The sequence below is a fragment of the Actinocorallia sp. A-T 12471 genome (assembly GCF_033875155.1).
In the GTDB taxonomy this organism is placed as follows: Bacteria; Actinomycetota; Actinomycetes; order Streptosporangiales; family Streptosporangiaceae; genus Actinocorallia.
Map to the genome: position 1 here is coordinate 626644 of NZ_JAWZTE010000002.1, position 57671 is coordinate 684314.

The window sequence follows — 57671 nt, forward strand, 5'->3', positions numbered from 1 at the left end:
CTGCGGCGTACGCGGCGGCAGTGGATGGGAGGACGGGCGAGGAACCGGGGGCGAGGGCCGGAACGGCGGTGAAGGCGAAGGTGAAGAGGAGGACGAGGAGGGTGCGGTGGAGCAGGAGGGGCACTGCGGGCTCCCTGGGTCGCGGCCCGGGCCGTCCGGGCCGGGTTCCAGGGTCAGGGCGGGGCGTGGAGCGGGGATGAGACGGGGATGAGAGGGCTCTCATCCGGCCGCCCGGGCCGCTAGGAGGGCGTCTCGGGGCCCAGCGCGCGCAGGCGGTACCCGGTGCCCCGGATGGTCTCGATGCGGTCCTGGCCGAGTTTGCGGCGCAGATAGCGGATGTACACGTCAACGACGTTGCTGCCGGGGTCGAAGTCGAAGCCCCACACATGGCTGAGCAGCTGCTCGCGGGTGAGGACCTGGTCGGGGTGCCTGCACAGGAACTCCGCGAGAGCGAACTCGCGGCTCGACAGCTCCACCGTCCGCCCGCCCGCGCGCGCACGGCGGGTGCGCAGGTCGAGCGCCAGGTCGCCGACGGTCAGGACAGTCGCCTCCGGGGCGCGCTCGGGGCGCAGCCTCAGCCGGATGCGGGCGAGCAGCTCCTCGAACGCGAACGGCTTGGCGAGGTAGTCGTCCGCGCCGCTCTCCAGCCCGACGACGGTGTCGGCGACGCCGCCGCGCGCGGTGAGGATGACGACGGGCAGCGTCATGCGCGCCTCCCGCAGCATCCGCAGGACGGTCAGGCCGTCACGGCCGGGTAGTCCGAGGTCGAGGACGAGCAGGTCGAACTGTCCGGTGAGTCCCATCTCGTAGGCGCTCACCCCGTCCTCCACGACCGTCGTGACAAAACCGTGCCGACGGAGTCCTTTGTCCAGGAAGGACGCGATGCGTGCTTCGTCCTCAGCGATCAGAATGCGGTTCACCAGGTTCGCCCGTCCGGTAGGCAGGGATGCTGATCAGGAAGACCGCGCCGCCTTCGGGGGCGTCGCGGACTTCGGCGCGGCCGCCGTGCGCCGCCGCGATGTTGGCGACGATCGCCAGGCCGAGGCCGGTCCCGGTCTGCGCGCCGTGCACGAAGCGCTCGAAGATCCGCGCGCGCTGGTCGGCGGGCACGCCGGGGCCGTCGTCGCGGACCCACAGCTCGAGCCGCTGCCCGCGCAGCGCCGACCCAACGGAGATCCGCCCGCCGTCCCGCGTGTGCCGGACCGCGTTGGCGACGAACTGGACGAGCGCCTGGGTGAGCCGCTGCCCGTCGGCGAGAACGTGGGTGTCGGCGACCTCGTCAAGCCGCCATGTCCGGTCGGCGAGCGTGCGGACCTTGGCGAGGACGTCGACGGTCAGCTCGGCGACCGCGACCTCGCCGACGTCGAGGAACCCCGGCTGCTCGGAGCGTGCGAGCAGCAGCAGGTCGTCAACGATCCGGTTCATGCGCTCGAGCTCGTCGAGGACGAGCGCGACGGTCTCCTCACGGTCCTCCTCCCCCATCAGCTCAAGGTGGCCGCGCACGACCGTGAGGGGCGTGCGCAGCTCGTGCCCGGCGTCGTCAAGGAACTCGCGCTGGATCGCGAAGGCGCGCTCCAGCCTGTCCAGCATGCGGTTGAACGTCCCGGCGAGGGCGGAGATGTCGTCATCGCCGGGGACGTCGAGGCGACGGGTCAGGTCGGCGGAGTCGCTGATCCGCTCGGCGGTCTTGCGCACGAGCCGGACCGGCGCGAGGACACGTCCGGCGACGAGCCACCCCGCCGCGCCCGCCACGGCGACGGCGAGCGCCGACGTGAGCGCGAACGACCGCATGACGTCGGTGACCTCGCGCCTCTGCTCGTCGTAGAAGACCCCGACGACGAACGCCGCCTTGCGGTCGTCCCCGGTGACGCGTACCGGCATCACGAGGTACCGGACTTGTCCCGCGTCGCTGGACGCCCAGCCCGTCGAGGGCTCCTGCGCGGCCGACGCCGCGGCGACGAGCTCCTTGTTGAGGTGGAGCCGCTCGTCGGACCGCACCACGCTGTACTGGTCGACCTTGCCGTTCACGACGCTGAAGTACGTCTCGTACGTGTCCGGCGTCATCGTGCCCAGGTAGTCCCGCAGGAGGCCGCGCACGTCGGTCGCGGGGCCCGCGCGCTTGGCGAACGCGCGGAGCTTCTCGGCCTCGTTGGCCAGTTCCGCGCCCACCCTGGCGTCGAGCCTGCCCACCAGCAGCGACCAGGTGGCCGATCCGGCGACGGTGAGGGCGAGCGCGACGACCAGCAGCACCCAGGCGACGATGCGGGTGTGGGCGCTCACCGGGCCGCCTCAGTCGTCATCATCGTCATCCTGGCCCGAGTCGTCGCCGTGGTTCGAGTCGTCCCAGCCGTCGTCGGAGGTGTCGTCAGAGTGGTCGTCGGCGTCGCGGGGCGGCGCGGGCGTCACGGGGTCGGCCACGTCCGGCTCGTCGGTGTCGGAGACGGCGGGCGACGGCGTCGCCGTCACCACGACCTGGGGCCCGAGGGACGGCGGCGTGACGCGCGCGGCCATGACGAAGGCGTACACCGCCCCCAGGGTGACCACCACGGCCCCGGTCACGGCGAGCAGCGGCCCACGGGATCTCATGCGCCCAAAGTAGGCAACCCGGCGGTACGGCAGGGCCGTACGGCGATGAGAATGCTCTCATCCGCGACTCGCGCACGAACGCCGAAGGGCGGCGTCCCGCAAGACGCCGCCCTTCCGAAGGTTTCTAACGCGCGGAGACCTCATGGACGAGGTCGGCAAGACGCGCGAGCTGGTCGGGGTTGGTGGCGGGCAGGACGCCGTGGCCCAGGTTGAAGATGTGGCCCTCGGCGACCCGTCCCTGCTCCAGGACCTGGCGGGCGCGCGGCTCCACGACCTCCCAGGGCGCGAGCAGGATCGAAGGGTCGAGGTTGCCCTGGAGCGCCTTGCCCGGCCCGACCCTGCGGGCCGCCTCGTCGAGCGGGACGCGCCAGTCGACGCCGACGACGTCCGCGCCGGCCTCGCCCATCAGCCCGAGCAGCTCACCGGTCCCGACGCCGAAGTGGATGCGCGGCACATCGGCCATGGCGGCGAAGATCTGCTCGCTGTACGGCATGACGTAACGGACGTAGTCGTCGGGCGCGACCGCGCCGACCCAGCTGTCGAACAGCTGGATCGCCCTGGCCCCGGCCGCCACCTGGGTGCGCAGGAAGCCGATGGTGATCTCGGTGAGGGCGCTCATCAGGGACTGCCAGATGTCCGGCTCGCCGTACATGAGGGCCTTGGTGCGGTCGTGGTTCTTCGACGGCCCGCCCTCGATGAGGTAGGACGCGAGCGTGAAGGGCGCCCCGGCGAAGCCGATCAGGGGGATGTCGCCCAACTCGGCGACAAGGCCCTTGACCGCCTCGGTCACGTAGGGGATGTCGTCGGAGGTGAGGGGACGGAGCCGGGAGACGGCGTCCTTGTCCCGGATCGGGTCGGCGATGACGGGGCCGACGCCCGGCTTGATGTCGAGGTCGATGCCGATGGCCTTGAGCGGCACGACGATGTCGCTGAAGAAGATCGCCGCGTCGATCGCGTACCTGCGGACCGGCTGGAGCGTGATCTCCACGATGAGGTCGGGGTTCGCGCAGGACTCCAGCATGGGAATCCCCTCGCGTACCCGCAGGTACTCGGGGAGCGAGCGACCGGCCTGGCGCATGAACCACACGGGCGTGTGGGAGACGGGCTCGCGGCGGCAGGCGCGGAGGAACACCGGGTCTTCAGCGGGCATGTACAGATGGTCCCATGCTTTGGCGTTCACGGTGTCCTGGGGTGCCGTTCGGGCGTGCCCCGCGAGATTCCCCCACGAGATTTTCGTGACACGCCGGGCGATGTCCCACAAGATCACCGGAGCCGCTGGCATTTTCGTTAATTATCGACATCGCAAGACGAGCGATCAGCTCACGGACGAGCAGAGGTCACCGGTGCCTCAAACCCCCCGCACCACCGCCCGTGGTCGCGTCGGCGTGGCAACCCCCCGCCGTCCGCGACCGGAGATCTACTCTCGGGAGATGACACCCCCTCATCCGGCGCCCGGCTATCGGGAGGCCCTGGACACCCTCAACGAGGCGCTGACGGGCGATCCCGAGCGCCCCGAGCTGGAGTTCGAGGAGATGCCCGCGCCGCAGCGGCTCGCGCCGTTCTCCGCGGCGCTGTCGGCGGCGGTCGTCCGCGACGACGTCGAACTCGCCGTCGGACGCCTGATCCTGCTGCACGACCCGCAGGGCAGACCCGGCTGGGACGGCCAGTACCGGCTCGTCGCCTACATCCGCGCCGACCTCGAGCCAGAGATCGCCGACGATCCGCTGATCGGCTCGGTCGCGTGGAGCTGGCTGATCGAGGCCCTGGATGAGGCGGGTTACGCCGCCGAATCGGGGACGATCACCCGTGCCGTCAGCGAGAGTTTCGGGGGCAAGGAGGACGAACCGGCCACCACGGAGCTCGAACTCAGGGCATCATGGTCACCCGCCGGGACTGATCTGCGCGCGCACGTGCGGGCCTGGACCGAGGTGATGTGCATGGCGGCCGGGCTCCCCCCGCGCGGGGTCCGCGATCTGAAGGACGTACGGTAGCTGAGTGGAAGCAGGTGGGGAAACGGGAGGCACGGCGTCATCGCCGCTCCTGGAGCCGCGTGAGGGCATCCCGCCCGTCGTCGCCGACGACGCGGGGCTCGACCGGGTCATCGAGGCGTTCGCGTCAGGTTCCGGCCCGGTGGCCGTGGACGCCGAGCGCGCTTCCGGCTATCGGTACGGCCAGCGCGCCTACCTCGTCCAGCTGCGCCGCCGAGGGGCGGGCACCGCGCTGATCGACCCGGTCGCGTGCCCGAACCTCAACGACCTCAACCGCGCGCTCGCCGACAGCGAGATGGTGCTGCACGCGGCCAACCAGGACCTGCCCTGCCTGTCCGAACTCGGCCTCGTGCCGCGCAGGCTGTTCGACACCGAGCTGGCGGGACGGCTGCTCGGCTACCCCCGGGTCGGCCTCGGCGCGATGGTCGAGACGGTGCTCGGCTACAGCCTGGAGAAGGGGCATTCGGCGGCCGACTGGTCGACCCGTCCCCTTCCGACGGATTGGCTGCGTTATGCGGCCCTGGACGTCGAGCTGCTCGTGGAGCTGCGGGACGCGCTGCACGCCGAGCTGATCGAGGCGGGCAAGCTCGAGTGGGCGTTGCAGGAGTTCGACGCGATCGCCTCGGCCCCGCCCAAGCAGCCGAGGACCGACCCGTGGCGGCGTACGTCGGGCATCCACCGGGTGCGCAACCGGCGCGCGCTGGCGGTCGTGCGCGAGGTGTGGGAGACGCGCGAGCGCATCGCCCAGGAGCTCGACCTGTCCCCCGGCCGGGTGCTGCCGGACACCGCGATCGTCGAGATGGCGGTGGCGCAGCCGCGCACGATGGCCGAGCTGTTCACGATCGCGGCCGTCAAGGGCCGCAACGCGCGCCGGTACACCACCCAGTGGCTGCGCGCGGTCTCCAAGGGGCGGCAGCTGCCCGAGGCCGCCTTGCCCGAGCAGAACCTTCCCGGCGACGGGCCGCCGCCCGCGCACCGCTGGGCCGAGCGCGACCCCGAGGCCGCGGCGCGGCTCTCCGCGGCGCGCACGGTCGTCGCGGCGCTGGCCGACGCGCACAACCTGCCGAGCGAGAACCTCGTGCAGCCCGACTTCGTGCGGCGGCTGTGCTGGTCGCCGCCGGAGCAGGCGACCCCCGAGGCGATCCGCGCCGAGCTGCGCCGGCTCGGCGCGCGGCCGTGGCAGGCGGCGCTGGTGTCGGTGCCGGTGGCCAAAGCCTGGACCCGCCTGGAGACCAAGGGCGAACTGGCCTGACGCGATCGGTCCGCCCGGCGCGGAAAAGAGTTATCCACAGGCTGTGACCCGGGCTCAGCGGAATGTCACCGGTGCGGGTTAGTGTCGCGGGCATGGAACAGAAAAGCATTCCGGCTCCCCTCGCCGGGCGGGTCGGCCACATCGCGGGCATCGAGTCGATCACGCTCGACGGCCGGCGCCTGTACTTCGGATACGACTATTCCGACGATCTCGTGGTGTCGCCGCTGATCGAGGATCCCGGCGCGATGGCGCGGTTCGCCGCCGAGCACCTGCGCCAGCGGACCGGCGCGCACGACGCGGCCTACTGGGCCGAACTCGTCGGCCTCGCGGCGGAGTCCTCGAACCTCGCGCCGCCTGAGGCGTGCGCGTTCACCACCGAGGGCATGGCCGCCCTGCCCGCGCCTGGCGGCCACCTGCTCTACCTGCTGGACAGCGCGCTGGGCCACGAGGATCGCGGCTTCGCCCTCCCGCCCGAGGCCGCGCCGCTGCTGGCACGGCTCGGCCGCGACCCCGGCGACGTCGCCGAGTGCGTCGACGAGTGCCTGCGCCTCGTGCGCGCCGAAGGAAGGGCCGCGCACCCCGAAGCCTGGCTCCTTGTCCAGCACTACCTCGCGGCCGCCCTCGACCGCCTCCCGCCCACCTGGGCCGCCTTCTTCGCGCCCCTCCACCACCTTTGACGCCCCACACCGTCCTTTCCCGGTGCGTCGCGTCCTTCGGGCGTGCGTTCCCGCGCTCGTTGGCGGTGTCGCACGGGTCTGCCGGAAGGCGGCGGGCCTGCTGTCCGGCGAGGGCCGCTCAGCACGGGTTCCGGTAGGGGATCTCGCCGATGAAGGTCCGCCACTCCGCGGGCGACAGCGGGCCGTGCTGCGCGCAGAGCGCCTTCCTGAGCTCGACGGGGTCGACGAGATGGGTGCGCAGGTGCGAGGCGTCGTCCATGCTCAGGACATAACGCCCGTCCGGGGAGAAGACCAGGTCGGCGACCGCGCTGTAGGAGGGCATGGACTCGCGGAGGCCCGTCAGCGGGATGCCGAAGGGGCGGCGGTTGACGACGTCCCACAGCCGGATCTGGCCTTTGTCGTCGGCGGTGGCGAGGACGCTGCCCTCCGGGTCGCGGGAGAACGCGGCGTTCTGCGGCGGGGACTGCGCTCCCGCGGTGAACGTGGACCGGCGCTCGAGGGTGCGGGTGTCGAAGATCCCGATCCTGCCGCCCTCCACGGAGGCGACCGTCCGGCCGTCGCCGCTGATCGCCTGAACCGAGGTGAGCGAGGTGTTCGGCGGCGTCAGCACACGTCCGCTGGGCACCTCGGCGACCCCCTGGTCGAACCCCGACAGCAGCGATTTGCCGTCGGGCAGGAAGAGCATCTGCGGGTAGGCGGCGACGCCGTTGAAGACCGGCACGTCGGTCGGCTTCGGGGCGTTCTCGAACAGCTTCCGGTTCAGCGCCAGGTCCCAGAACTGGAGCGTCGTTCCCCCGTAGACGCCGACGAGGACGGCGAGGGTGCCGTTGTCCGGCGAGAAGCCCGCGGAGACTCCCGTCAGCTGGTGCCCGACGTCGATCGTGGTCCGCTTCGAGCCCGCGCGCACGTCCCACACGTCGAGCGAGGTGCCCTCCCCGATCACGGCGAGGAGGGAGCCGTCGCCGGAGAGCCAGAAGCCCTTCGGGTCCCTGATCGGCAGCTGCCCGGTCTTCTGGCGCAGCACCGGGTTCCAGACCTCGACGGTGTCGTCCATCGTCTCGACAAGGAGCGTCGTGCCGTCCGCGCTGAACACCGCCTTGGGGACGGGGTGGGTGTTGAGCTCCAGCGGGTCGAGGGCCGACTTGACGCTGATGGAAAGGACCGCGCTGTCGCCGTTGACGCAGCGCAGGCTGCGCCCGTCTGCGCTGATCCGCTGGACGCCGCACAGGCTCGTGACGTAGCGCATGAGCGGGTCGTCGTCGATGCCCTCGGTGCGCCAGAGGGTGTTGTCGAACGCCAGGTAGGAGCCGTCCGCGCTGAACTGGAGCGAGGAGTGGCGGATGTTGTAGGTCTTGGTGTCGACGCCGCCGAGGGTCTTGCCCTCGAGCGTCTTGATCTCCAGCAGGCGGATCGCGTCGCCCTGCTGGGCGGCGAACCACTCGCCGTCCGGGCTGAAGGCGACGTCGCCGATCGCCTCCTTGCCGAGGAACATGCGCGGGGCCTTGAGCTTGGTCCCCTTGGCGATCTCCCACCACTCGGGGGCCTTCGCGCCCTGCTTCACCGTCACCAGGACCTTCTCGTTCGCCGAGAACGCCAGCTTGTGCGCGCGGTAGGGGATCTTCAGCAGGGTCTTGCCGGTGGCCGCGTCCCAGACGACGGTCTGCTTCTGCTGGGCCCAGACCAGGTAGGCGGCCGTCGGGCTCAGGTGGAGGCCGGAGGAGGTGACCTTGAAGGTGTGCTCCCTCGGCGTGCCGGTGGCGACGTCCCACAGCCGGGTGTTGAGGTCGGTCTGGCTGACCGCGACGGCGGTCCCGTCGGCGGACAGGGCCATGTCGGCGATCTGGCCGCCGGGAACGGTGAACGTCCGCAGCACCTTGCGGGCCTGCCCGTCGACGACCTTCACCTCGTTGTCCTTGGCGTACAGGAGGGTCCCGCCGTGGCGGTCGGCGACCACGAGCCAGTCTCCGTTCGTGCCTTCCGGCTGGTAGATGTACTCCTCCCACTGGTGGTACAGGGTCACCAGGGCGCTTCGGGTCTCGATGCCGTCGAGGTTGAGCGCGCCGGCCGCCGCGGCCAGGCGCGCGGCCGTCCTCGGGTCCTCCTTGCGCAGGCCGACGGCGAGGTTCGCGATGCGCGCGCTGATGGCGGCGTCGCGTTGGGTGGCGATGAGGGTGTTGCTCTTGCGCAGGTCGCGGCTCTGGACTGCGGCGAGCGCGGCCGCGCCGAGGGCGATCACGAGGAGGAAGGAGAGCGCGGCGAGCATCGTGGTGCGGGTGCGGGCGCGGCGTTGGGTGAGCCGGACGGCGGCGTCGAGGAAGGCGCGTTCGAGTGTGTTGAGGGTGAGCTGACGGCGGCCGGTGGCGGCCCAGGTCAGCGCGGTGTCCAGCGGGGTGCCCTGGTAGAGGTCGCTGTCCTTGCGGCCGTGCTCGTCCCAGAAGCGCGCGGCGTCGGACAGGGCGTGGTGGATCTCCAGGCCGTCGCGCTCGGACTCGGCCCAGTCGCGCAGGCGCGGCCAGGCGCGCAGCAGCGCGGGCGAGCTGAGCACCACCGAGTGCCCGTCGCCGCGGATGAGGCCCGCCTCGCCGAAGGCGACGAGGACGCGCTCAAGGGTCTGCCCGTTGGTCTCCTCCCGCAGCTCGCGCAGCTGGACGCGGCGGACCGTCTCGCGCGCGTCCGGACGCGTGTTGACCATGCGGAGCATGACGCGCGGCACGGCCTGGCGCTCCTCGGGGCTGAGCCGCTCGTAGGCGCCCTCGGCGAGCTCGGTGAGCGAGGGCGCGGGCGGCCCGGCGACCGTCGCGTCCGCCGCCGCGCGGGCCCCCGCCTCCAGCGGCAGTTCGCGGCTGTCCGCGCCGATGAGGGTGTTGAGGAGCTCCTGGGACGTGGGCCTGCGCGCGGGGTCGTGCGACATGGCGCGCTCGGTGAGGCCGCGCAGCGGCTCTGGCAGATGGCCGGTCTCCGGCTCGTGGTTCAGCACCTGGTGCATGAGCGAAGGAAGGCTCTCGCCTTCGAAGGGCGGGCGTCCGTCGGCGGCGAACAGCACGATCGCGCCCCACGCCCACACGTCGGCCGAAGGGTCGGCCCGCTGACCCCGGAACAGCTCGGGGGCCATCCAGCGCGGCGTGCCCTTGAGCTGGCCCGTCGCGCTGCGGGACATCTCCTCGGTCTTGGCGATGCCGAAGTCGATGACCCGGGGGCCATCCGGACCGAGCAGGACGTTGGCGGGCTTGAGGTCGCGGTGGATGACCCCGGCGGCGTGGATCGCCGACAGCGCCGTGGCGATGCCGACGGCGAGGCGGTGCAGCTCCTCCGGCGTGTACGCGCCCTGGCGGTCCACCCGGTCCTGGAGCGTCGGGCCCGGCACGAACTCGCTGACGACGAACGGCGGCGTGTGGTCGAGGTCGGCCTCGATCACCTTCGCCGTGCAGAACGGCGCGACCCGCGAGAGCGCCTTGACCTCGCGGCCGAGCACCGCCTTGTCGGCGTCGGACACGTAGTCGGCGTGCAGCGCCTTCACGGCCACCCGCGTGCCCTGGGCGTCGTACCCCTCGTAGACGACGCCCTGGCCTCCCGAGCCGATCCGCGCGGCGAGCCAGTACCTGCCCAGCTGGCTCGGATCCCCTTCGAGCAACGCCCCCATCTTCGACACCCCGTCTCATACCTGTGCGAACCGTTTGATCATGGTGAAAACCATGGCGCGCTGCGGCGTTTGTCCAGTTCCGGTCCGAACGCTGACATTCCGGGCTCCGCTGACGCTGCGGACGCGTCGGGCGGTGTGCGGTCCGGCACTGTGGCGGCGGGACACGGGTGGCGGGGGCTGCGCAGGGGTAGGCGGATAACGAAGTGGGCGCGACGGGCCGGGAGGCTGCTGGGACGGAACCGACCGCACGGTGCTCCCGTTGAGGGGGGAACGGCACAACCCGGCCAGCTCGGGCACAACGGTTCGTGGAGGAACACACGTGGAGGTCACGACATTCGGCTGGGCGATGACGCTCGCGGTCATCGCGGCGCTCTTCGCCCTCGACCTGACGGTCGGGGTGCTGCGCCCCCACGCTGTGGGCTTCCGGGAGGCGACCGTCTGGTCGGTGTTCTACATCGCGGTCGCCCTGCTGTTCGGCCTGTTCCTCGGCATGCAGTACGGCTGGGGGTATGGCGGCGAGTACTTCACCGGCTACATCGTCGAGAAGAGCCTGTCGATAGACAACCTCTTCGTCTTCGTCATCATCATGACGACGTTCGCGGTGCCCAAGAAGTACCAGCAGAAGGTGCTGACGATCGGCATCCTGCTCGCGCTGATCATGCGCGCGGTGTTCATCGCGGTCGGCGCGACGCTGCTGTCGATGTTCTCCTTCATGTTCCTGATCTTCGGGCTGCTGCTGCTGTGGACGGCCCTGCAGGTCTACCGGCACCGCGACGAGGATCCGGACATCGCCGACAACCTGCTGGTGCGGACGTCGCGGCGGCTGTTCACCGTCACCGACGACTACGTCGGCGGGAAGTTCACCTCGAAGGTCTCCGGCAAGCGCGCGCTCACCCCGCTGTTCCTCGTGCTGCTCGCGATCGGCGGCACCGACCTGCTGTTCGCGCTCGACTCGATCCCGGCGATCTTCGGCATCACCGAGCAGGCGTACATCGTCTTCGCCGCGAACGCCTTCGCCCTGCTCGGCCTGCGCGCCCTGTACTTCCTCGTGACGGGCCTGCTCGACCGCCTCGTCTACCTCGCGACGGGCCTGGCGATCATCCTCGCCTTCATCGGCGTGAAGCTCGTCCTGCACTGGGCGCACGGCCTGTGGGACTGGGTCCCGGAGATCAGCACCGCCCTGTCCCTCGTCGTCATCGTCGTGGTCCTCACCATCACCACGGTGGCGAGCCTCCGCCGCGTCAAGCGCGACCCCACGGCCAAGGCCCACTCCGCGACCGTCATGGGCCACAAGAAGGACCAACCGGACGACCCGGCGAACGGCACCCAGGAAACCGACAGGCCAGAAGGAGACCACCCCGAAACCTGACACGGCGTGTGGGACGGCGCCGAAACCGCCGCCCCACACGCCGGGAGCCCACCTGCCCGGGCGAGCACCCACAAACGCCCGAGCGAGCACCCACATGCAGTTCGGAGGGCGTCCGCCCGAGCGGTTCTCGGTTCGGGTACGGGTGGACGGGAGGGGCGTCTGCGGGGCGGGGGTCAGGGGGTGGGGAGGGCGTCCGCTTGAGCGGTTCTGGGTGCAGGTTCGAGTGGACGGGAGGGGGCGTCTGGGTGGGTCAGGGGGTGGGGAGGGTGTCCACGAAGAGGAGGTCGGGGATCGCGCGGGGGGTGAAGCTGCGGCGCAGCCAGGCGCGGAGCGCGTCGGGGTCCAGTGGGGTGCGGGCGACGACGTAGGCGGTGAGGCGTCGGCCGCGTGAGGCGTCGGGACGGGTCGTCACCGCGGCGGCCGAGACCTCGGGGTGCGCGGCGAGGTGGCGCTCGACGGCGGGCGGGTCCACCGGCTCGCCGTCGGTGAAGACGAGTTCCTCACGGGCGGGCGGGACGAACAGGCGGCCTTCGGGGTCGAGGTGGCCGACGGTGTGCGTGGGGCTCGAGTCCGCGTGCACGTGGCCCGGCATCCCGGGCAGCGCCCGCGTGCCGTCCTCGCGCAGCACCTCGAGGTGGGTGCCGGGGGTCGGGCGGCCCGCGGTTCCCGGGCGTTCCAGGAGCTCGCGCGGGGTGGCGATGGTGAGGGCGTCGCCGTAGACGGTGTAGAGGATCTCGCCGTAGGCGTCCATGAAGGCCGTCGCGGTTCCGGGGGCGAGGGTGCCGCCGTGGGCCGCGGCGACCCGCAGCGACGACAAGTCGTGCGCGGCGCGCTCGTCGTCGCCGACTGCGAGCAGCGCGTCGAGCAGCGCGGGCGCGGTGAGCAGCGCGGTGCAGCCGTGCCCGTCGACGGCGGCGAGCACCCCCGCCGCGTCGTAGCGGCGCGTCAGCACGACGGTGGAGCGCAGGGACAGGGCGAGGTGCAGCGACGCGCGCCCCCACCTGTGCGCGAGCGGGACGCCCAGCAGGGCCGTCTCGTGGACGCGCAGGGGGATCCGGGACAAGACCGCGGTGAGCCGCTCGCGGCCGTCCGTGCGGCCCCTGCGGGTCGGCTGGAGCGGCCTCGCGTCGCGCACCGGCCGGAGCCTTTCGGTGACCAGGCGGCGGACCCCGCGCGGCGCGGCGGCCAGCAGCGGCGCGAACTCCGCGTCGGCGACGACGGCGTCGAGCCCGCGCAGCGAGGCGAGCCGCTCCGAGGTCGCCCGGCCGGTGTCCAGGACGAGCGGGGTGACCCCGAGCTTGGAGCAGGCGACCAGCACCTCGACCGCGGCGCGGTGGTCGCGGGCGAGCAGCGCGACGCGCGGGGTCGGCTCAAGCGCCCGGGCGAGGCCGTCGGTACGCGCGTTCAGCTCCGCGTACGTCAGCGCGCCTTCGTCGTCGACAAGTGCGGGACGGTCCGGGTCGCGTACGGCACCGGCGATCGTGTTTCCCGCGAGGGTGTCGCCCCAGCGGGCGAAGGCGGCGACCTGTCTTACGGTCGCGGCCGGGGACCCGGGGGTGAGCAGCCCGCTGCGCGCGAGGACGAGCGGCGTCCGCGCCGCCGCCGAAACCAGACCGCCGAATCTGCCGAACACCATGAGCAGCCCTCCACCGTCGTCCGCCCCGGGAAGAGCACCCGGGCGGAACCACGGTAATACCGGAGAGTTACCTCACCTTTACTGGAACATGACCGAAGATGGTCAAGCCCCCCGATTCCCGGCGGCTTCCCCGGCCTCACTCAAGGCCGTCGGCCACCGCTCGCCCGAGGTCGGCTCCCTCGACGGGCGCGGCGGCGAGCGCGTCTCCCCAGAACCTGACCCTGCCCTCCTGCGTGCGGTTGCGGCCCGCGCCCAGGCCGTCGAGCCAGCGGTAGACGACCTTGCCCGTGGCGTTGCGCGGCAGTTCCTCCACGAAGACGACGTCGCGCGGCACCGCAAAGCGCGCGACCCGCGTCCGGACGTGCTCGCGCACCTCGCGCTCGGTCAGCTCCGCGCCGGGACGCAGCACGAGGTAGGCGGCGAGCCGCTGCCCGTACTCGGGGTCGGTCACCCCCGTGACGGCCACCTCGCGGACCTCGGGAAGCCTGGCCAGCACGTCCTCGACGTCGCGCGGCACCACGTTCTCCCCTCCGGAGACGACCATGCCGTCTTCTCTCCCGTCGACGTACAGGAGGCCGTGGGAGTCGAGGTGTCCGAGGTCGCCCGTGGCCAGGAGCCCGTCGCGGACTTCGGTGGGGTCGCCTCCGGTGTAGCCCTCGAAGACGTTCTCGTTGGCTGCGAAGACCCGCCCTATGGTCGCGCGAGGCACCGGCTTGCCTTCGGCGTCGAGGATGCGGACGGAGGTTCCGCTGGGAGGACGTCCCGCGGTGGCGGGGTTGATCCTGAGCTCCTTGGGGCCCGCGACGCTCACCCAGCTCGCTTCCGTGGAGCCGTAGACGTTGTAGAGGCGGTCGCCGAACACGTCCATGAAGCGGTGGGCGAGGTCGCCGGGCAGGGACGAGCCGCTGAGGGCCGCGAGCCGAAGGTTGCGTTTGTCGTAGCCGTCCAGGACGGACTCGGGAAGCTCCATGATCCGCTGCAGCATGACCGGGACGGCGAAGTGCGCGACCCTGCTGTGCCGCTCGATCTCCCCCAGCGTCAGGGACGGGTCGAACCTGCGGTGCAGCACGATGGTGGCGCGCAGCGCGAGCCCGATCTGGAGGGCGGCGAGGCCCCAGGTGTGGAAGACGGGCGCGTCGATGAGGAACGTGTGCCGGGAGCGCAGCGGCAGCCTGGACAGCATCGACGCCAGCGGGCCGAGCCCCGGCCTCGGCCTGCGCCGCGCGCCCTTGGGACGGCCACTCGTGCCTGAGCTGAGCATGATCGTGCGGCCGTCGGTGGGCGGGGGCAGGGCGGGGCCGCCGCGCGGTGCGCGTTCGATGAGCGCGTCAAGGGTCTCGCCGCGCGCTTCCGGCCCGGCCCAGACGACGACGGGCACAAGGGCGGGAGGGCATCCGCGCAGCAGCGGCGCGAACTCCGCGTCCGCGACGACGACCGCCGGGCGCAGCTCCTCGAGGACCGAGCGGAGCTGCCCGATCCCGAACCCCGTGTTGAGCAGGACGGTCTCCGCGCCGCGTTTGGCGCAGGCGACGAGGATCTCCACGAGCCCGCGGTGGTTGCGGCACAGGATCGCGACGCGCGGGCGCGGCCCGGCCAGCGGAAGCGCCGCGCCGAGGCGGTCGGTGCGTTCGTCGAGTTCGGCGAAGGTGAGCGACCCGGTGTCGTCGAGGACCGCGGTCTTGCGCGGCTGCATGGCGGCGGCGGCCTTTGCGAGGCCCGCGAGGGTGGTCCCCCACGTCTGGAGCTCGCCGATCCCGCGCAGCGCGGCGACCGGCCTGGACAGGCGTAGAGCGCCGGACGCCAGGACATGTAGGTAGTCGAGGGCATGCCCCAGCCGACGCCGGAGGCCCGGCCGGTACGCGGGTCTGGCGTGCGCCACGGGCCTACCTCCACCGGGTATTTCCGGCAAACGCTAACGAGACGGGGCGGACACGACAAGTGGCAGAGGGCGACGAAGAGCCGAGGGCGGGGCCGTCAGTGGTTACTGACGAGTAGAATCATTTGTTACCGGCGAGTAGGCCCTGTGCGGGCGGCCCGTCGGCGTCCGCACCTTGAGCGCAGAGGGAGACCTGATCGTGCCTCGCACCGCACGTGATGTCGTGTTCGTCGACGGCGTACGCACGCCGTTCGGCAAGGCAGGCCCCAAGGGCCTTTACGCCGAAACCCGCGCCGACGACCTTGTCGTTCGCGCGATCCGCGAGCTCATCCGCCGCAACCCCGCCCTCCCGCCCGAGCGGGTCGACGAGGTGTCCATCGCCGCGACGACCCAGACCGGCGACCAGGGCCTGACCATCGGACGGTCCGCCGCCGTCCTCGCCGGGCTGCCCAAGAGCGTGCCCGGCTTCGCCGTCGACCGCATGTGCGCGGGCGCCATGACGGCCGTCACGACCACCGCGTCCGGCATCGCGTTCGGCGCGTACGACGTGGTGATCGCCGGCGGCGTCGAGCACATGGGCCGCCACCCGATGGGCGAGGGCGTCGACCCGAACCCCAGGTTCATGACCGACAAGCTGGTCGACCCGTCGGCGCTGGTCATGGGCCTCACCGCCGAGAACCTGCACGACCGCTACCCGGCCATCACCAAGGAGCGCTGCGACGCCTACGCCGTCCGCTCCCAGGCCAAGTACGCCGACGCCCAGGCCGCGGGCAAGATCGAGCCCGACCTCGTGCCGACCGCGATCCGCTCCGCCGCCAAGGGCTGGGGCCTGGCGACCCAGGACGAGCCGCCGCGCCCCGGCACCAAGCTCGAGGACCTCGCGGGCCTCAAGACGCCGTTCCGCGTCGCGGGCAACGTCACCGCGGGCAACGCCGCGGGCCTCAACGACGGCGCGACCGCGTGCCTGCTCGTCGCCGAGGACGTCGCCGAGGAGCTCGGCCTCACCGCGCGCATGCGCCTTGTGGACTACTCCTTCGCGGGCGTCGAGCCCGAGGTCATGGGCATCGGCCCCGTCCCGGCGACGGAGAAGCTGCTGGCCCGCAACGGCCTGACCATCGACGACATCGGCCTGTTCGAGATCAACGAGGCGTTCGCCGTCCAGGTCCTGGCGTTCCTCGACCACTTCGGCATCGCCGAGGACGACCCCCGCGTCAACCCGTGGGGCGGCGCGATCGCCGTCGGCCACCCGCTGGCGTCGTCCGGCGTGCGGCTGATGACGCAGCTGTCGCGCGAGTTCGCCGAGCACCCCGAGGTCCGCTACGGCCTCACCACGATGTGCGTCGGCATGGGCATGGGCGGAACCGTCCTCTGGGAGAACGTGAACTGGGAGGGCGGCAAGTGACCAGCATCGACATCTGGCGTTCGCAGCTGGCGAACGAGGATCGCAACGCCGATGAGGTCGTCACCAAGGCCATCGTCCGTGACGTGGACCTTCCGCACGGCGCGGGCAAGCTGGCGCTGATCACGCTGGACAACGGCTTCGACCACACCAAGCCGAACACCTTCGGTCCGCACGGCCTGCTCGCGCTGAACGACGCCATCGACTCGGTGGCCTCCCGCGACGACATCGTGGCCGTCGGCCTCACCGGCAAGCCGTTCATCTTCGCCGTCGGCGCCGACCTCAAGGGTCTTCCCGGTCTCAAGGACCGCGAAGAGGCCAAGATGATCGCGCGGCTCGGCCACGACGTGTTCCGCCGCCTCGGCGAGCTCGACGTGCCGACCTTCGCCTACTACAACGGCGCGGCCATGGGCGGCGGCGTCGAGGCCGGCCTGCACTGCACGTACCGGACGGTGTCCCGGGGCGTCCCGGCGTTCTCGCTCCCGGAGACGTTCCTCGGCCTCGTACCGGGCTGGGGAGGCACCTACCTGCTTCCGCACCTCATCGGCGCGGAGAAGGCGCTCAAGGTCATCATCGACAACCCGATGGCCAACAACCGCGTCATGAAGGGCAAGCAGGTCTTCGACCTCGGCATCGCCGACGCGATCTTCGACGCCGCCGACTTCCTCGAGGAGTCCCTTGCCTGGACCGCACGCGTCCTCAACGGCGACGTGAAGGTCGAGCGGCCCGAGGTCGACAAGGGCACGGGCTGGGACGACGCGGTCAACATGACCGGGTTCGTCCTCGAAGGCAAGCTGCACGGCGCGGCCCCGTCGTTCGTGCGGGCGCTCGACCTCGTCCGGCAGGCCAAGGACCGCACCCGCGACGAGGGCTTCGCGGCCGAGGACGACGCGCTGGCCGACCTCATCATGTCCGACGAGCTGCGCGCTGGCCTGTACGCGTTCGACCTCGTCCAGAAGCGCGCCAAGCGGCCCGCCGGAGCGCCGGACAAGTCCCTCGCCCGCAAGGTCACCAAGGTCGGCGTCGTCGGCGCGGGCCTGATGGCCGGGCAGCTCGCCCTGCTGTTCGCCCAGCGGCTCGAGGTCCCGGTCGTCATGACCGACCTCGACCAGGACAGGCTGGACAAGGGCGTCGCCTACGCGCACGGCGAGGTCGACAAGCTACTCGCCAAGGGACGCGTCCACGCCGACAAGGCGAGCCGCCTGAAGAGCCTGATCACCGGCTCGCTCACCAAGGACGCCTTCGCCGACGCCGACTTCGTCATCGAGGCGGTCTTCGAGGAGATGTCGGTCAAGCAGCAGGTGTTCGCCGAGGTCGAGGCCGTCGTCTCGCCCGAGTGCGTCCTCGCGACCAACACCTCGTCGCTGTCGGTGTCGGAGATGGCCGCGAAGCTCGCGCACCCCGAGCGGGTCGTCGGCTTCCACTTCTTCAACCCGGTCGCGGTCCTTCCGCTGCTGGAGATCATCCGCGCGGACAAGACCGACGACGTGACGTTGGCCACGGCGTTCGCGGTCGGCAAGCAGCTGAAGAAGTCGTGCGTGCTGGTCAAGGACGCCCCGGCGTTCGTGGTCAACCGCATCCTGCTGCGTCTGCTCGCGGAGATCATCGGGTCGGTCCAGGAGGGCACCCCGGTGGAGACCGCGGAGCGCGCCGCGCATCCGCTCGGCCTGCCGATGAGCCCGTTCGTGCTGCTCGGCCTGGTCGGTCCGGCGATCGCGCTGCACGTCAACGAGACGCTGCACGAGGCGTTCCCCGAGCGCTTCCCGGTGTCGGACAAGTTCCGGAAGTTCGTGGCGTCGGGCAAGAAGAGCGTGTACCAGCCCGACTTCACGTTCGACCCCGAGGCGCTGGAGATCTTCGCGGGCGGCGACAACCCGTCAACGGAGGAGGAGGTTCTCCAGCGGGCCATGCGCGGACTCGCCGAGGAGATCCGCCTCATGCTCGACGAGGGCGTGGTGGCCGCGCCCGAGGACATCGACCTGTGCCTTATCCTCGGTGCTGGTTACCCGTTCCACCTGGGCGGCATCACGCCGTACCTTGACCGGACAGGAATTTCCTCCCAGACCGGGAACCGATTCCTCGCCCCGGGCGTTGCACAGGTGGGATAGGGGTATTCCGCAAGACCAGCCGGCCCCGGGACTGGGGGGTTACCGAGCCGGCTAACGGGAGGCGCCTCGTGTCGCAAGACGCGGGGCGCTTTTCGTTTTCCCGCACCACCCCGCAACTGCGCGGATCGCGGGAACCCCGGCGCGCGGGCCGCCCGTTGGACGGGGGCGGCGCGGAACAGGGGCGGCGCGGCGTATTGATGAGAGTTGTCCGTTAGGACACCATAGGAGCCCGCAGCGAGACTTCTGGGGGAGGACGTGGGATTCGGTGTCCGCTACTTCGATCTCGACTTCGGGATCGCTCGGGAGCGGCTGCGCGGGCTCGGCGCGCGGTGCCACCGTCCACGGAGGCTGATCCAGCGTGTCGCGCTCGCCGGACCGGGCGGGGCATGGGCGGGCCTGCACTCCGAGGGCGACAGGCATGTGCTCACCCTGATGCGCGACCAGCGCACGGTGCGCGAGGTCATGGTGAGCGACTTCGACGCGGCCCTGGAGATCCTCGACGGCCTCGGCCTGCGCGTCACCGGGCGGCAGGAGATCCTGCGCGAGGCGTGGGAGCTGCACGCGATCGAGTTCCGCTTCGCCGAGGGGCCCGGGCTCGCCCCGTCGCTGGAGATCCACGGACCGCAGGACCAGTCGGCCGTCCGGTGGGCGATCGGCCAGCTCGGGCTCGACCCGGCGCGCGCACAGCCCGTTCAGGCGGGCGCTCCGGGCCTCGCGCCCGCGCGGCCGCCCAATCCCACCGAGCCGCTCATTCTCGCCGCACGGGCCGCACAGGGGCCGCAGGGGCCGCCGCCCGGGCCGTCGGTGCGGAACTCCGGCCCGCTGCCGCCGTGGCCGCCGCAGAGCGCCCAGGGCGTCGAGCCGCCCAGGCCGGCGCCGCCCGTCGAGGGGCCGGGGGAAGGCGAGAGCGCGCCGACGGTCACCGTCCTCGACGCCAACGCGCTGCGGCAGCCTCCGACGCCGCGTCCCCCGCAGCCACAGCCGCAGCCGGAACCCGAGCCCGAACCTGACCCCGGCAAGCTCGTGCAGTTCACCGTCGCCGAGACCGGCTGGACGGCCGAGGCCAGCGAATGGGTCCCCGGCGAGTACTGGATCCGCTGGGCGACGGTCCTGCACAACCCGAACACCCTGTACTGGTGTGAACTGCCCACCGTGCAGGTGACCGTCCGCGACGAGTACGGCAACGTCATCGGCTCCGAGGAACAGGTCCTCACCGTGCTGCCGCCGCGCACGCGGATCGGGTGGGCCGGCCTGCTCGAGGTCAACGGGAACCGCCCGCACAGCCTGGAGATCACGCCGCGTCCCGCCGACTGGTACCCGACCCAGGCCAAGCCCGAGGACTTCCCGCCCTTCGCCTACGAGAACGTCGCGATGGAGCTGCCCGAGGGCGCGTGCGAGGTGACCGGCGAGATCCGCAACCCGTACGCGGAGGCCGTCGAGGAGGTCGCGCTCGTCGCGCTGTTCCGCGACGGCAGGGGCACCCTCATCGGCGGCGACATGAGCTTCGTGCAGGGCCTGCCCGCGCACGGCACGGTCCCGTTCAAGATCGAGGGGACGATCTCCGCGCCGCCCGGCCCCGTGGCGTCCCTCGACCTGATGGCGCAGCCCTGGTCGGACCCGAACCCGTGGGAGTCGGCGCTCCAGCGCTGACCTTCCGCAACTCTCTGAACACTCACCGGTTTTCCACAGGACGGGCACAAGGCGTGCGCGCGGCCGGGCTCTTCGTGTTTTCATGAAGCCAGCCGGACGTGCCGAGCGGCCGGCCCGAAGGTTCGAGGACGAGCCTATGGACGAGAAGCTGGGTTTGCGGCGCGAGGCGCTGCGCAGGGAGTGGTCGCGGTGGTTGGCGAAGCGTGGGTCGCCCGAGGTGCGGGCGGAGATCGGGGCGTCGTGGCTGCGGTCGATCAGGGCGGTCGATCCGGCGCGCGGTTGCGCGCCGCTGGCGGCGGAGGCGGATTGGGCGCGTTCGCCGCTGCGCGCGCCGGTGGAGGCGGTGGCGGGCGAGCTGCGGGCGGTGGCCGAGGACGCCGGGTTCGTCGCCGCGGTCACCGACGCGGGCGGCACGATCCTGTGGACGTGCGGCGGGCGGGTGATGAGCCGTCGGGCGGGCGCGGTGAACTTCGCCCAGGGCGGCCGGTGGGACGAGGCGTCGATGGGCACCAACGCGCTCGCGCTCGCCCTCAAGACCGGCATGCCGAGCTCGGTGTTCTCCGCGGAGCACCTTGTGGAGGCGCTGCACGGGTGGGTCTGTTACTGCGCGCCGATCCACGGGCCCGACGGCGGGGTGCTCGGTGTGCTGGACATCTCCAGCACGTGGGACAGGTCGCATCCGCTCGGGCTGCCGACCGTCCGGGGGCTCGTCGCGGCGATCGAGGGCAGGCTGGACGGCGCGTCGGGCACGGGCTGGCGGCTGCGCTGCCTGGGCAAGGCCGCGCTGCGGCACGACGGGATGCCGGTGCGGATCAGGCCGCGGCAGGCCGAGATCCTCGCGCTGCTCGCGCTGGAAGGCCGCGAGCTTGCCCCGGAGCGGCTGCACGACTGCCTCTACGGCGAACGCCGCGTCAGCGCGGTCACGCTGCGGGCGGAGGTGTCGCACCTGCGGCGGGTCATGGCCGGGGCGCTGTCCGCGCGCTCCTACGCGCTCACCGGACGGGTGTCCTGCGACGCGGCCGAGGTCCTGGAGCACCTGCACGCGGGCCGTCTTGACGAGGCCCTGAGCGCCTACGGCGGCCCCCTGCTGCCGCAGTCCGAGGCCCCGGGGGTGCTGCGCTGGCGCGACCACATCGAGGTGGCGCTCCGCGAGGCCGTCCTCGCCGACCCGCGCCCCGAACCCGCCCTCGCCTACGGCGCCCACCACCCCGACGACCTCGCCATCCACGAACACGCCGTCGCACTCCTGCCCAGATCGGACGCACGCCACGCCGTCGCGGTCGCCCGGGCCCGCGCCGCCGCAGAGTGACAAACGGAAACAAGGCCGGGAGGGCGGGGCCTGCGGGAGCCGACCGGAATCGTGCGATCTGCGAGGTATGGGGCGACAGCGCGCTGTTGGGGGCGTGGAGGGGCGGGCGTGGAGGGGTGGGGGGCGTGGGGGGTGGGGGTGGGGCGGGGGGAGGGGTTCGGGCGCGAAGGGGTTCGGGGCGGGGAGGGGTTCGGGGCGGGGAGGGGTTCGGGGCGGGGAGGGGAGGGCGGGCCGGGGAGGGGTTGGGGGCGGGGAGGGGCGGGCGTGGAGGGGTTGGGGGCGTGGGGGGCGTGGGGGGTGGGGGTGGGGGGCGTGAAGGGGTTCGTGGTCTGAAGGGTGGGGGGCGTGGGGGGTGGGAGGGTTCGGGCGTGGAGGGGTGGGGCGGGGAGGGCGGGGGCGAGGAGGGGTTCGGGGTGCGGCCGGGAGGGGTCCGGGGTGCGGCCGGGAGGGGTCCGGGGTGGGGGCGGGGCGCCAACGTTTTGCCAACGTGGGGGAGGGAGGGTGAGGGAGGTCACAGATGTCGAGGAGGACGTCATGGTGTTCGCGCATCCCGGGCAGGACGGGGCGGTCGTCAGTTTCGCGGCGCAGTACGACAACTTCATCGGCGGGAAGTGGGTGCCGCCGGTCGACGGGCGGTACTTCGACGACCCGAGTCCGGTGGACGGCCAGGTGTTCACGCGGGTGGCGCGCTCCGGGGCCGCCGACGTGGACCTCGCGCTCGACGCCGCGCACGCCGCGGCCGAGGCGTGGGGCCGCACCTCGGTCGCCGAGCGCTCGCTGATCCTGCACCGCATCGCCGACCGCATTGAGGAGAACCTCGAATACCTCGCGGTCGCCGAGACATGGGAGAACGGCAAGCCGGTGCGGGAGTCGCTGGCCGCCGACCTGCCGCTCGCGGTCGACCACTTCCGCTACTTCGCGGGCGTGATCCGGGCGCAGGAGGGCGGCATCAGCCAGCTCGACGACGACACCGTCGCCTACCACTTCCAGGAGCCGCTGGGCGTGGTCGGGCAGATCATCCCGTGGAACTTCCCGCTGCTCATGGCCACCTGGAAGCTCGCGCCCGCGCTGGCCGCCGGCAACTGCGTGGTGCTCAAGCCCGCCGAGCAGACCCCCGTCACGATCCTGCTGCTCGTGGAGCTGATCGCCGACCTGCTGCCGCCCGGCGTCATCAACGTGGTCAACGGGTTCGGCGTGGAGGCGGGCAAGCCGCTGGCGTCCAGCCCGCGTGTGGCGAAGGTCGCCTTCACCGGCGAGACCACCACGGGCCGCCTCATCATGCAGTACGCCGCGCAGAACATCATCCCGGTCACGCTCGAGCTCGGCGGCAAGAGCCCGAACATCTTCCTGCCGGACGTCATGGCCGCCGACGACGACTTCCTCGACAAGGCCGTCGAGGGGTTCGTGATGTTCGCGCTCAACCAGGGCGAGGTGTGCACCTGCCCGTCGCGCGCGCTCGTGCACTCCTCGATCTACGAGGCGTTCATGGAGCGGGCGATCGAGCGCACCCGCGCGATCGTCGCGGGCGATCCGCTCGACCCGGCGACCATGGTCGGCGCGCAGGCCAGCAACGACCAGTACGAGAAGATCCTGTCCTACCTCGACATCGGGCGCGCGGAGGGCGCGGAGGTCCTCACCGGAGGCGGGCCGCGCACGGTCCCCGGGCTCGAGGGCGGCTTCTACATCGAGCCGACGGTCTTCAAGGGCACCAACGACATGCGGATCTTCCAGGAGGAGATCTTCGGCCCCGTGGTGTCCGTCACGACCTTCGACAGCACCGAGGAGGCCCTGCGGATCGCCAACGACACCCTGTACGGCCTCGGCGCGGGCGTCTGGACCCGCGACGGCTCGACCGCCTACCGCCTCGGCCGCGCCATCAAGGCGGGCCGCGTCTGGACCAACTGCTACCACGCCTACCCCGCCCACGCCGCCTTCGGCGGCTACAAGCAGTCCGGCATCGGCAGGGAGAACCACCGCGCCATGCTCGACCACTACCAGCAGACCAAGAACCTCCTGGTCTCCTACTCCCCCCAACGCCTCGGCTTCTTCTGACCCCTCCCCCAAACCACCCGACCCCACAACACCAAACCGCCCGACTCTTCAAGACCTGCCCGAACTCCCCCAGAGCCGACCGCCCCCGGGAGCCGCGCGGATTCCGGAGCCGAGCGGCCCCAGGGAAGCCGAGCGGCCCGGAAGCCGAGCGGATTCGGCCGCTGGGTACCCCGGGAGCTGAGCGGATTCAGGGAGGCGAGCGGCCCGAGAGCCGGGCAGATTCAGGGAGCCGCGCGGATTCGGCAGCTGAGCGCCCCGGGAGCTGAGCGGATTCAGGGAGGCGAGCGGCCCCGGGAGCCGAGGGGCCCGGGAGCTGAGCGCATTCGGCAGCTGAGCACCCCGGGAGCCGAGCGGATTCGGGGAACCGGGCGGCCCGAGAGCCGGGCAGATTCGGGGAGACGAACGGATTCAGGAGCCAGGCGGCCCGGGAGCTGGGCGGCCCGGGAGCTGGGCGGCCCGGGAGCCTGGGCGGCCCGGGAGCCTGGGCAAATTCGAGGAGCCGGGACGGGAGCCGGGCGGATTTGGGAGGTGGGTGGGGTCGGGGTTTGGGTGGGGAAGCGTGGGTGAGTGGTTTGTGAGAAGGAGGATGGGATGGTGGAGCGGGTTGGGGTGACGGAGGAGGCGGCGGGGTGGTTGCGTCGGCTTGCCGAGACGCACGGGCCGCTGATGTTCCATCAGTCCGGAGGGTGCTGTGACGGGAGTTCGCCCATGTGCTATCCACGGGGTGAGTTCCAGGTGGGCGGCGCAGACCTGCTGCTCGGCGAGGTCGGGGACGGTGTGCCGTTCTGGATCAGCGCCGCGCAGTACGCCTACTGGAGCCACACCCATCTGACCGTTGACGTGGTCCCCGGCCGGGGCAGCGGGTTCTCGGTCGAGGCCCCCGAGGGCGTCCGGTTCCTGCTGCGGTCCCGGCTGTTCACCGAGGACGAGCTGGCCGCGCTCGACGCCGCCCCACCGCCCCCCACCGGCGAAACGTACGCCTTACCCCTCCCTCACCCGACCGGGACCGGCCGCCCTCCCCCGCCTCCGGGGATCCGTCCGAGACCTGCCGCTTTGCCCCGGGTCCGTGGACCCGACCGGGACCGGCCGCCCTCTCCCCCGACCTCCGGGACCTGCCGCCTTCCCCCGGGTCTCCGTGGGTCCGACCGGGACCGGCCGCCCTCCCCCGCCTCCGGGGATCCGTCCGGGACCGGCCGCCTTGCCTGGGTCCGACCGGGACCGGCCGCCCTCCCCCGCCTCCGGGAATCCGTCCGGGACCGGCCGCCCTCCCCCGGGTCTCCGTGGGTCCGACCGGGACCGGCCGCCCTCCCCCGCCTCCAGGGATCCGACCGGGACCGGCCGCTTTGCGCCGGTCGGGGATCCGTTCGGAGCGGTCACGCTCGGCACCGCCTTCAGGGAGCCGACCGGGACCTGGCGCTTTGCCCCGGGTCCGGGGAACCGTTCGGGACCGGTCGCTTTGGCCGGGCTTTGGGGATCCGGGCGGGGGTGGGGTGGGTGGGTCAGTAGCGGAGGATGGCGGCTACTCGGTTGTGGGCGGACAGGGAGCCGTCGTTGACGAAGGTGGCGTGGCCGTCGTGGCGCAGGACGGCTTCGATGAGGTCGTCGACGGCGTCGTTGACGAACTTGCCGCGGAACGCCTCGTCGGTCGCCTCCTCGTTGAGGCCGAGTTCCGGCGCGGGCGCTGCGCCGCCCTCGACCGCGCCGCCCTCGGAAAGGACGTGCAGGCGGCCCTCGTGGGTGCGCGAGGGGGCGAAGAAGGTGTCCTCCACGAGGAGCTGCTTGACGCGTCCCTGGTGGGCGAGCTCCCAGCACTCCTCGAGGCCCGCGGCGAAGCGGCGGCCCGAGCGCGCGTCGTCGATCCCGGCGAGTGCCTCCTCGCGGACGTTGCGGTTCTCCCCGTGCAGGACGGGTGCGACGAGCCGGGAGATCTCGGCGGGGGTCGCCTTCTCGTAAGCGCCCTCGACCGTGCCGATCATGGCCTCGGCGATCCGTCCGTTGGTGTGCTCGCGCAGGAACGCCAGCGCCCGGTTGACGCCGACGGCGATGACCGGCCTGTCGTCGCGTTTGAGGAGTTCGGTGAGGTTGCGTTCGATCTGCCGCACGAACTGCTGCTTGCGGTCGACCTGGATGCGGTTCTGCACCCGGTTGGCGGGCGTGGGACCGCCCTGTTCCTCCGGAACCGTCTCGTCAAGGCTGAGCGGGAACAGCGCGTTGGTCACCTCGGTGCAGCGCTCGCCCTCGCCGGAGAACAGGCGGGTGGGCTGTTCGGACAGCACGAGGACGTAGTAGCTCCAGGTGCGTTCCAGCATCGCCAGGAGGTCGCGGGTGGCGAACGTGTCGTCGATGATGACGCGTTCGCTGACGGTCACGCCCGGCAGCACGAACGCGTGGGTCTCGCCCCCGTAGGCGGCGAACAGGACGAGCGCCTCCGCGGTCCGCTCGAAGTCGACCTGCTCGGCGGCCTTCTCGAGGTTGCGCATGACCTCGTCGGCGACGCCGTGGTCGAGTTCGTAGTCGGTGAGCCGCTGGCGGGTCTCGTCAAGCAGGACCTTGAGGCGGATGCGGTCCTGCTGGCGTTCCGGCCGCGTGCGGTGGGTCGGCATGATGATCGAGACGGCCGGGAAGGGCCGCACCTCGTGCAGTCGGGCGAGCTGCGCAGCGTCCACGAAAAATCCCCCAGTCCCTTGGCACATGACCGTTTCAGGGTAAGTAGCGAAGAACCAGGGGAAAGACCTTCTTGGTCGGTCATTTACGGAAAGATGACCGGGTAACACAACCGAAATCTCGTTATTAGACCAGATCGGCCGTGAACAACTCCCAGTAATGGGTTATATGCGCTCTGAACGTGCCGAGGTCCCTGCCCACATACGTCCAGCGGCCGCGCAGCCGCCACGAGCGGCCGAGCCCGTCGGACAGCAGGATCTCCAGGGAGAACGCGGCGTCGTACGCGCGGACCGCTCCGCTCACGTCGACGCCGCCGCTCTTCAGCAGGGGGGCTCCCTCGCACTTCACGGCGATGACATGGGTCCCTGGATCCTGGCGGAGCAGCCCCTGTTCCAGATCATGGACGAGCTGCGCGGAGTAGTCCGCGCCCAGCCAGCCCAGCTGCGGGACGTGCTGCGGCGCGGGGAAGCCCCACAGCCTCGGTCCGCCCGTCATGGCGGGAAACCTGGTGTCCAGAAGGGACATGCTTCACCACTTCCCGGTTGATTCGACCAGTGTCAAAGGCGTGTTCAGTTGTGCCCCGATGGTCGTGCGAATCGCCGATGTGGTCAGTGGGGTGGACAGGCGGCACGCATGGCGTCCCAAGTGCCCAACTTGACCCTTTCTCCTCGCGAAAGAGACTTTGCCAGTGCCATCTCGGCCGCGTCCAGACCCAACCAGCCCTGATAGGTGACGAATTCGACTCCCTTTGATGCCAGAACAGACTCGATGTCCGTTACGGGCCTCGGTCGGGCACCCAACTCGGACAGCAGAACCCCCACGGTCTCGGCCGCGTCGGACTTGTTCGTGCCCACGACGCCCGAAGGTCCGCGCTTGATCCACCCCGCGGTGTACTCGCCCTCGGCGATCTTGCCCTTCTCGTTGCGGATCACCGAGGCGCGTTCGTCGAAGGGGACGCCGTCGAGCGGGACGCTGCGGTAGCCGACGGAACGGACGACCATCCCGACGGGCAGGGTCTCGAACTCGCCGGTGCCGCGGACCCTTCCGTCGACGAGTTCGGTGCGCTCGAGCCGCAGCCCCTCGACCCGGTCGGTCCCCGTGATCTCCACAGGAGCCCGCCAGAACCTGAGGTCGATCCTGCGGTCGCGGCCCTCATCCGGCGGACCCGTCCAGGCGCGCATGGCGGCGAGGTTGCCGCGCACGTGCCGGTCGGCCGCCTCGAGGGCGAGGCTCTCGGCGTCGAGCTCGAGGTCCTCGGGCCGCACCGACACCGACGCCGCGGGCAGTTCGCCCAGCTCGCGCGCCTCCTTGGTGGTGAACTTGGCGTGCGCGGGCCCGCGCCTGCCGATGAGGTGGACGCGTTTGACGCGGCTCGCGGCGAGCGCGTCGAGGACCGCGACGGGGATGTCGGTCTCGGCGAGCTCCTCGGCGGTCTTGGCGAGGATCCTGACGACGTCGACCGCGACGTTGCCGACGCCGATGACGGCGACCTCCTCGACGGACAGGTCGAACGAGTATCCGGCGGCGTCGGGGTGGCCGCAGTACCAGTTGACGAAGTCGGTGGCGGCCACCGAGCCCGTCAGGTCCTCGCCGGGGACGCCGAGGCGGCGGTCGACCATGGCCCCGGTGCTGTAGACGACGGCGTCGTAACACGAGAGGAGTTCCTCGCGGGTGATGTCGCTGCCGAGTTCGACGCAGCCGAAGAACCGCACCGCGGGATGCTCCAGGACGCGCTGGAGGTACCGGGCGATGGATTTGATCGACTTGTGGTCGGGCGCGACGCCGTAGCGCACGAGCCCGTAGGGGGTGGGGAGCCTGTCGAAGACGTCAACGCGGACGCCGCCTTTGGTCAGTGCCTCGGCGGCGTAGAGGCCCGCGGGGCCGGCGCCTACGACGGCGACAGTAAAGTCGGTCACACCGGGCATTGTGCACACGACCGACCGCATACGACCATGTGAGCTAGATCACCGACTTGCCGTCGGGGCTGCTGGATCGTGCCAATCGGCTGTGCCGCCTGCCATAGGCGAAGTAAATGACGGATCCGAGCAGCATCCAGATGATGAATCGGATCCAGGTCTCCGCCGGAAGGTTCAGCATGACGAAAACACAGGCGAGGACCGACAGGATCGGAACCACCGGGACCCATGGCGTGCGGAACGAGCGGGGCAGGTCCGGCCTGGTCCGCCGCAGCACCATGACGCCGAGCGACACCACGACGAACGCGAAGAGCGTCCCGATGTTGACGAGTTCGGCGAGGGCGGAAAGCGGGATGAACCCGGCGAGCAGCGCGACGATCGTGCCCATGAGGATCGTGGAGCGCGCCGGGGTGCCGAACCTCGGGTGGACCCGCGCCAGCGACTCAGGCAGCAGCCTGTCGCGGCTCATCGCGAAGAAGACACGGCTCTGGCCGAGCAGCAGGATGAGCACGACGGTCGTCAGCCCGAAGATCGCGCCGACGCTGATGAGTCCCGCGAAGAACGGCTGGCCGACCGCGCGGAACGCGTCGGCGAGCGGCGCGGACTCGCTGAGGTCGCTGTAGTGCTGCATGCCGACCACGACGAGCGAGACGAGCACGTAGAGCAGCGTGCAGATGCCGAGTGAGCCGAGGATGCCGATCGGCAGGTCGCGCTGCGGCCGGTGCGCCTCCTCGGCGGTGGTGGCGACGACGTCGAAGCCGATGAAGGCGAAGAAGACGATGGCGACCGCGCTGAACACCCCGAGCCACCCGAACGCGACGGGCGTCATCCCGAACAGCAGCTGCACCAGCGGGGCGCGGATGCCCTCGACCTCCTCGGTGGAGACCGCGGGCGGGATGAACGGCCGGTAGTTGGCGAGCTTGATCGAGAACGCGCCCGCGACGATGACGAGCAGCACCACCGCGACCTTCACCAGGACCATGATCCCGTTGACGCGCGAGGAGATCTTCACCCCGGCGACAAGGATGAACGTGACGAGCGCGACGATGCAGACCGCCGGGATGTTGAACCTGGCGTCCTCCCCCGCGAACGTCGGCGGCAGGTCTATCCCGAGCGTCTCGAGCAGCGAGGTGAAGTACCCCGACCATCCGACGGCCACGACCGCCGCGCCGAGCGCCATCTCCAGGATCAGGTCCCAGCCGATGATCCAGGCGGGCAGCTCGCCGAGCGTGGCGTAGGAGAACGTGTAGGCCGAGCCCGCCACCGGAACCGTGGAAGCGAACTCGGCGTAGCAGAGTGCGGCAAGCGCGCACACGATCCCGGCGATCGCGAACGAGACGGCGACCGCCGGTCCCGCGTACTCGCGGGCGACGCGTCCGGTGAGCACGAAGATGCCCGTGCCGATGATGACGCCGACGCCGAAGACGACGAGGTCGAGTGCCGACAGGTCGCGGCGCAGCCGGTGGCCCGGCTCCCTGGTCTCCCTGACGGACTGCTCGACCGTCTTCGCGCGGAAAAGGCTCGACGCCACCGGTCACCCCTCATTACGGTTCGTGTTACCTAGAACACGAACCGTAACAAGGAGGTGGTCTACGCCGTGCTAAAGCACAGTCCGCTTCTCGCTCATGCCCTCTTCTCGGTGAGCTTGGCGAACGAGTCGGTGATCTCCTTGGCGAGGTCGGGCGCGGTGAGGCCGATCTCGGACATGATCTCGCCGCGGCCCGCGTGGTCGAGGAACTCCTGCGGGATGCCGTAGGTGCGGATGGGGGTGTCGACGCCCGAGTCGCGCAGCAGCCTGGCGACGGCGTCGCCGACGGCCCCGGTGCGTCCGTTGTCCTCGATGACGACGACGAGCTTGTAGTCGGCGGCGGCCGAGGCGAGCGCCGGGTCGAGCGGCTTGACGAACAGGGGGTCGACGACCGTCGCGTCGATGTCGGAGGCGGCGAGGCGCTGGGCGACGTCGACGCCGCACGCGGCCATCGCGCCGACCGAGACGATCAGGACATCGCGGCGGGCGCCCTCGGCGAGCACATCCATCGAGCCGAGCGAGCCGATCGCGGGCAGGTCCTCGAAGACCGGGCCCTTGGGGAAGCGGATCGCCGAGGGGGCGTCGGTGATCTCCAGGCACTCGCGCAGCAGCCGGCGCAGGCGCGCGCCGTCGCGCGGCACGCCGATGTGCATGCCGGGCACGAGCTGCAGGATCGACAGGTCCCACATGCCGTTGTGCGACGCGCCGTCGTTGCCGGTGACGCCCGCGCGGTCGAGCACGAAGGTGACGCCCTGCTTGTGCAGCGCGATGTCCATCAGGACCTGGTCGAACGCGCGGTTCAGGAAGGTTGCGTAGATGGCGACGACCGGGTGCAGCCCGCCGAGCGCGAGGCCCGCCGCGGAGGTCGCCGCGTGCTGCTCGGCGATGCCGACGTCGTAGATCCGGTCGGGGTAGGCGTCGGCGAAGGCGGCGAGGCCGACGGGGTGCAGCATCGCCGCGGTGATCGCGACGACGTCGGGCCGCTCCGCGCCGATCTCGACCATCTCCTGGGAGAAGACCTTGGTCCAGCCGGGCGTGGAGGAGGGCGCGGACTTGCCCGTGCGCGGGTCGAACGACCCCGCGCCGTGCATGTGGTCCTCGACGTTCTCCAGCGCGGGGCCGTAGCCCTCGCCCTTGCGGGTGATGGCGTGCACGATGACGGGTCCGCCGAAGTCGCGCGCCTTGCGCAGCGCGCGTTCGACGGCCTGCTCGTCATGGCCGTCGATCGGGCCGATGTACTTCAGGCCGAGGTCCTCGAACATCGCCTGGGGCTGGAGGATGTCCTTCAGCCCCTTCTTGATGCCGTGCAGCGCCTCGTAAGCCAGCTCCCCGGCCACGGGTACCTTGGGGACTGTCTTCTTGACGAGGTCGAGCGCCTTCTCGTAACCCTGGGTGACGCGCAGATCGGCCAGGTGGCTGGCAAGACCGCCGATCGTCGGGGAGTAGGAGCGGCCGTTGTCGTTGACGACGATGATCACCGGCCGGTCCGCGCCCGCGATGTTGTTCAGGGCCTCCCAGCACATGCCGCCGGTGAGCGCGCCGTCGCCGACGACGGCGACCGCGCGCCGGTCGGTCTCGCCGCGCAGCTCGAACGCCTTGGCGAGGCCGTCGGCGTAGGACAGGGCGGTGGAGGCGTGGGAGTTCTCGATGATGTCGTGCTCGGACTCGCCCTGACAGGGGTAGCCGGACAGGCCGCCCTTCTGGCGGAGGCCGCCCCAGTCCTTGCGCCCGGTGAGGAGCTTGTGGACGTACGCCTGGTGGCCTGTGTCGAACAGGATGCGGTCACGGGGGGAGTCGAAGACCCGGTGCAGGGCGACGGTGAGTTCGACGACGCCAAGGTTGGGTCCGAGGTGTCCGCCGGTTTTGGAGACGGCGTCGACCAGGAACTCGCGGATCTCGGAGTGGAGTGCGGGGAGGCTCGCGGCGTCAAGACGTTTGAGGTCGTCCGGACCGTTGATGGACTCAAGCAGGCTCAAGCTGGGTCATCTCCTCTGCGAACCGAGGCCCGTGACTTTCGGTCACCCGAACGCCTCCCGGAGGCAGGCCCCTGCGGCTTATGGTTGCCCAGAGTTTAATGCCGCTTCGCCGAACACGGAGAGCAAGGAGAAGAAGTTTCATATGGGAGAGAAGATAGTACTTCTGGACGAAGCAGGACATGCCATAGGAACAGCCCCGAAAGCGGAGAGTCACCACCAAACCACTCCGTTCCATCTTGCCTTCTCCTCCTACCTCGTGGACGCCTCGGGACGCGTCCTGATCAGCCAGAGAGCCCACCACAAGGCGAGTTTTCCGTCGGTGTGGACCAACAGCGCGTGCGGCCACCCGGCCCCCGGCGAGTCACTGCGCGAGGCCGTCGCGCGCCGCGTCAAAAGTGAGCTCGGCCTTACCGTCAGTGACATCACTCTGGTCCTGCCGGAATTCGTCTACCGGGCCGAGATGAACGGCGTGGTCGAGCACGAGTGGTGCCCCGTCGTGCGCGCGTCCGTCGACGCCGAGCCGCTGCTGGACCGCGACGAGGTCGAGGACATCCAGTGGCGCGACTGGGAAGGCGTCAAGGCGCTGCGTGAAGACCCGCTCGCCTCCCCGTGGTTCCTCGACCAGATGGTCCACCTGGTGAAGCTCGGCAAGCCGCTGACGTGGAAGCAGGCCGACGAGAAGCTGCTCCCGCCCGCCATCGCCTGGTGACGGCGTCGCCCGGCCCTGGCCGGGAGGAGCGCCCCGGTCAGCCCGTGAGAAGCCGCTCAGCGGGCTCCGGGAGCATCGCGCGCACCTCGGCGACCAGCGACGGCTGAGCCGTCCACAGGCCGCCCTGGTAGCCGACGGCGACGATCGGACGGCGCAGCGGCCTGATGCCCTCCAGCGTCCAGTGGTGGTCGCCGAGCACCGCCCACGGGCCGCACTCGCACACCGCGCCGGGCACGCACACGCCGGTGAGGTTCGCGACCGCGATCACCGCGCCGAGCGTCGCCAGCGGATCCGCAGGCGACCAGCCCGCCTCGCGCACCCGCGGCAGCGCCCGCGAGTCGAGGTCGACGCGCATGGCGGCGTGCACCAGGACCGTTCCACGATGGGCCGTACCGTGGTCCTGGTTGACCAGCCGCTGATGTCCCCGGGCGATGGCCCAGGCGTACGGCTGCTTCACGCTGATCGCCTGCATGCGGTTCCCTCCCACGAGACAGGTGCCGACCTGACACCGGTCTTTACTCGACCGCCGGGGCTGTGCGAATCCCGCTTAAGCCGGATTATGAGGATTCACCAAGCTTAATCAACCCCCAACAGCCGGGAAAATCCCTGTGCCGTACAGCACACCCACCCCTCCCCTTGACAGCGTTTGTTCGGGCCTCGCTCCGCTCGGCCGGTGATAGGGCGCCTCAAGCCGCCGTCTTCCCTCCGGCCTGCTCGCCTGGCGGCTCACAGACCTCCGGTCCAGACGACGGCGCGCCCGATCACTCTGAGGGGTCCCGCTATCAGAACGCTACGCGTGGGTGGGGGCGCGGCCGCTCGCGGCGAAGCCGCCGCCTCGGATGCACCGAGACGACGGCTTCGTGACAGTCCCGCTTTACTGCGAAATCAAGCTGCGCAGGACGTACTGCATGATGCCTCCGTGGCGGTAGTAGTCCGCCTCGCCGGGGGTGTCGATGCGGACGACCGCGTCGAACTCCTTGCCGTCGGCCTTGACCTTGACGGTCTTGGGGGTGGCGCCCTCGTTGAGCTTCTCGATGCCGGTGATCTCGAAGGTCTCGGTGCCGGTGAGGCCGAGGGACTCGGCGGTCTGGCCCTCGGGGAACTGGAGCGGGATGACGCCCATGCCGATGAGGTTCGAGCGGTGGATGCGCTCGTAGGACTCGGCGATGACGGCCTTGACGCCGAGCAGCGCGGTGCCCTTGGCGGCCCAGTCGCGCGAGGAGCCGGAGCCGTACTCCTTGCCCGCGAGGACGACCAGCGGGACGCCCGCGGCGATGTAGTTGGCGGACGCGTCGTAGATGAACGACTGCGGCGCGCCCTCCCGGGTGAAGTCGCGGGTGTAGCCGCCCTCGACGCCGTCGAGCAGCTGGTTGCGCAGCCGGATGTTGGCGAAGGTGCCGCGGATCATGACCTCGTGGTTGCCGCGGCGCGAGCCGTAGGAGTTGAAGTCCTTGACGGCGACGCCGTTGGCCTCGAGGTACTGGGCGGCGGGGGTGCCGACCTTGATGTTGCCCGCGGGCGAGATGTGGTCGGTGGTGACCGAGTCGCCCAGCTTCGCCAGGACCCGAGCACCGGTGATGTCCGAGACCGGCGCGGGGGTCTCGGGCATGCCGTCGAAGTAGGGGGCCTTGCGGACGTAGGTGGAGTTCTCGTCCCACTCGAAGGTGTCGCCGGTGGGGATGTCAAGGCCCTGCCAGCGGGCGTCGCCGGCGAACACGTCGGCGTAGTCCTTGACGAAGAGGTCCTGGGAGATCGAGCTCTCGACGACCTCGGCGACCTCGGCCGGGTCCGGCCAGATGTCCTTGAGGTAGACGGGCTCGCCGTCGGAGCCGGTGCCGATCGGGTCGTTGAGGATGTCGATGTCCATCGTGCCCGCGAGCGAGTAGGCGATGACCAGCGGCGGGGAGGCCAGGTAGTTCATCTTCACGTCGGGGCTGATGCGGCCCTCGAAGTTGCGGTTGCCCGACAGCACGGCGGTGACGGCGAGGTCGTTGTCGTTGATCGCCTTGGAGATCTCCGGCTCGAGCGGGCCGGTGTTGCCGATGCAGGTGGTGCAGCCGTAGCCGACGAGGTTGAAGCCGATCTTGTCGAGGTACGGGGTGAGGCCCGCGCGCTCGTAGTAGCCGGTGACGACCTGGGAGCCGGGGGCCAGCGAGGTCTTCACCCACGGCTTGCGGGTGAGGCCCTTCTCGACGGCCTTCTTGGCGAGCAGGCCCGCGCCGACCATGACGTACGGGTTCGAGGTGTTGGTGCACGACGTGATCGCCGCGACCGTCACCACGCCGTGGTCGATCTCGAAGGAGGTGCCGTCGGCGAGGGTGACCGGGACCCTCTTGTGCGGCCGCGCGTTGCCGCTGACGGCCGGGGAGTCCGACGCGGGGAAGGACTCGATGCCCGCCTCGTCGATGTCGTCCTTGACGTAGTTGAGGACGTCGCGCCGCCAGGCGTCCTTCGCGCCGGAGACCTCGATGCGGTCCTGCGGGCGCTTGGGTCCGGCGATCGACGGGACGACCGTCGACAGGTCGAGCTCGAGGTGCTCGGAGAAGTCCGGCTGCGCCTCGGGGTCGAGCCACATGCCCTGCTCCTTGGCGTACGCCTCGACAAGGGCGATCTGCTCCTCGGAGCGGCCGGTGAGGCGCAGGTACTTCGTGGTCTCGCCGTCGATCGGGAAGATCGCGCAGGTGGAGCCGAACTCGGGGCTCATGTTGCCGATGGTGGCCCGGTTGGCCAGCGGCAGGGCGGCGACGCCCGCGCCGTAGAACTCCACGAACTTGCCGACGACGCCGTGCTTGCGCAGCATCTCGGTGATGGTCAGCACGAGGTCGGTGGCGGTGGTGCCCGAGGGCAGCTCGCCGGTCAGCTTGAAGCCGACGACGCGCGGGATCAGCATGGAGATCGGCTGGCCGAGCATCGCGGCCTCGGCCTCGATGCCGCCGACGCCCCAGCCAAGGACGCCGATGCCGTTCTCCATCGTGGTGTGGGAGTCGGTGCCGACGCAGGTGTCGGGGTAGGCGACGCCACCCCGGTCGAACACGACGCGGGCCAGGTGCTCGATGTTCACCTGGTGCACGATGCCGGTGCCGGGGGGCACGACCTTGAACTCGTCGAAGGCGGTCTGGCCCCAGCGCAGGAACTGGTAGCGCTCGTTGTTGCGCTCGTACTCGACGGCCATGTTCAGGCCGAACGCCTTGCCCGAGGCGTAGTTGTCCACGATGACCGAGTGGTCGATGACCATCTCGGCGGGGGCCAGCGGGTTGATCTTCGACGCGTCGCCGCCGAGGTCGCGGACCGCCTCGCGCATGGTGGCGAGGTCCACGACACAGGGGACGCCGGTGAAGTCCTGCATGATCACCCGGGCGGGGGTGAACTGGATCTCGGTGTCGGGCTGCGCGTTGGGGTCCCAGCCGCCGAGCGCCCGGATGTGGTCGGCGGTGATGTTGGCGCCGTCCTCGGTGCGCAGCAGGTTCTCCAGGAGAACCTTGAGGCTGTACGGAAGGCGGGACGAGCCCTCGACCGCGTCCAGCCGATAAATCTCGTAGGTCTTCTCGCCTACCCGCAGCTCGCTCTTGCTGCCGAAGCTGTTCGCGGACACGTTCCGTCTCCTCCTACATGAACCGATCTCACGACCGGCCGACCGTTTACTGCCGGCTCTCCGAGGCGCGCCTTACCTCGTCTACCTGGGCGCTGCGGGGAGGGACACCGGTGCGCTGCCTGCCTTCGCGGTCCGGTGCGTCGGGTCCTCCCCCCTGAATCCTGCCCTAGTCCCGAAGCGGGCCCGAACTCAGGTCGGCCTAACTTCCGTCACTTTTTCTCTCGACGTCAAGGTATCCCCGATTTGTCTTGACATCAAGTTACTTGCGGGTAGGCAACGCTCCGTGATCATGGGGAAAACCGGCGGCCCACCCCTTTCAACGCGAGTGTTCTAGATATATCGTCAAGACTATCGAGAACACTGTTCGACCGATCTTGAGGGGACTCGCCATGAAGGGACGCCGCCACGGGTGGCCGGGCTCGGGACCCGACTTCCTCTTCGGATGGGGAGGCGGACAGCAGAACCCGCCGTGGGCGCAGCCCGGGTTCCCGTTCGGGCCGCCGCCGCCCAAGGCCAAGCGGGGCGACGTGCGCGCCGCGATCCTCGTCCTGCTGACCGAGGGCCCGCGCAACGGCTACCAGATCATCCAGGACGTCGTGGAGCGCACCGAAGGCTCGTGGAAGCCCTCCCCCGGCGCGGTCTACCCCGCGCTCCAGCAGCTGTCCGACGAGGGCCTGATCCGCGGCGACGAGGCCGACGGCCGCAAGACCTACGAGCTGACCGACGCGGGCCGCGAACACGTCGCCCAGCATCCGCCCGAGGCCCCGTGGAACGACAGGCCCAAGGCCGACACCACGGGCTGGCCCGGCGGCGAGGCCACCGCGGTGTTCGGTGAGATGGCGCAGCTCGGCAAGGCGCTCATCCAGGTCGTCCAGGCCGGTTCGCCCGCGCAGGTCGCCGAGGCGCGCCGGGTACTCGGCGACACCCGCCGCCGCCTGTACGGCATCCTCGCGACCGACATCCACGAGGAGGACGCATGACCCACGGAGGCCGCGACGAGCAGCGCAAGCAGGCGCGCAAGCTCGCGCACGAGGCACGCCAGGCCGCGCACCTGGCCCGCCGCACCGCGCTCCAGGGCTGGGGCGCGCCCCAGCCCCCCGACACCGCCAAGCTCCGCGTCGGCGACGCCGAGCGGAGCGCCGTCGCCGACGCCCTCCAGGAGCACTACGCCCAGGGCCGCCTCGACCCCGAGGAGCTCGACGACCGCCTCACCCGCGCGCTGGCCGCCAAGACCGGCGCGGACCTCACCGACCTCCTTGACGACCTCCCCGGCCCCCACCCCTGGCCGCCGCAGCCCATAGCTCCCCCTTACGCCCCGCACTACCGCGAGCGCCGGAAGGGCCCCCACGGCCTCCCCTTCGCCATCTGGGCGATCATGCTCATCGGCTTCCCCCTCATGTTCGCCCTGGGCGGCGCGGGCGCGGCCTTCGTAGGACTCCGCGTCCTGCTCCTGGTGGGCCTGATCGCCCTCATCGTCAAACTCGTGAAGGGTTCCCGGCGCTGAGCGGCCGCCGTGGATTCCACGCCAGCCGGGGCCACGGCCTCTGAGCGGAACACCACAGAGTGATCGGGCGCGCCGTCGTCTGGACCGGAGGACTTGTGAGCCGCCAGGCGAGCAAGTCCGGAGGGAAGACGGCGGCTTAGAGCGCCCGATCACCGCCGCGGCGGAGCCGCGGCAATTAAACACAGCCCGATCACCGGCCGAGCAGAGCGAGGCCCAGAAAGCACAGCGGCGGCTGGGGCGTGCTGCTTCGGGGGTCAGGGACGCAACGCGGCGGCTTCGGCCGCGAGTTTTTCGATGCGGGTCCAGTCGCCCTGGGTGAGGGCGTCGGCCGGGGTGAGCCAGGTGCCGCCCACGCAGGCCACGTTGGGGAGGCCGAGGAAGTCGGGGGCGTTGGCGGGGGTGACGCCGCCGGTGGGGCAGAAGGTGATGTCGGGGAGGGGGCCGCTGACGGCCTTGAGGAAGGGCGCGCCGCCGGAGGCGGTCGCGGGGAAGAACTTCATCGCGGTGATGCCCTGCTCGCGCAGCTTCATCGCCTCCGACGCCGTCGCCACGCCCGGCAGGAACGGGACGCCGCTGTAGGCCATCGCGGTGCGCAGGATGTCGGTGCAGCCGGGGCTGACGAGGAACTGCGCGCCCGCGGCCACGGAGTCCTTGACGCTCTGCGGGCCGGTGACGGTGCCCGCGCCGACGACCGCGCCCTCGACCTCGGCGGCGATCCTGCGGATCGACTCGAGGCCCGCCTCGGTGCGCAGGGTGACCTCGATGACGGGCAGGCCGCCCGCGACCAGCGCCCGCGCCATCGGGACGGCGCTGTCGGCGTCCTCCAGCACCACCACCGGGATCACCGGGGCGAGGTTCATGAGGTCTTCGGCGCGCATCAGGGTCTCTCTCCTAGGTGAGGCGGCTGGTGAAGCGGTAAGGCAACGCGGCTTAAGGCTCCCCGGGGGCGGCGGTAGGCCCCTCCGCCCGTGCCGCCCCCGGGGACGTTCTTCGCGGGGCCTGTCCGGCCGGAGACGGCCGGGCCGGACGCGCACGCGAAGCGGGAGTCCTCACGGGTCCGGGTTCGGCCCCTCCGCCGTTCCCGGTCCCGTGAGGAAGTGCTTCTCCTCGCGGGCCCTGCCGTCGGCCCCTCCGCCTTCGGCGGGGCCCGCGAGGAAGTCTCTAGAAGACCGAGGCTCCCCTCTCGGCGGGTCCCACCGCCGCGCGGAACGCGCCGAAGAGGTCGCGGCCGGTGCCCGACCACTCCTCGGCGGTGGGCGCGGCGCCTTCGGGTTCACGCTGGGCGAGGTCGAGGGCGACCTCGAGCTTGCCGCTGTCGGCGTCGAAGCTGATCCGGTCGCCGTCGCGGACCCGGGCGAGCGGCCCGCCCGCGGCGGCCTCGGGGGTCAGGTGGATCGCGGCGGGCACCGCCCCGGACGCGCCCGACATCCGTCCGTCGGTGACGAACGCGACCTGGAACCCCTTGTCCTGCAGGACCGACATCGCCGGGGTGAGCTTGTGCAGCTCGGGCATCCCGGTCGCCTTCGGCCCCTGGTAGCGCAGCACGATGACGACGTCGCGGTTCAGCTCGCCGGCCTTGAACGCGTCGAGCACCTGCTCCTGGGTGGTGAAGACGCGGGCGGGCGCCTCGATGTGGCGGTGCTCGGGCTTGACGGCCGAGACCTTGACGACGCCGCGCCCGAGGTTGCCCTCGACCATGCGCAGTCCCCCGTCGGCGGAGAACGGCCGCGACGCCGGGCGGAGCACCGACTCGTCGCCGGACAGCTCGGGGGCGTCGGTCCAGGTGAGGACGCCGTCCTCACCGAGCGACGGGATCTGGGTGTAACGCGACAGCCCGTCGCCCGCGACGGTCTTGACGTCCTCGTGCAGCAGCCCGGCGGACAGCAGTTCGCGGATGAGGAACCCGGTGCCGCCCGCGGCGTGGAAGTGGTTCACGTCGGCGCTGCCGTTGGGGTAGATCCTGGTGAGCAGCGGGGTGATCGTGGACAGTTCCGCGAAGTCGTCCCAGGTCAGCTCGTACCCGGCGGCGGCGGCCATCGCGGGCAGGTGCAGCGTGTGGTTGGTGGAGCCGCCGGTGGCGAGCAGCGCGACGACGCCGTTGATCCACGCCTTGGCGTCAAGGACGTGCCCGACGGGGTCGACCTCGCCGGAGACCGCGCGGCGTCCGGCCTCCGCGGTGAGCGCGGCGCGCAGCGGCGTGTTCGGGGCGACGAAGCTCGCGCCGGGCAGGTGCAGGCCCATGACCTCCATCAGCATCTGGTTGCTGTTGGCGGTGCCGTAGAAGGTGCAGGTGCCGGGCGAGTGGTAGGAGGCGGCTTCGGCGTCGAGCAGTTCGTCGCGGCCGACCTCGCCGACGGCGTACAGCTTGCGGATGCGGCCCTTCTCGTTGTTCGGCAGGCCCGAGCCCATGGGCCCGGCCGGGACGAGCAGGGTCGGCAGGTGGCCGAAGGACAGCGCCCCGATGACGAGCCCGGGGACGATCTTGTCGCAGACGCCGAGCATCAGCGCGGCGTCGAACATGTCGTGCGCGAGCGCGACGGCCGCCGACATCGCGACGACGTCGCGGCTGAACAGCGACAGCTCCATGCCCGCGCGGCCCTGGGTGACGCCGTCGCACATGGCCGGCACGCCGCCCGCGACCTGCGCGACGCCCCCGGCCAGCAGGATCGCCTTCTTCAGGTGCTCGGGATAGGTACGGAACGGCTGGTGCGCCGAGAGCATGTCGTTGTAGGAGGTCACGATCGCGACGTTGCGCCGGGTGTTGCCGCGCAGCGCTTCCTTCTCCTCCGGCGAGCACGCGGCGAAGCCGTGCGCGAGGTTGCCGCAGGCGAGCGCGCCGCGCACCGGACCCTGGGCCTGTGCCGACGCGACGCGCGCGAGGTAGGCGGCGCGGGACGCGGCGCTGCGCTCGGCGACGCGCGCGGTGACGCGGTCGAGGACGGGGTGGACGGCCGTCATAGGACAACTCCGGGAAGCGAGGAGATCGGCGAACCTGGACGCTACCTTAGCAAGGAAATCATGAAAACTTCTGTAGGCAAGATGACAAAAGTCACCGATCATCGGAAACAAGGCGGCCGAGAGATCGTGAAAGACTGAAGGACATGTCGAGAGCAGCGGCGACGAGCGGGGACGTCCTCCGGCTCATCCGGGAGGACGGGGTGCAGACCAGGGCCGACCTGGCCCGGCTGACCGGTCTGTCCCGGCCCGTCATCGGGCAGCGGGTCGCCGAGCTGATCGACGCGGGCCTCGTCGTGGAGCTGCCCGGTGTGTCAAGCGGCGGCCGTCCCGCCGCGCGGCTGGAGTTCAACGGGGCGGGCGGCACGGTTCTCGTGGCCTCTCTCGGCCACACCCACGGGCATCTGGCGGTCTGCGACCTGTCCGGGTCGATCCTGCGCCAGGAGCCCGTCCGGATCGGCGCGGGCATCGAGTCGGCGATCGACCTGTGGAAGCGGATGGACCCCGGGCAGGTGCGCGGCGTCGGCATCGCGCTGCCCGGCCCGGCGCACGAGGACGAGCGCGTCGTGAAGGCGGTCCGGGACGTGTTCCCGGTGCCCGTGCACATAGACAACGACGTGAACGTGATGGCGCTCGGCGAACACCGGGTCCGCAACGACGTGTCCGACCTGCTGTTCGTGAAGGCGTCGACGGGCATCGGCGCGGGCGTGATCTCCGGCGGACGGCTCCAGCGCGGCGCTTACGGCGGCGCCGGGGAGATCGGCCATATCCCCGTCCCCGACGGGCTGCTGTGCGGATGCGGCACGGTCGGCTGCGTCGAGACCGTCGCGGGCGGCGCGGCGCTGCTCGCCCAGCTCGGCGGACGCGCCGGTGACCTGCCCGAGCTCGCGGCGCTGGCGCGCGCGGGCGACCTTGAGGCCGTGGCGGTGCTGCGCGAGGCGGGCCGCAGGATCGGCGAGGTGGTCGCCGCCGCCGTCAACATCCTCAACCCCGCCGTGGTCGTGCTGGGCGGCGACCTTTCCGGCAAGAACCTCATCGCGGGCGTGCGCGAGACCGTCTACCAGCGCGCGGCGGCCATGGCCACGCGGCGGCTGCGGATCGAGCCGAGCGTGCTCGGCGACGACGCGGGCCTGCTCGGCTGCGCCACGATGATCCTCGACCACGTGCTCGCGCCCGCAGCAGTGGACGCGGCGCTCTAACCTTCCTTCCCGCAGTCCGGCCCCTCCCGCCGAGGGGTCTTTTCGGCGTTCCCACGACCGGGTTGCGGACCGACCGCTCGCAAGTCTTTCAACCATTTGCAGAAATCTTTCAGCAAGACTCTTTACATGCTTGCAACAACTGGACTAACGTCCGGGGCCAGTTCCCCCTCACCTACCCCCTCATCCTGAGAAATCCCCCATCGCAAGAAATCCCCAAGGAGGAAGCACATGCGGCGCATCCCCATGGTCGGTGCCATCGCCGGCCTCGCCCTCGTGCTCGCTGCCTGCGGCGGCGGAAGTGACGACACCAAGGACACGAAGGCGTCCGCGGCCCTGGAAGGCCGGGGCGAGATCACCTTCGTCACCGGCAAGGACACCTCAGGCAACCTGCAGAAGCAGATCGACGCCTGGAACGCCGACCACCCCAATGAGCCGGTCCGCATCATCGAGCTGTCGGACAAGGCCGACGAGCAGCGCCAGCAGATGATCCAGAACGCCCAGGTCAAGTCCGACGCCTACACGGTGCTGAACCTCGACGTCGTCTGGACCGCCGAGTTCGCCGCCAACCGCTGGGTGGTGGAGCTGCCCGAGGCCGACCTGCCGATCGCCGACCTGCTCGCCCCGACCGTCGACACCGGCAGGTACCTCGACAAGCTCTACGCCGTCCCGATCGACTCCGACGCGGGCCTGCTCTACTACCGCAAGGACCTCCTCACCGAGGCGGGCATCGACAAGGCCCCCACCACGTGGACCGAGCTGTTCGCCGCGTGCGACACCGTCAAGGACAAGGTGTCCTCGGCCAAGAACATCGACTGCTACGCGGGCCAGTTCGACAAGTACGAGGGCCTGACGGTGAACGCGTCCGAGGCGATCAACGCCGCGGGCGGCTCCGTCGTGGACGAGCAGGGCAAGCCGACCGTCAACACCCCCGAGGCCAAGGCCGGACTCGACGTCCTGGTCAACGCCTTCAAGGACGGCCACATCGCCAAGAAGGCCATCACCTACACCGAGGAGCTCGGCCGCGCCGACTTCAACGGCGGCAAGCTGCTGTTCCACCGCCAGTGGCCGTACCAGTACGCCTCGGCCAGCGACAAGGAGGAGTCGAAGGTCGCCGGCAAGTTCGACGTCGCCCCGCTGCCCGGCTCCAGCGGCCCCGGCGTGTCGACCCTCGGCGGCCACAACTACGCGATCTCCTCGTTCGCCAAGAACCAGGCGACCGCGCTCGACTTCATCAAGTACATGGCGTCCCCGGACGTGCAGAAGGCGAACGCGCTCGTCATCGGCAAGGCCCCGTCGGTCGCCGCGCTCTACAACGACGCGGAGATCGTCGCGAAGTTCCCGTACATGCCCTCGCTGAAGACCGCGATCGAGAACGCCAAGGGCAGGCCGAAGGTCGTCAAGTACGGCGACGTGACCACCGCCATCCAGGAGGCCGCCTACGCGGCGCTGAACGGTGACAAGCCCACCGACCAGGCGCTGAACGACCTCCAGGCCAAGCTGGAGTCCCTCACCCAGTAAGTCCCCCGCCGGGGAGGGGCCGCGCGGCCCCTCCCCGGCGCTGTGGCGAGGAGTTCTGGAGCTCACACATGGCGATCCCCACCTCACCCGCGAACGCCCCCACCCCGACGGGCCGCACCCCCAAGGGGGACGGCAAAGCCGCCTCCCGACAGGGCGCGCGCTCGTCCCGGCGGTTCGCGCTGCTGCTGCTCTCCCCGACCTTCCTGGTGCTGGCGCTCGTCGTCGGCTACCCCGTGCTGGCCGGCATCCGCCAGTCGATGTACAGCCCCGCGGAAGGGCTCGACGACGACGGCTTCGTCGTGGAGGGCGAGCAGTTCGTCGGCCTCGACAACTACACCGCGCTGTTCACCGGCGAGCGCGGCGACGCGTTCTGGAACGCGTTCTTCAACACCACGTTCTTCACCGCGACCGCCGTCGTCCTGGAGACGGTGATCGGCGTCTGCCTGGCGCTGATCATGCACCAGGCGCTGCGCGGCCGCGGTCTCGTGCGCGCGAGCGTCCTCGTGCCGTGGGCGGTGCCGACGGCCATGTCCGGTCTGCTGTGGCGCTGGATCTTCCAGCCCGACGGCGTCGCGAACGCCATCCTGCACCAGGAGATCCTGTGGACCGCCGACGGCTGGCAGTCCAAGTTCGCGGTGATCATCGCCGAGGTGTGGAAGACGTCGCCGTTCATCGGCCTGCTCGCGCTGGCCGGGCTCCAGATGATCCCGCAGGACGTCTACGAGGCGGCCCGGGTCGACGGGGCCGGTCCCTGGCAGCAGTTCCGCAGGATCACGCTGCCGCTCATCAAGCCCGCGCTGGCCGTCGCCGTCCTGTTCCGGATGCTCGACACGCTGCGCATGTTCGACCTTCCCTTCGTCCTCATCGGCGCCAACAAGGAGTCGGTGGAGACGCTGTCGATGCTCGCCTGGTCGGAGGCCAACAACCTCAGGTACGGGGTGGCGACCGCCTACGCGACGCTGCTGTTCCTGTACATCGCGGCGCTCGCCTACGCGTTCATCAAGATCGCCGGCGCCGACGTCATCGGTGAGGCCAGGGTCCGCAAGGCGACCCAGAAGAAGTCGCCGCAGAAGGCACAGAAGGGGGCCGCGTCATGAAGCGCGTCGCCAACTACGCCGGGCTCGCGTTCGTCGCGGTCTTCTGCCTCGCGCCGTTCTACTGGATGGTCGTGTCGGCGTTCCGCAGGCCGCAGGACCAGTTCGACTCCACCCCGTGGCCCGCGCCCTGGTCGACCGAGAACCTGCGCGCGGTCTTCGACCCCGACAACATGTTCGTCAGGGCGCTGTTCAACAGCCTCCTTGTCGCCGGGCTCACCACGATCCTCACCCTGCTCATCGCGGTCTTCACCGCCTACACGCTCGCCCGCCTCGACTTCCGGTTCAAGAACGCGGTGCTCGGCCTCGTGGTCGCGACGTCGATGTTCCCCGGGATCTCCCAGGTGGTGCCGCTGCTCAAGCTGTTCATCGACATCGGCTGGATCAACACCTACCAGGCGATGATCGTGCCGAGCCTCGGGTTCGCGCTGCCGCTGGCGGTGTGGAACCTGACGGTGTTCTTCCGGCAGCTCCCGTTCGAGCTCGAGCAGGCGGCGATGACCGACGGCTGCACCCGCGGCCAGGCGTTCCGCAAGATCATCATCCCGCTCGCCGCGCCCGGCGTGTTCACCACCGCGATCCTCGTCTTCTTCATGGCGTGGAACGAGTTCATCATCGCCTTCAGCATGGTCAACGAGAAGTCCATGCAGACCGCGACGGTGGCCATCGCCAAGTTCACCGGCATGCGCGGCTTCGACCAGCCCTTCGGTACCCAGATGGCCGCGGCCGTCGTGGTGACCGTGCCGCTCGTCGTGCTCGTGCTGATCTTCCAGCGCAGGATCGTCGCGGGCCTCACCGCCGGCGGCGTCAAGTAACCCGAACGCACGTCCAAGCACCCGGCCGCGGCGGTGACGCCGCGGCCGCACACCGACATCTCACAGGAAACACCCAAGGGGGAACGCCATGCAGGGCTCCACGGTCGCCACGCGCTGGTGGCGCGACGCGGTGATCTACCAGATCTACGTGCGCAGCTTCGCCGACGGCAACGGCGACGGCGTCGGCGACCTGCCCGGCGTCCGGGCGCGGCTGCCCTACCTCGCCGCGCTCGGCGTCGACGCGGTGTGGCTGACGCCGTTCTACCGCTCGCCGATGGCCGACTTCGGCTACGACGTCGCCGACTACCGCCGCGTCGACCCGCTGTTCGGCGAGCTCGCCGACGCCCGCGCGCTCATCGAGGACGCGCACGCGCTCGACCTGCGGGTCATCGTGGACATCGTGCCGAACCACACCTCCGACCGGCACGCCTGGTTCACCGCGGCGCTCGCGGCGGGCCCCGGCTCCCCCGAACGCGCCCGCTACCACTTCCGCGACGGCCGCGGCCCCGACGGCTCCCAGCCGCCGAACGACTGGGAGTCGGTGTTCGGCGGCAGGGCGTGGACAAGGGTCCCCGACGGCCAGTGGTACCTCCACCTGTTCGCGCCCGAGCAGCCCGACCTGAACTGGGACAACCCCGAGGTCCACGCCGAGTTCGCGGACGTCCTGCGGTTCTGGCTCGACCTCGGCGTCGACGGGTTCCGCATCGACGTCGCGCACGGCATGGTCAAGAAGGACGGGCTGCCCGACGTCGGCCACGGCGACCAGTCCCGGATGCTCGGCACCGACCCGCTGCCCTACTTCGACCAGGACGGCGTCCACGAGATCCACCGGACATGGCGCGCGCTGCTCGACTCCTACCCGGGCGAGCGGATCGCGGTGGCCGAGGCGTGGGCGTCGACGCCCGAGCGGCTCGCCCGGTATGTCAGGCCGGACGAGGCGCACCAGGCGTTCAACTTCCACTACCTGGGCACCGGCTGGAACGCCGCGGCGCTGCGCGAGGTCATCGACGTCTCGCTCGCCACCTCGGGGGCGGTCGGCGCGCCGACCACGTGGGTGCTGTCGAACCACGACGTGCGCAGGCACGTCACCCGGTTCGGCGACGGCGAGGCGGGCCTGGCCCGCGCGCGGGCGGCCGCGCTGCTGATGCTGGCGCTGCCCGGCTCGGCCTACGTCTACCAGGGCGAGGAGCTCGGCCTTCCCGAGGTCCTCGACCTGCCCGCCGAGTTCCTGCTCGACCCGCAGCTCGGCAGGGGCGCGGAGGCGGGCCGCGACGGCTGCCGCGTGCCGCTGCCGTGGTCCGGCGACGCCCCGCCCTTCGGGTTCGGGACCGCCGAGGACACCTGGCTGCCCATCCCCGCCTCGTGGTCGGGCCTGTCGGTCGCCGCGCAGGAGGGCGACCCGGAATCGACCCTCGCCCTGTACCGGGCGGCACTGGCGTTCCGGCGCTCCTCCCCCGCGCTCGGCGACGGCGACCTCATCTGGGAGGACGCCCCCGAAGGCGTCCTGCGGCTGCGGCGCGATCCGGGCTTCGGCTGCGCGGTCAACCTGGGGCCCGAGGCCGTTACGATTCCGGTGGACGGCGACGTCGTCGTCTCCAGCGTTCCGCTGGCCGTCGACGGCGGGCGCCTGACGCTGCCGTCGGACGCGGCGGTTTGGTGGACGACGACCCGCCCCGACCTCGGCGAACGGTAAATTCAGGATCATGGCGACACGGCTGGCCGACATCGCGGCCCAGGCAGGGGTCAGCGAGGCGACCGTGAGCCGCGTGCTCAACGGCAGACCCGGGGTCTCCCCAGGAACCCGGCAGGCGGTCCTGGGGGCGCTCGACGTCCTCGGCTACGACAGGCCGCCCCGGCTGCGCCAGCAGCGGGCGGGCCTGATCGGGCTGATCCTGCCCGAGCTCACCAACCCCGTCTTCCCGGTCTTCGCCCAGACGCTGGAGTCGGCGCTGGTCATGTCCGGGTACACCGCGGTGCTGTGCACCCAGACCCCCGGCGGCGTCCGCGAGGACGACTACACCGAGCTGCTCCTGGAACGCGACGTCGCGGGGATCATCGTGGTCAGCGGCATGCACGCCGACTCCACCTCCGACCTCGGCCGCTACAAGCGGCTCACCGACCAGGGCCTGCCGCTGGTCCTGGTCAACGGCTACCGCGACGACGTCGACGTGCCCTTCGTCTCCAACGACGACGTCGCGTCGATCGAGATGGCCGTCGAGCATCTCGTCTCACTCGGCCACACCAGGATCGGGCTCGCGGTCGGGCAGGCGCGGTTCGTCCCGTCGATCCGCAAGTCCGAGGGGTTCGCGCGGGCGATGCGCGGCCTGCTCGGCGAGACCGATCCGGAGAGCCTGATCGCCACGTCGCTGTTCACGCTGGAGGGCGGGCAGGCCGCCGCCGCGCAGCTGCTCGACCGGGGCTGCACCGCGATCTGCTGCGGCAGTGACATCATGGCGATCGGCGCGATCCGGGCGGCGCGCCAGCGCGGGCTGCGGGTGCCGGAGGACGTGTCAGTCGTCGGGTTCGACGACTCGCCCCTGATCCCCTACCTCGACCCGGCGCTCACCACGATCCGCCAGCCCGTCCGGGAGATGGCGATCGCGGCGGCCGGGCAGCTCCTCGAGGAGATCGGCGGGAACCGGGTGCCGCGCACCGAACTGCTGTACCGGCCCGAGCTCGTCGTACGGCGCTCCACCGCGCCCGCCCCGCGCCCGGCCCTGCCATAGCGGGCGCGGGGCCGGGGGCGGGCGGCTCAGCGGCGTCCTCAGCCGATCTGGATGGAGCGCTTGGACAGGCCCATCCAGAAGCCGTCGATGGTCGAGCGCTGGGTGGCCAGGTCGGCCTCGCCCGCGCCGAGGGTGACGAACAGCGGGGCGAAGTGCTCGGTCCTCGGGTGGGCCATCCGGCCCGCGGGTGACTTGCGCAGGAAGTCGAGGAGGCCGTCGACGTCGTGGGCGGCGAGCGCCTCCGCGCCCCACGCGTCGAACTCCTTCGACCAGCCGGGGGCCTGGTCGACGCCGAGGCCGGGGTTGAGGCCGCGCAGGTTGTGCGTGAAGAACCCGCTCCCGACGATCAGGACCCCCTCGTCGCGCAAGGGCGCGAGCTGCTTGCCGGTCTCGTAGAGGCGCGCCGGGTCGAGGGTCGGCAGCGAGATCTGCAGGACGGGCACGTCGGCGTCGGGATACATCTCCACGAGGGGCACATAAGCCCCGTGGTCGAGGCCGCGGTCGGGGACGTCCTGCGCCCCCTTCACCAGGGCGCGCACCCGCTCCGCGAGTTCGGGCGCGCCCGGGGCCTCGTACCGGGCCTGGTAGTACCGCTCCTCGAACCCCCAGAAGTCGTACACGAGCGGAATCGTGCGCGTCGCCCCGATCGCCAGCGGCGCGTCCTCCCAGTGCGCCGACACCATCAGCACCGCCTTGGGCTTCGGCAGCCCCTTCGCCCATTCCGCCAGCTGTCCCGGCCACACCGGATCGTCCGCCAGCGGCGGCGCCCCGTGACTCAGGTACAGCGTCGGCATCCGCCCGCCCATGACCCCTCCTCAAAGTTGAACGCTCAACTATCAACCCCAAACTACCCCACCCGCCCGGCTATTCCCCACCCCCGGAACACAACAAACCCCGGCGGTGGGCCGGGGTTCGCTGTCGGTCGTCTGCTATCGCTTGAGCCGGACCCTGCGCTCCGCGCCCGGACGGCGGACGGAGACGCGGCGGGGGCGCGGGAGGGTGCGGCGGCGGGTGACGTGGGGGGCGTACTGGGCGCGCATGGTGCGGCGGAGGTTGAGCATGATCACCGGGATCAGGCACGCGGCGAACAGCTCGGTCGCCGCGGTGACGCGCATGCCGGTCTCGCCGCCGGGCAGGCCCGCCGCCCAGGCCACGATCGACAGCGCGCCGCAGGCGGCCCACACGACCATGATCCCGGCGAGCGTGCGGCTCGCGGGCTTGGGGAACGGCAGGCGGCTGACGGCGAGGAGCGCGACGCAGCCGATCGCGGCGAGCGCCATCGGCACCGGCGGCTCGAGCACGATGATCGAGACCACGGTGAACGCGCACAGCGGCGCGGGCATGCCGCGGAAGATCCCCGGCTCCGGCGCGGCCGTGACGTACCTGGCGAGCCTGACGACGATCGCCAGGAAGAACCCGGCGGCCGCGACGAGCGCGGGCATCGCCCAGTCGTCGTCGAAGCCGACCCACGCGAGCGTCATCGCGGCGGGGACCAGGCCGAAGGTGATCACGTCGGCGAGGTTGTCGAGGTGCGGACCGTAGGGGGTGCTGCGCCAGCGCCTGGCCATGCGGCCGTCGAACAGGTCGCAGACCGCGCCGATCAGCATGAGCAGCACCGCGCCGGCGAACAGCCGGCTCTCGGTGCCGTCGAAGCCGCCCTGGACCATGATGCTGCGCAGGGCGGCGATGCCGCACAGGGCGTTGCCGAGCGTGAGGAAGTCGGCGGGCGACAGGCGCTCGGTCCCGGCTGCCCCGGTCTCAGCCGCAGACAAGGTGCGTCTCACCGGCTCGGGTCTTCTGGCCGACGGTCACCGCGGGGACGAGCCCGGCCGGGAGGTAGGTGTCGAAGCGCGATCCGAAGCGGATCAGCCCGAGGCGCTCGCCCTGCTGGACCGAGACGCCCTCCTCCAGGTAGGGCACGATGCGCCGGGCGACGGTGCCGGCGATCTGCACGCACTCGATCTCGCCGACCTCGGTGTCGAACCGCCACACGACGCGCTCGTTGCGGTCGCTGTCCTTGTTGAACGCCGGGACGTGCCCGCCCGCGATGTGGTCGACCGACAGGATCTTGCCCGCGATCGGGGCCCGGTTGACGTGCACGTCGAGCGGGCTCATGAAGATCGCGACGCGGGTGCGTCCGTCGGGCCACGGGGTGATGCTCTGCACGACGCCGTCGGCGCCCGACAGGATCAGTCCCTGTCCGCTGCGCGGCGGGTCGCGGAAGAACCAGGTCAGACCGGCTGCCGTCGCCGTTGCGGCGGCGGCGACCAGGCCGCGGTACCGTGACCGCCGGGTCAGCAGGACGGCGCCTGCCGCACCCACCAGTCCGGGAACCAGCCAGGGTCCGGCGCCGCGCGCGAGGGTGAGGTTCTCCGCCTCCGGCTCGTGGGGACCGGGCACTGTCTTTTCATCTCCTAGGGCAGGGTGCAGCGTTCGAGCGAGCTTACTCAATGCGAGGCTCGTCACACCAACCGACGGACAGCCGATGGGCGGACAGCCGGCCGACGGGTGGACGGCGTGATCTGTTCAACGTAGCGCGAAATATCCGCGATCACCCGCATTCTCCTGAGTTCTCCCGCCACGTGGGACGAGGTGATTGACTCACCCGGTGATCGAACACCTCACCGCACTGGCCCGCGAGGCGGGCGGCACAGGGGACGCGGCGGTGCTCTACGCGCACGACGATGTCCTTGTCGTCAGGGTAGGCGACGTGGTCGCGAAAGCGCACCGTCGGGAGACGACTGATCTTCCCGCGCGCGCCGCCGTCGCCACCGCCAACCCGGCACTTCTCCTCCCGCCGATCGGGCTGCCGGAACCCGTCGAGGGGCGCGCGGTGTCGGTGTGGCCCGCCGGGGAGCCGGTGGACCCGGCCGACCCGATCGGCGCGCCCTGGGCCGAGGCCGGAAGGCTGCTCGCCGCCCTGCACGCGCTTCCCGTCCCCGATGGGCTGCCGCCGCAAGGCGCGCCGCTCCGGGTGCGGGAGATCATGGCCAGGCCGCTGCCCGACCTGCCCGCCTCACGGGTGATCCTGCGGGCCTACGCGACCCTGCCGGAGTCCCTTGAGGAGCCCGGACGCGTCCACGTCGTCCACGGGGACTTCCACCTGGGCCAGCTCGTGCTGCACGGCGGCGGCTGGCGGCTGATCGACCTCGACGACCTCGGGCGCGGCGACCCCGTCTGGGATCTGGCGCGTCCGGCCGCCCTGTTCGCGTCCGGGGTGCTGCCCGGGGAGGTGTGGTCGCGGTTCCTGCACGGCTATCTCGGCGCGGGCGGCGTGGACCTCGGAACCGACCCGTGGACGAGATTGGACATTCCCGCGCAAGCTCTGGCGATCCAAACGGCCGCCCGCTGCGTCTCAAAGGCTGTGGATGAGGGACGGGCGCTCGACGAGTACGAGACGACCCTTATCGACGCTTGTGACCGGATCAGCAGATCACGCACTAGTTGATGGCGTAGTGTGCCGTCACTACGGGCGTGAAGACGCCCGCGGCGGCCAAAGCCGCGATGGAAAGGTGGCGGAACATGCTTCAGTGCCCGAAGTGTCGGGGCACGATGCGGACCTTCGACCGTAACGGGGTCCACATCGAACAGTGCGACATGTGCCGGGGGATCTTCCTCGACTACGGCGAGCTGGAGACCCTCGCGCGCATCGAGAGCCAGTGGCGCCAGGCCCCGGCCCCCGCAGCCCCCCTGCCCCCGCCCGTAGCGCAGCCTGGCTGGGGCCACCACGGCCACCACAGGCACCACCACGGACCCAGCCTCTTCGGGATGCTCTTCTCCACCTGAGCACCCGGTCGGCACTGGATCACGCGAGCTCCCAGAAGGGGCGGCGCAACGGCGCGCCGCCCCTTCGGCGTGCCAGGCGGCGTGCAGGCGGCGTGCAGGCGGAACTTCTCACCCGGTGGACGACATTTCCCCCATGTTGCCGCTAGTCTGCTGAACCCCCTGACAAGATCGGAGACGAACCGCCGATGCGCACGCCACTGATCGGTGCCCTGGCCGTCGCCCTCCCGCTGTCGGCGCTGCTGGCCGCGCCCGCCCAGGCGGCCCCGAACGTGCAGATCACCTACGTTCAGTACGACGCCAAGGGCAAGGACACCAAGAAGAACGTGAACGGCGAGTACGTCGTCGTCACCAACAAGAGCCGCAAGAAGGTCAACCTCGCCGGATGGACCATCGGCCAGACCGCGCGGCTCGGCGACTCCAAGTACATCTTCTACTTCCCCGCGCGCAACGTGTGGGTCCAGCCCGGCAAGTCCCTCACCATGCGCATGGGCGAGGGCAAGAAGACGAAGAAGTTCGTCTACCAGGGCCTGCGCAAGCACACCTGGCCGAACAAGAAGGGCGCGGCCTACCTGTTCAACCCGTCGAACACCCGGGTCGACGGCTGCACGTGGAACAGCAAGAAGGGCTTCAAGAAGTGCTGAGCGCGTTCGCCGCGACGACGTCGCGGTACCAGTGCGCGCTGTTCTTCCAGGTGCGCCGCTGCGTCTCGTAGTCGACGTGGATGATCCCGAAGCGCTTGTCGTAGCCGAAGGCCCACTCGAAGTTGTCGAGCAGGGACCAGACGTAGTAGCCGCGGACGTCCGCGCCCGCGTCGAGCGCGTCGAGGACGGCGGCCAGGTGGGATCGCAGGTAGGCGATCCGCCGGTCGTCGTTCACGGGGTCGGGGTAGGCCGCGCCGTTCTCGGTGACCACAAGCGGCAGCGCCGGGTTCTCGCGCGACAGGCGCAGCAGCAGTTCGGTGAGGCCGTGCGGGACGATGCTCCAGCCCATGTCGGTGCGCTCGCCGGGCGCGGAGGAGAACCGCAGGTCCTCGCAGCCCGGCCATGACGGCTTGCCCTTGCCGCCCGGCTCGACGACGGTCACCGAGTAGTAGTTGACGCCCAGGAAGTCGAGCGGTGCCGCGATCAGCGCCTCGTCGCCGTCGCGGACGAACGACCAGTCCGTCAGGTGGGCGGTGTCGGCGATCACGCTCGCGGGGTAGCCGCGGCCCAGCAGTGGGCCTTCGAAGACCCCGTTGGCGATGCCGTCGGCGCGGCGGACGGCGGCCTCGTCGGGGCCCCAGACCACGTGCGGGTTGAGGGTGATGCCCTTGCTGCCCGGCAGCAGCGGCGCGGTGAGGCCGTGCGCGAGGTTCAGGTGGTGGGCGGCGGCGAAAGCCGCGTCACGGACGCCGGGGGCGTGCTCGCCCGAGCCGTAGCCGAGGAAGGCGGCGCACCACGGCTCGTTCAGGGTGATCCACGTGTCCACTCTGTCGCCCAGCGCGTCGGCCACGACGGCGCTGTACTCGGCGAACCTGTATGCGGTGTCCCTGTTCAGCCACCCTCCGCGCTCCTGGAGCGCGCGAGGCAGGTCCCAGTGGTAGAGCGTGACGGCCGGGGCGATGCCGCGCTCCAGCAGAAGGTCGACCAGGCGCGAGTAGAAGTCGATACCGCGCCGCTCGGGCTTGCCGTCGGGCAGCACCCTCGGCCAGGAGACGGAGAACCGGTAGGACCCCACCCCGAGGTCGGCGAGGTGCCCGACGTCCTCGGCGTACCGGTGGTAGTGGTCGCAGGCGACGTCGCCGGTGTCGCCGTTGCGGATCGGGCCGAAGCCGTCCCAGATCGACGGGGCGCGGCCGTCCTCGGCGACCGCACCCTCGATCTGGTAGGCGGCGGTCGCCGCGCCCCAGACGAAACCGTCGGGAAACCGTCTCATCTCCGCACTCCTGGGGGGTTGGGGCGGGTCAGCCCCGGACGAGCGACGCCACGCACTCGACGTGGCTGGTCTGCGGGAACAGGTCGAAGGCGCGCAGCGTCTCCAGCACCCATCCCCGCGCCGAGAAGTACTTGAGGTCGCGGGCCAGGGTCGCCGGGTCGCAGCTGACGTAGGCGATCTTGCGGTTGGTGCGGCGGGCGATCTCGTCGACGACCTTCTCGCCCGCGCCCGCACGCGGCGGGTCGAGCACGGTGATGTCCGCGCCGCGCACCCGCGAGCCGCCCCGGTGGCCCTGGGCCGCGCCGCGCTTGGGCTGCGCCCTGCCGGCCCTGGCCTTCGCGGCGGGGGCCTGCGCGCCGAACTCGAGCGTCGCGAGGACGTCCTCGACCTTGCCCTGCTCGACGCTGACCTGCGGCAGGTCCTTCAGGTTGAACTTGGCGTCGCGCACCGCCTGGTTGCCGGTCTCGACCGCGACGACGAGCCCGTCACGGCCGACGCGCTCGCCCAGGACCCCGGCGAACAGGCCGACGCCGCAGTACAGGTCGAGGGCGATCTCGCCGGGCTTGGGCTCAAGGGCTTCCAGGACCGCCTTGACGAGGGTGTCCGCGGCGGCCGGGTGGACCTGCCAGAAGCCGCTCCCGGTGACCTGCCACAGGCGTCCGGCGGCCTCCTCGCGCACGAACGGCACGACCGCGCGGCGCTGGCCCTGCTGCCGTTCCTGCTGCCGGTCCTGGTGGCGCTGCGGCCGCTCGGGCTTGACGACCCTGACCGGCACGTCGAGCTGCGGCACCCGGGCGGGACGCCCGCGCCTGCCCTTGGGCTCGGAGATCACCACAAGACGGTCGCCGGTCCCCGCCGACACCACGCCCTCGACGCCGGACGCGCCGGGCCACATGTGCCGTTCGATCCCGATCATCTCCACCCCGGGGTGGGCGATCAGGCAGCGGTCGATGTACTCGAGGTCGTGCGAGCGGTGCTTGCGCAGGCCGACGCCGCCGTCGTGGTCGACCGCGAACTGCACGCGGGTGCGCCAGCCGAGCCCGGGCGCGGCGGCCAGGGGCTCGCCGTCCTCGGTGTACAGCGGCGGCACCTCGACCTCTTCGACGTGGACCGGCCTGTCGATCCCGGCGAGCCGGTGCAGCTGCTCGGCGATCACGTCGGCCTTGAGCGCGCGCTGTGCGGGCAGCGCGACGTGCTGCCAGTCGCAGCCGCCGCAGCGCCCTGGGCCGGCGAACTCACACGGCGCCTGCACCCGGTCGGGCGAGGGCTTCAGGATCTCGACGGCGTCGGCCCGCACGAAGGTCTTGGTCTCCTCGGTCACCCTGGCCCGCACCAGCTCACCGGGCAGCGCGTGCCGGACGAAGACGACCTTCCCCTCATGCCGGGCGACGCAGAAGCCGCCATGCCCAACAGCGCCGACTTCGAGTTCGAGGAGATCCGTAGCAGTCACGTTCCGCGATTCTAGTGCGCTAGTCCGGGTCCCCCCGACGCACGGAGCCCGGCGCGGGCCGGTCGGGACGGGTCTTGAGGCGGTCGGAGGACACCAGCTGCCACGGCACGCTGGTGACCATCACGCCGGGCTGGAACAGCAGCCTGCCCTTGAGCCGCAGGGCGCTCTGGTTGTGCAGGATGTGCTCCCACCAGTGGCCCACGACGTATTCGGGGATGTAGACGGCGACGACGTCGCGCGGCGACTTGCGGCGGACGTTCTTCACGTACTCGAGGATGGGCCGGGTGATCTCGCGGTAAGGCGAGTCGAGGACCTTCAACGGGACGGGCAGGTCGAGCGCGTCCCACTCGTCGCGCAGCCGCTCGGACTCGGCGGCGTCCACCGCGACGCTGACGGCCTCAAGGGTCGAGGGCCGTGACGCGCGGGCGTAGGCGAGCGCCCGCAGGGTCGGCTTGTGGATCTTGGACACGAGCACGATGGCGTGCGTGCGCGAGGGAAGGGCGTACTCGGCCCCGTCGGGTTCGAGCTCGCGCGCGACGCGGTCGTAGTGCGCCCGGATGCCGCGCATCAGCAGGAACAGCAGCGGCATCGCGATGCACACCAGCCACGCGCCGTGCGTGAACTTGGTGACGAGCACGATCACCAGGACCGCGCCGGTGATGACGAGGCCGACGGAGTTGATGAGCCGCGACGTCTTCATCTGCCGCCGGACCGTCCGGTCGGTCTCGGTGCGCAGGAGCCGGTTCCAGTGCCTGACCATCCCGGTCTGGCTGACGGTGAACGACACGAAGACGCCGACGATGTACAGCTGGATGAGCTTGGTGACGTCGGCCTCGAACGCGTACACGAGGATGATCGCGGCCCCGGCGAGCATGATGATGCCGTTGCTGAACGCGAGCCTGTCGCCGCGCGTGTGCAGCTGGCGCGGCAGGTACCGGTTCTGCGCGAGCACCGACGCCAGCACGGGGAAGCCGTTGTAGGCGGTGTTGGCGGCCAGGACGAGGATCAACGCGGTCATGACCGTCACGAAGACGTACATCGGCGGGAAGTTGCTGAACACCGTCTCGGCGACCTGGGTGATCACGGTGTGCTGCGCGCCGGAGACGTCCTGGCCGGTCGCCGGGTCGATGAGGTGGCTGCCGTGCAGCGGGTCGGCGTACTTGGCGTCGGTCACGTAGGCGAGCCACGTCACACCGGAGAACATCGCGACGGCCAGGACGCCGAGCATGAGCAGGGTGGTCGCGGCGTTCTTGCCCTTGGGCTTGCGGAACGCCGGGACCCCGTTGCTGATCGCCTCGACGCCGGTGAGCGCGGCGCAGCCCGAGGCGAACGCGCGCAGCAGCAGGAACACCATCGCCAGGCCCGCGAGGTCCTCGCCCGTCCCGCGCACCTCGAGGTTCGCGGTCTCGGCCTCGAGGTCCGCGCCCGCGGCCATCCGTACGAAGCCCCACAGCATCATGCTGAAGACGCCGAACATGAACAGGTAGGTCGGGACGGCGAAGGCGAACCCCGACTCCTTCAGGCCGCGCAGGTTCAGCACGGTCAGCAGCGCCACGAGGGCGACCGCGACGGCCACCCTGTGCTCGCCGATGAGCGGGGTGAAGGCCCCGAGGTTGTCCACGGCCGAGGAGATCGACACCGCGACGGTGAGGACGTAGTCAACGAGCAGGGCGCTGGCCACGACGAGACCCCAGTTCCCGCCAAGGTTGGTCGTGGCGACGTCGAAGTCGCCGCCGCCGCTGGTGTAGGCCCGCACGTTCTGCCGGTACGACGCCACCACCACCAGCAGCAGGAGCACGACGGCGAGGCCGATCCACGGGGTGAACGCGTAACCGGCGAGGCCCGCGATCCCCAAGGTGATGAGGATCTCCTGCGGGGCGTAGGCGACCGACGAAAGGGCGTCACTGGCGAAGACCGGAAGGGCGATCCGCTTGGGAAGCAGCTGGTAGTGCGCCTGCGTGCTGCGCAGGGCGCGACCTAGCACGACGCGCTTCATGACGTCAGATGCCTTGGACACAGCTGGCCACTCTAACCGCCCCGCCCGCGCCGCCTCGTGCGGCTCCCCTGGGGTTCGGGCGCGACCGGATTCCGCGCGCCGGGCAGACCGGCGCTTTGCGCGATCAGGGGGATACTGTCCCGTACAGCCTGCGCTTCCAGCGCCCAAGGACCAACGGAACGCCTAGACCAAGGAACGGGACGGGTCGTGCATATCGTCATCATGGGATGCGGCCGGGTCGGTTCGACCCTGGCCCATATCCTGGAGGACAAGGGCCACTCGGTCGCGATCATCGACCAGAACCCCGAGGCTTTCCGCCGGTTGCGCGGCGGCTTCAAGGGCCGCCGGGTGATCGGCATGGGCTTCGACCGCGATGTGCTCGTCGAGGCGCAGATCGAGAAGGCGTCGGCGTTCGTGGCGGTCAGCAGCGGCGACAACTCCAACATCATCTCCGCCAGGGTCGCGCGCGAGACCTTCGGCGTCGAGAACGTCGTCGCCCGCATCTACGACTCCCGCCGCGCCGAGGTGTACCAGCGGCTCGGCATCCCGACCGTCGCCACGGTCCGGTGGACCGCCGAGCAGATGCTGCGGCGGCTGCTGCCGGACGGCGCGCTGCCGCTGTGGCGCGACCCGACCGGCGACGTCAAGCTCGCCGAGGTGCAGACCGACGCCGCCTGGATCGGCGCGCGCGTGGACGACCTGGAACGCGCCGCGCCCGGCTGCCGCGTCGCGTTCCTGAACCGGCTCGGCGAGGCCGTGGTGCCGAGCGGCGACACCGTCGTGCAGG

At 71.0% G+C, this 57671-nt stretch carries 45 protein-coding genes and 1 pseudogene (2 of these 46 only partly in view); 23 read left to right on the plus strand and 23 right to left on the minus strand.

Features of this window, described 5'->3' with window-relative positions; all coding sequences use genetic code 11:
• From R9X44_RS07970 to hemE, 5 genes are all read right to left on the minus strand, one after another.
• Positions 1-124, minus strand: partial view of a hypothetical protein gene (locus R9X44_RS07970; protein WP_319813349.1) — the 5' portion only. The gene continues 467 nt to the left of window position 1, outside the view; only the first 124 of its 591 coding nucleotides appear in the window; its start codon is at positions 122-124; its stop codon lies beyond the left edge, outside the window.
• 115 nt (positions 125-239) lie between these two features.
• Positions 240-920 carry a response regulator transcription factor gene (locus R9X44_RS07975; protein ID WP_319813350.1) on the minus strand — a complete coding sequence of 227 codons (681 nt, stop codon included), beginning with the start codon at positions 918-920 and terminating at the stop codon, positions 240-242.
• Positions 898-2280, minus strand: a complete 1383-nt coding sequence (locus R9X44_RS07980) for a HAMP domain-containing sensor histidine kinase (protein WP_319813351.1) — start codon at positions 2278-2280, stop codon at positions 898-900. The genes R9X44_RS07975 and R9X44_RS07980 overlap by 23 nt, the downstream gene beginning before the upstream one ends.
• A gap of 9 nt (positions 2281-2289) precedes the next feature.
• On the minus strand, positions 2290-2586 hold the full coding sequence (locus R9X44_RS07985; RefSeq protein ID WP_319813352.1) for a hypothetical protein: 297 nt from the start codon (positions 2584-2586) through the stop codon (positions 2290-2292).
• Positions 2587-2710: 124 nt separating this feature from the next.
• A complete protein-coding gene (gene hemE / locus R9X44_RS07990; RefSeq protein ID WP_319813353.1) occupies positions 2711-3736 on the minus strand; it encodes a uroporphyrinogen decarboxylase in 1026 nt (341 codons plus the stop codon).
• Positions 3737-4016: 280 nt separating this feature from the next.
• Here hemE and R9X44_RS07995 point away from each other — a divergent pair, with 280 nt between their 5' ends.
• From R9X44_RS07995 to R9X44_RS08005, 3 genes are all read left to right on the plus strand, one after another.
• A complete protein-coding gene (locus tag R9X44_RS07995; RefSeq protein WP_319813354.1) occupies positions 4017-4577 on the plus strand; it encodes a DUF3000 domain-containing protein in 561 nt (186 codons plus the stop codon).
• Between the two features lie 4 nt (positions 4578-4581).
• Complete coding sequence (locus R9X44_RS08000; protein ID WP_319813355.1) at positions 4582-5826, plus strand: ribonuclease D; 1245 nt, start codon at positions 4582-4584, stop codon at positions 5824-5826.
• Between the two features lie 92 nt (positions 5827-5918).
• A complete protein-coding gene (locus R9X44_RS08005; protein WP_319813356.1) occupies positions 5919-6503 on the plus strand; it encodes a hypothetical protein in 585 nt (194 codons plus the stop codon).
• A 118-nt stretch (positions 6504-6621) separates the two neighbouring features.
• Here the strand turns inward: R9X44_RS08005 and R9X44_RS08010 are convergent, their stop codons facing one another.
• Positions 6622-10143: a serine/threonine-protein kinase gene (locus tag R9X44_RS08010; RefSeq protein WP_319813585.1), complete on the minus strand. Its 3522-nt coding sequence runs from the start codon at positions 10141-10143 to the stop codon at positions 6622-6624.
• Between the two features lie 319 nt (positions 10144-10462).
• Here R9X44_RS08010 and R9X44_RS08015 point away from each other — a divergent pair, with 319 nt between their 5' ends.
• The gene (locus R9X44_RS08015) at positions 10463-11512 is read left to right on the plus strand and encodes a TerC family protein (protein ID WP_319813357.1); all 1050 of its coding nucleotides are present in this window, start codon (positions 10463-10465) and stop codon (positions 11510-11512) included.
• Between the two features lie 250 nt (positions 11513-11762).
• Here the strand turns inward: R9X44_RS08015 and R9X44_RS08020 are convergent, their stop codons facing one another.
• Both R9X44_RS08020 and R9X44_RS08025 read right to left on the minus strand, forming a co-directional pair.
• Positions 11763-13148: an AMP-binding protein gene (locus tag R9X44_RS08020; RefSeq protein ID WP_319813358.1), complete on the minus strand. Its 1386-nt coding sequence runs from the start codon at positions 13146-13148 to the stop codon at positions 11763-11765.
• A gap of 136 nt (positions 13149-13284) precedes the next feature.
• Positions 13285-15027 carry an AMP-binding protein gene (locus R9X44_RS08025; protein WP_319813359.1) on the minus strand — a complete coding sequence of 581 codons (1743 nt, stop codon included), beginning with the start codon at positions 15025-15027 and terminating at the stop codon, positions 13285-13287.
• 196 nt (positions 15028-15223) lie between these two features.
• Between R9X44_RS08025 and R9X44_RS08030 the strand changes: the two genes are divergently transcribed.
• From R9X44_RS08030 to R9X44_RS08055, 6 genes and pseudogenes are all read left to right on the plus strand, one after another.
• Positions 15224-16426, plus strand: coding sequence for a thiolase family protein (locus R9X44_RS08030; RefSeq protein WP_319813360.1), 1203 nt, complete (start codon positions 15224-15226; stop codon positions 16424-16426).
• Entirely contained in the window at positions 16423-18531 is a 2109-nt protein-coding gene (locus R9X44_RS08035) for a 3-hydroxyacyl-CoA dehydrogenase NAD-binding domain-containing protein (RefSeq protein ID WP_319813361.1), read from the plus strand. The genes R9X44_RS08030 and R9X44_RS08035 overlap by 4 nt, the downstream gene beginning before the upstream one ends.
• Before the next feature lie 255 nt (positions 18532-18786).
• Positions 18787-20181 (plus strand): FxLYD domain-containing protein, encoded by a 1395-nt coding sequence (locus tag R9X44_RS08040; protein ID WP_319813362.1) that lies wholly within the window; start codon positions 18787-18789, stop codon positions 20179-20181.
• A gap of 136 nt (positions 20182-20317) precedes the next feature.
• A complete protein-coding gene (locus R9X44_RS08045; RefSeq protein WP_319813363.1) occupies positions 20318-21490 on the plus strand; it encodes a transcriptional regulator in 1173 nt (390 codons plus the stop codon).
• A gap of 534 nt (positions 21491-22024) precedes the next feature.
• Positions 22025-23542: an aldehyde dehydrogenase family protein gene (locus tag R9X44_RS08050; RefSeq protein ID WP_319813586.1), complete on the plus strand. Its 1518-nt coding sequence runs from the start codon at positions 22025-22027 to the stop codon at positions 23540-23542.
• Between the two features lie 591 nt (positions 23543-24133).
• A pseudogene (locus R9X44_RS08055) lies at positions 24134-24487 on the plus strand (DUF779 domain-containing protein); the annotation flags it as partial.
• 554 nt (positions 24488-25041) lie between these two features.
• Here the strand turns inward: R9X44_RS08055 and R9X44_RS08060 are convergent.
• The 5 genes from R9X44_RS08060 to dxs form a co-directional block, all read right to left on the minus strand.
• The gene (locus R9X44_RS08060) at positions 25042-26208 is read right to left on the minus strand and encodes a hypothetical protein (protein WP_319813364.1); all 1167 of its coding nucleotides are present in this window, start codon (positions 26206-26208) and stop codon (positions 25042-25044) included.
• A gap of 124 nt (positions 26209-26332) precedes the next feature.
• A complete protein-coding gene (locus R9X44_RS08065) occupies positions 26333-26701 on the minus strand; it encodes a hypothetical protein (protein ID WP_319813365.1) in 369 nt (122 codons plus the stop codon).
• Between the two features lie 113 nt (positions 26702-26814).
• Entirely contained in the window at positions 26815-28131 is a 1317-nt protein-coding gene (locus tag R9X44_RS08070) for an FAD-dependent oxidoreductase (RefSeq protein WP_413774916.1), read from the minus strand.
• A gap of 34 nt (positions 28132-28165) precedes the next feature.
• Positions 28166-29653 carry an amino acid permease gene (locus tag R9X44_RS08075; protein WP_319813367.1) on the minus strand — a complete coding sequence of 496 codons (1488 nt, stop codon included), beginning with the start codon at positions 29651-29653 and terminating at the stop codon, positions 28166-28168.
• A 92-nt stretch (positions 29654-29745) separates the two neighbouring features.
• Entirely contained in the window at positions 29746-31626 is a 1881-nt protein-coding gene (dxs, locus tag R9X44_RS08080; protein WP_319813368.1) for a 1-deoxy-D-xylulose-5-phosphate synthase, read from the minus strand.
• A 142-nt stretch (positions 31627-31768) separates the two neighbouring features.
• Here dxs and idi point away from each other — a divergent pair, with 142 nt between their 5' ends.
• Complete coding sequence (idi, locus tag R9X44_RS08085; RefSeq protein ID WP_319813369.1) at positions 31769-32335, plus strand: isopentenyl-diphosphate Delta-isomerase; 567 nt, start codon at positions 31769-31771, stop codon at positions 32333-32335.
• Between the two features lie 37 nt (positions 32336-32372).
• Here the strand turns inward: idi and R9X44_RS08090 are convergent, their stop codons facing one another.
• Complete coding sequence (locus R9X44_RS08090) at positions 32373-32807, minus strand: hypothetical protein (protein ID WP_319813370.1); 435 nt, start codon at positions 32805-32807, stop codon at positions 32373-32375.
• A 402-nt stretch (positions 32808-33209) separates the two neighbouring features.
• The gene (acnA, locus tag R9X44_RS08095; RefSeq protein WP_319813371.1) at positions 33210-35927 is read right to left on the minus strand and encodes an aconitate hydratase AcnA; all 2718 of its coding nucleotides are present in this window, start codon (positions 35925-35927) and stop codon (positions 33210-33212) included.
• A gap of 389 nt (positions 35928-36316) precedes the next feature.
• Here acnA and R9X44_RS08100 point away from each other — a divergent pair, with 389 nt between their 5' ends.
• Positions 36317-36907, plus strand: a complete 591-nt coding sequence (locus R9X44_RS08100; protein ID WP_319813372.1) for a PadR family transcriptional regulator — start codon at positions 36317-36319, stop codon at positions 36905-36907.
• Positions 36904-37431, plus strand: a complete 528-nt coding sequence (locus R9X44_RS08105) for a DUF1707 domain-containing protein (RefSeq protein ID WP_319813373.1) — start codon at positions 36904-36906, stop codon at positions 37429-37431. The genes R9X44_RS08100 and R9X44_RS08105 overlap by 4 nt, the downstream gene beginning before the upstream one ends.
• Before the next feature lie 254 nt (positions 37432-37685).
• Here R9X44_RS08105 and eda read toward each other — a convergent pair whose 3' ends face one another.
• Complete coding sequence (gene eda / locus R9X44_RS08110; RefSeq protein ID WP_319813374.1) at positions 37686-38309, minus strand: bifunctional 4-hydroxy-2-oxoglutarate aldolase/2-dehydro-3-deoxy-phosphogluconate aldolase; 624 nt, start codon at positions 38307-38309, stop codon at positions 37686-37688.
• Between the two features lie 283 nt (positions 38310-38592).
• Positions 38593-40389, minus strand: coding sequence for a phosphogluconate dehydratase (gene edd / locus R9X44_RS08115; RefSeq protein ID WP_319813375.1), 1797 nt, complete (start codon positions 40387-40389; stop codon positions 38593-38595).
• 143 nt (positions 40390-40532) lie between these two features.
• Between edd and R9X44_RS08120 the strand changes: the two genes are divergently transcribed.
• The 6 genes from R9X44_RS08120 (at position 40533) to R9X44_RS08145 (ending at position 47738) form a co-directional block, all read left to right on the plus strand.
• On the plus strand, positions 40533-41585 hold the full coding sequence (locus R9X44_RS08120) for an ROK family transcriptional regulator (RefSeq protein ID WP_319813376.1): 1053 nt from the start codon (positions 40533-40535) through the stop codon (positions 41583-41585).
• Positions 41586-41813: 228 nt separating this feature from the next.
• Positions 41814-43103, plus strand: coding sequence for an ABC transporter substrate-binding protein (locus tag R9X44_RS08125; RefSeq protein WP_319813377.1), 1290 nt, complete (start codon positions 41814-41816; stop codon positions 43101-43103).
• Positions 43104-43171: 68 nt separating this feature from the next.
• On the plus strand, positions 43172-44200 hold the full coding sequence (locus R9X44_RS08130; RefSeq protein ID WP_319813378.1) for a sugar ABC transporter permease: 1029 nt from the start codon (positions 43172-43174) through the stop codon (positions 44198-44200).
• Complete coding sequence (locus R9X44_RS08135; RefSeq protein WP_319813379.1) at positions 44197-45012, plus strand: carbohydrate ABC transporter permease; 816 nt, start codon at positions 44197-44199, stop codon at positions 45010-45012. Before R9X44_RS08130 ends, R9X44_RS08135 begins: the two co-directional genes overlap by 4 nt.
• An 88-nt stretch (positions 45013-45100) precedes the next feature.
• Positions 45101-46705 (plus strand): glycoside hydrolase family 13 protein, encoded by a 1605-nt coding sequence (locus R9X44_RS08140; RefSeq protein WP_319813380.1) that lies wholly within the window; start codon positions 45101-45103, stop codon positions 46703-46705.
• A gap of 10 nt (positions 46706-46715) precedes the next feature.
• Positions 46716-47738, plus strand: a complete 1023-nt coding sequence (locus R9X44_RS08145; RefSeq protein WP_319813381.1) for a LacI family DNA-binding transcriptional regulator — start codon at positions 46716-46718, stop codon at positions 47736-47738.
• Between the two features lie 38 nt (positions 47739-47776).
• Here R9X44_RS08145 and R9X44_RS08150 read toward each other — a convergent pair whose 3' ends face one another.
• The 3 genes from R9X44_RS08150 to R9X44_RS08160 form a co-directional block, all read right to left on the minus strand.
• Positions 47777-48544: a class III extradiol ring-cleavage dioxygenase gene (locus R9X44_RS08150; RefSeq protein WP_319813382.1), complete on the minus strand. Its 768-nt coding sequence runs from the start codon at positions 48542-48544 to the stop codon at positions 47777-47779.
• A gap of 123 nt (positions 48545-48667) precedes the next feature.
• Positions 48668-49510 (minus strand): CDP-alcohol phosphatidyltransferase family protein, encoded by an 843-nt coding sequence (locus R9X44_RS08155; protein ID WP_319813383.1) that lies wholly within the window; start codon positions 49508-49510, stop codon positions 48668-48670.
• Positions 49497-50138 (minus strand): phosphatidylserine decarboxylase, encoded by a 642-nt coding sequence (locus R9X44_RS08160; protein WP_319813384.1) that lies wholly within the window; start codon positions 50136-50138, stop codon positions 49497-49499. Before R9X44_RS08160 ends, R9X44_RS08155 begins: the two co-directional genes overlap by 14 nt.
• Before the next feature lie 208 nt (positions 50139-50346).
• Between R9X44_RS08160 and R9X44_RS08165 the strand changes: the two genes are divergently transcribed.
• The 3 genes from R9X44_RS08165 (at position 50347) to R9X44_RS08175 (ending at position 52165) form a co-directional block, all read left to right on the plus strand.
• On the plus strand, positions 50347-51186 hold the full coding sequence (locus R9X44_RS08165; RefSeq protein ID WP_319813385.1) for an aminoglycoside phosphotransferase family protein: 840 nt from the start codon (positions 50347-50349) through the stop codon (positions 51184-51186).
• Between the two features lie 104 nt (positions 51187-51290).
• The gene (locus tag R9X44_RS08170) at positions 51291-51524 is read left to right on the plus strand and encodes a zf-TFIIB domain-containing protein (RefSeq protein ID WP_413774917.1); all 234 of its coding nucleotides are present in this window, start codon (positions 51291-51293) and stop codon (positions 51522-51524) included.
• 185 nt (positions 51525-51709) lie between these two features.
• Positions 51710-52165 carry a lamin tail domain-containing protein gene (locus R9X44_RS08175; RefSeq protein ID WP_319813387.1) on the plus strand — a complete coding sequence of 152 codons (456 nt, stop codon included), beginning with the start codon at positions 51710-51712 and terminating at the stop codon, positions 52163-52165.
• Here R9X44_RS08175 and R9X44_RS08180 read toward each other — a convergent pair.
• From R9X44_RS08180 to R9X44_RS08190, 3 genes are read right to left on the minus strand one after another with little or no spacing between them, the layout of a single operon-like run.
• Entirely contained in the window at positions 52152-53438 is a 1287-nt protein-coding gene (locus R9X44_RS08180) for a GH1 family beta-glucosidase (protein ID WP_319813388.1), read from the minus strand. The genes R9X44_RS08175 and R9X44_RS08180 overlap by 14 nt on opposite strands.
• A 28-nt stretch (positions 53439-53466) precedes the next feature.
• Entirely contained in the window at positions 53467-54888 is a 1422-nt protein-coding gene (locus R9X44_RS08185) for a class I SAM-dependent RNA methyltransferase (protein ID WP_319813389.1), read from the minus strand.
• Positions 54889-54907: 19 nt separating this feature from the next.
• Positions 54908-56905: an APC family permease gene (locus R9X44_RS08190; RefSeq protein WP_319813390.1), complete on the minus strand. Its 1998-nt coding sequence runs from the start codon at positions 56903-56905 to the stop codon at positions 54908-54910.
• A 186-nt stretch (positions 56906-57091) separates the two neighbouring features.
• Here R9X44_RS08190 and R9X44_RS08195 point away from each other — a divergent pair, with 186 nt between their 5' ends.
• Positions 57092-57671, plus strand: the 5' portion of a protein-coding gene (locus R9X44_RS08195) for a TrkA family potassium uptake protein (protein WP_319813391.1). Its footprint extends 89 nt past the window's final position; 580 of the gene's 669 nt are visible here — the first part of the coding sequence; it begins with the start codon at positions 57092-57094; its stop codon lies off the right edge, out of view.

Excerpts from the sequence above, each read along its gene's own strand:
- R9X44_RS07985 (WP_319813352.1), bottom strand. The coding sequence starts at position 2,586 with ATGAGATCCCGTGGGCCGCTGCTCGCCGTGACCGGGGCCGTGGTGGTC.
- hemE (WP_319813353.1), bottom strand. The coding sequence starts at position 3,736 with ATGCCCGCTGAAGACCCGGTGTTCCTCCGCGCCTGCCGCCGCGAGCCC.
- R9X44_RS07995 (WP_319813354.1), top strand. The coding sequence starts at position 4,017 with ATGACACCCCCTCATCCGGCGCCCGGCTATCGGGAGGCCCTGGACACC.
- R9X44_RS08005 (WP_319813356.1), top strand. The coding sequence starts at position 5,919 with ATGGAACAGAAAAGCATTCCGGCTCCCCTCGCCGGGCGGGTCGGCCAC.
- R9X44_RS08010 (WP_319813585.1), bottom strand. The coding sequence starts at position 10,143 with ATGGGGGCGTTGCTCGAAGGGGATCCGAGCCAGCTGGGCAGGTACTGG.
- R9X44_RS08020 (WP_319813358.1), bottom strand. The coding sequence starts at position 13,148 with ATGGTGTTCGGCAGATTCGGCGGTCTGGTTTCGGCGGCGGCGCGGACG.
- R9X44_RS08045 (WP_319813363.1), top strand. The coding sequence starts at position 20,318 with ATGGACGAGAAGCTGGGTTTGCGGCGCGAGGCGCTGCGCAGGGAGTGG.
- R9X44_RS08050 (WP_319813586.1), top strand. The coding sequence starts at position 22,025 with ATGGTGTTCGCGCATCCCGGGCAGGACGGGGCGGTCGTCAGTTTCGCG.
- R9X44_RS08065 (WP_319813365.1), bottom strand. The coding sequence starts at position 26,701 with ATGACGGGCGGACCGAGGCTGTGGGGCTTCCCCGCGCCGCAGCACGTC.
- R9X44_RS08070 (WP_413774916.1), bottom strand. The coding sequence starts at position 28,131 with ATGCCCGGTGTGACCGACTTTACTGTCGCCGTCGTAGGCGCCGGCCCC.
- idi (WP_319813369.1), top strand. The coding sequence starts at position 31,769 with ATGGGAGAGAAGATAGTACTTCTGGACGAAGCAGGACATGCCATAGGA.
- R9X44_RS08090 (WP_319813370.1), bottom strand. The coding sequence starts at position 32,807 with ATGCAGGCGATCAGCGTGAAGCAGCCGTACGCCTGGGCCATCGCCCGG.
- R9X44_RS08100 (WP_319813372.1), top strand. The coding sequence starts at position 36,317 with ATGAAGGGACGCCGCCACGGGTGGCCGGGCTCGGGACCCGACTTCCTC.
- R9X44_RS08105 (WP_319813373.1), top strand. The coding sequence starts at position 36,904 with ATGACCCACGGAGGCCGCGACGAGCAGCGCAAGCAGGCGCGCAAGCTC.
- eda (WP_319813374.1), bottom strand. The coding sequence starts at position 38,309 with ATGCGCGCCGAAGACCTCATGAACCTCGCCCCGGTGATCCCGGTGGTG.
- edd (WP_319813375.1), bottom strand. The coding sequence starts at position 40,389 with ATGACGGCCGTCCACCCCGTCCTCGACCGCGTCACCGCGCGCGTCGCC.
- R9X44_RS08120 (WP_319813376.1), top strand. The coding sequence starts at position 40,533 with ATGTCGAGAGCAGCGGCGACGAGCGGGGACGTCCTCCGGCTCATCCGG.
- R9X44_RS08125 (WP_319813377.1), top strand. The coding sequence starts at position 41,814 with ATGCGGCGCATCCCCATGGTCGGTGCCATCGCCGGCCTCGCCCTCGTG.
- R9X44_RS08130 (WP_319813378.1), top strand. The coding sequence starts at position 43,172 with ATGGCGATCCCCACCTCACCCGCGAACGCCCCCACCCCGACGGGCCGC.
- R9X44_RS08135 (WP_319813379.1), top strand. The coding sequence starts at position 44,197 with ATGAAGCGCGTCGCCAACTACGCCGGGCTCGCGTTCGTCGCGGTCTTC.
- R9X44_RS08140 (WP_319813380.1), top strand. The coding sequence starts at position 45,101 with ATGCAGGGCTCCACGGTCGCCACGCGCTGGTGGCGCGACGCGGTGATC.
- R9X44_RS08145 (WP_319813381.1), top strand. The coding sequence starts at position 46,716 with ATGGCGACACGGCTGGCCGACATCGCGGCCCAGGCAGGGGTCAGCGAG.
- R9X44_RS08150 (WP_319813382.1), bottom strand. The coding sequence starts at position 48,544 with ATGGGCGGGCGGATGCCGACGCTGTACCTGAGTCACGGGGCGCCGCCG.
- R9X44_RS08170 (WP_413774917.1), top strand. The coding sequence starts at position 51,291 with ATGCGGACCTTCGACCGTAACGGGGTCCACATCGAACAGTGCGACATG.
- R9X44_RS08175 (WP_319813387.1), top strand. The coding sequence starts at position 51,710 with ATGCGCACGCCACTGATCGGTGCCCTGGCCGTCGCCCTCCCGCTGTCG.
- R9X44_RS08180 (WP_319813388.1), bottom strand. The coding sequence starts at position 53,438 with ATGAGACGGTTTCCCGACGGTTTCGTCTGGGGCGCGGCGACCGCCGCC.